General features: G+C 48.7%; 78 protein-coding genes, 1 tRNA gene, 2 pseudogenes and 1 CRISPR repeat array (1 of these 82 cut by a window edge). Of the genes and pseudogenes, 49 read left to right on the forward strand and 32 right to left on the reverse strand.

The window, feature by feature from the left end; all coding sequences use genetic code 11:
- Positions 1 to 11 precede the first annotated feature (11 nt).
- From JCM14467_RS18660 to JCM14467_RS12630, 9 genes are all read left to right on the forward strand, one after another.
- Positions 12 to 182, forward strand: a complete 171-nt coding sequence (locus tag JCM14467_RS18660) for a hypothetical protein (RefSeq protein ID WP_252901614.1) — start codon at positions 12 to 14, stop codon at positions 180 to 182.
- A gap of 24 nt (positions 183 to 206) precedes the next feature.
- The gene (locus JCM14467_RS12595) at positions 207 to 626 is read left to right on the forward strand and encodes a hypothetical protein (RefSeq protein WP_054850392.1); all 420 of its coding nucleotides are present in this window, start codon (positions 207 to 209) and stop codon (positions 624 to 626) included.
- 33 nt (positions 627 to 659) lie between these two features.
- Positions 660 to 738: transfer RNA gene (locus JCM14467_RS12600), tRNA-Gly, on the forward strand.
- 129 nt (positions 739 to 867) lie between these two features.
- Positions 868 to 1,056: a hypothetical protein gene (locus JCM14467_RS12605; protein WP_054850393.1), complete on the forward strand. Its 189-nt coding sequence runs from the start codon at positions 868 to 870 to the stop codon at positions 1,054 to 1,056.
- A gap of 43 nt (positions 1,057 to 1,099) precedes the next feature.
- Positions 1,100 to 1,339, forward strand: coding sequence for a hypothetical protein (locus JCM14467_RS12610; protein WP_054850394.1), 240 nt, complete (start codon positions 1,100 to 1,102; stop codon positions 1,337 to 1,339).
- Positions 1,336 to 1,617 (forward strand): hypothetical protein, encoded by a 282-nt coding sequence (locus JCM14467_RS12615; RefSeq protein WP_252901615.1) that lies wholly within the window; start codon positions 1,336 to 1,338, stop codon positions 1,615 to 1,617. Before JCM14467_RS12610 ends, JCM14467_RS12615 begins: the two co-directional genes overlap by 4 nt.
- 80 nt (positions 1,618 to 1,697) lie before the next feature.
- Positions 1,698 to 2,207: an integrase gene (locus JCM14467_RS12620; RefSeq protein ID WP_252901616.1), complete on the forward strand. Its 510-nt coding sequence runs from the start codon at positions 1,698 to 1,700 to the stop codon at positions 2,205 to 2,207.
- A 360-nt stretch (positions 2,208 to 2,567) separates the two neighbouring features.
- A CRISPR array of direct repeats spans positions 2,568 to 3,742; the repeat unit is 25 nt; unit sequence GAAGATTTCAATAGAATATTGAAAG.
- 308 nt (positions 3,743 to 4,050) lie between these two features.
- Positions 4,051 to 4,338, forward strand: a complete 288-nt coding sequence (locus JCM14467_RS12625; RefSeq protein WP_054850397.1) for a hypothetical protein — start codon at positions 4,051 to 4,053, stop codon at positions 4,336 to 4,338.
- 103 nt (positions 4,339 to 4,441) lie between these two features.
- Complete coding sequence (locus tag JCM14467_RS12630; RefSeq protein WP_054850398.1) at positions 4,442 to 5,068, forward strand: hypothetical protein; 627 nt, start codon at positions 4,442 to 4,444, stop codon at positions 5,066 to 5,068.
- Between the two features lie 24 nt (positions 5,069 to 5,092).
- On the opposite strand, the gene JCM14467_RS18665 is transcribed toward JCM14467_RS12630, so the two are convergent.
- Positions 5,093 to 5,251 (reverse strand): hypothetical protein, encoded by a 159-nt coding sequence (locus JCM14467_RS18665; RefSeq protein ID WP_252901617.1) that lies wholly within the window; start codon positions 5,249 to 5,251, stop codon positions 5,093 to 5,095.
- A 729-nt stretch (positions 5,252 to 5,980) separates the two neighbouring features.
- Between JCM14467_RS18665 and JCM14467_RS12635 the strand changes: the two genes are divergently transcribed.
- Positions 5,981 to 6,292, forward strand: coding sequence for a hypothetical protein (locus JCM14467_RS12635; RefSeq protein WP_054850399.1), 312 nt, complete (start codon positions 5,981 to 5,983; stop codon positions 6,290 to 6,292).
- Between the two features lie 7 nt (positions 6,293 to 6,299).
- A complete protein-coding gene (locus JCM14467_RS19570) occupies positions 6,300 to 6,422 on the forward strand; it encodes a hypothetical protein (RefSeq protein ID WP_256359261.1) in 123 nt (40 codons plus the stop codon).
- Between the two features lie 220 nt (positions 6,423 to 6,642).
- Here JCM14467_RS19570 and JCM14467_RS12640 read toward each other — a convergent pair whose 3' ends face one another.
- On the reverse strand, positions 6,643 to 6,834 hold the full coding sequence (locus JCM14467_RS12640) for a hypothetical protein (protein ID WP_054850400.1): 192 nt from the start codon (positions 6,832 to 6,834) through the stop codon (positions 6,643 to 6,645).
- 394 nt (positions 6,835 to 7,228) lie between these two features.
- Between JCM14467_RS12640 and JCM14467_RS12645 the strand changes: the two genes are divergently transcribed.
- The gene (locus JCM14467_RS12645) at positions 7,229 to 7,720 is read left to right on the forward strand and encodes a phosphoribosyltransferase (RefSeq protein ID WP_252901618.1); all 492 of its coding nucleotides are present in this window, start codon (positions 7,229 to 7,231) and stop codon (positions 7,718 to 7,720) included.
- A gap of 72 nt (positions 7,721 to 7,792) precedes the next feature.
- Here JCM14467_RS12645 and JCM14467_RS12650 read toward each other — a convergent pair whose 3' ends face one another.
- Positions 7,793 to 8,917, reverse strand: a complete 1,125-nt coding sequence (locus JCM14467_RS12650; protein ID WP_054850401.1) for a GMP synthase (glutamine-hydrolyzing) — start codon at positions 8,915 to 8,917, stop codon at positions 7,793 to 7,795.
- 94 nt (positions 8,918 to 9,011) lie between these two features.
- A complete protein-coding gene (locus JCM14467_RS12655; protein ID WP_054850402.1) occupies positions 9,012 to 9,581 on the reverse strand; it encodes a GMP synthase subunit A in 570 nt (189 codons plus the stop codon).
- Positions 9,582 to 9,771: 190 nt separating this feature from the next.
- Between JCM14467_RS12655 and JCM14467_RS18670 the strand changes: the two genes are divergently transcribed.
- From JCM14467_RS18670 to JCM14467_RS12675, 6 genes and pseudogenes are all read left to right on the forward strand, one after another.
- Positions 9,772 to 10,242 (forward strand): amino acid permease, encoded by a 471-nt coding sequence (locus JCM14467_RS18670; RefSeq protein WP_252901619.1) that lies wholly within the window; start codon positions 9,772 to 9,774, stop codon positions 10,240 to 10,242.
- On the forward strand, positions 10,239 to 10,604 hold the full coding sequence (locus JCM14467_RS18675; RefSeq protein WP_252901620.1) for a hypothetical protein: 366 nt from the start codon (positions 10,239 to 10,241) through the stop codon (positions 10,602 to 10,604). Before JCM14467_RS18670 ends, JCM14467_RS18675 begins: the two co-directional genes overlap by 4 nt.
- On the forward strand, positions 10,568 to 11,287 hold the full coding sequence (locus JCM14467_RS18680) for a hypothetical protein (RefSeq protein ID WP_252901621.1): 720 nt from the start codon (positions 10,568 to 10,570) through the stop codon (positions 11,285 to 11,287). Before JCM14467_RS18675 ends, JCM14467_RS18680 begins: the two co-directional genes overlap by 37 nt.
- A 6-nt stretch (positions 11,288 to 11,293) precedes the next feature.
- The gene (locus tag JCM14467_RS12665) at positions 11,294 to 12,631 is read left to right on the forward strand and encodes an amidohydrolase family protein (protein ID WP_054850403.1); all 1,338 of its coding nucleotides are present in this window, start codon (positions 11,294 to 11,296) and stop codon (positions 12,629 to 12,631) included.
- Between the two features lie 177 nt (positions 12,632 to 12,808).
- Positions 12,809 to 13,814: pseudogene (locus tag JCM14467_RS20250) on the forward strand (sulfite exporter TauE/SafE family protein).
- Positions 13,815 to 13,892: 78 nt separating this feature from the next.
- Complete coding sequence (locus JCM14467_RS12675) at positions 13,893 to 14,243, forward strand: DUF1634 domain-containing protein (RefSeq protein WP_252901624.1); 351 nt, start codon at positions 13,893 to 13,895, stop codon at positions 14,241 to 14,243.
- A gap of 35 nt (positions 14,244 to 14,278) precedes the next feature.
- Here JCM14467_RS12675 and JCM14467_RS18700 read toward each other — a convergent pair whose 3' ends face one another.
- From JCM14467_RS18700 to JCM14467_RS12695, 6 genes and pseudogenes are all read right to left on the reverse strand, one after another.
- Positions 14,279 to 14,455: an EamA family transporter gene (locus JCM14467_RS18700; protein ID WP_252901625.1), complete on the reverse strand. Its 177-nt coding sequence runs from the start codon at positions 14,453 to 14,455 to the stop codon at positions 14,279 to 14,281.
- Entirely contained in the window at positions 14,413 to 15,114 is a 702-nt protein-coding gene (locus JCM14467_RS12680) for a DMT family transporter (protein ID WP_252901626.1), read from the reverse strand. The genes JCM14467_RS18700 and JCM14467_RS12680 overlap by 43 nt, the downstream gene beginning before the upstream one ends.
- 150 nt (positions 15,115 to 15,264) lie before the next feature.
- Entirely contained in the window at positions 15,265 to 16,287 is a 1,023-nt protein-coding gene (locus tag JCM14467_RS12685; RefSeq protein WP_252901627.1) for an MFS transporter, read from the reverse strand.
- Positions 16,288 to 16,460: 173 nt separating this feature from the next.
- Positions 16,461 to 17,048, reverse strand: a complete 588-nt coding sequence (locus tag JCM14467_RS18705) for an IS200/IS605 family accessory protein TnpB-related protein (RefSeq protein WP_252901628.1) — start codon at positions 17,046 to 17,048, stop codon at positions 16,461 to 16,463.
- 77 nt (positions 17,049 to 17,125) lie between these two features.
- Positions 17,126 to 17,626, reverse strand: a complete 501-nt coding sequence (locus JCM14467_RS18710; RefSeq protein ID WP_252901629.1) for a hypothetical protein — start codon at positions 17,624 to 17,626, stop codon at positions 17,126 to 17,128.
- Positions 17,619 to 18,256, reverse strand: a pseudogene (locus JCM14467_RS12695) (IS607 family transposase). Before JCM14467_RS12695 ends, JCM14467_RS18710 begins: the two are co-directional and overlap by 8 nt.
- Positions 18,257 to 18,327: 71 nt before the next feature.
- Here JCM14467_RS12695 and JCM14467_RS12700 point away from each other — a divergent pair.
- Genes JCM14467_RS12700 through JCM14467_RS12710 form a run of 3 tightly spaced genes read left to right on the forward strand, consistent with a single transcriptional unit; the run spans position 18,328 to position 20,410 of the window.
- A complete protein-coding gene (locus JCM14467_RS12700) occupies positions 18,328 to 18,807 on the forward strand; it encodes a hypothetical protein (RefSeq protein ID WP_054850404.1) in 480 nt (159 codons plus the stop codon).
- Positions 18,807 to 19,583, forward strand: coding sequence for a thermopsin family protease (locus JCM14467_RS12705; RefSeq protein ID WP_054850405.1), 777 nt, complete (start codon positions 18,807 to 18,809; stop codon positions 19,581 to 19,583). The genes JCM14467_RS12700 and JCM14467_RS12705 overlap by 1 nt, the downstream gene beginning before the upstream one ends.
- Entirely contained in the window at positions 19,505 to 20,410 is a 906-nt protein-coding gene (locus JCM14467_RS12710; protein ID WP_252901630.1) for a hypothetical protein, read from the forward strand. The genes JCM14467_RS12705 and JCM14467_RS12710 overlap by 79 nt, the downstream gene beginning before the upstream one ends.
- 73 nt (positions 20,411 to 20,483) lie before the next feature.
- Here the strand turns inward: JCM14467_RS12710 and JCM14467_RS12715 are convergent, their stop codons facing one another.
- The 8 genes from JCM14467_RS12715 to JCM14467_RS12750 all read right to left on the reverse strand — a co-directional run bounded on the left by JCM14467_RS12715 (position 20,484) and on the right by JCM14467_RS12750 (position 25,307).
- Complete coding sequence (locus JCM14467_RS12715; protein ID WP_054850407.1) at positions 20,484 to 20,990, reverse strand: DUF996 domain-containing protein; 507 nt, start codon at positions 20,988 to 20,990, stop codon at positions 20,484 to 20,486.
- A gap of 74 nt (positions 20,991 to 21,064) precedes the next feature.
- Complete coding sequence (gene endA / locus JCM14467_RS12720; protein WP_054850408.1) at positions 21,065 to 21,619, reverse strand: tRNA-intron lyase; 555 nt, start codon at positions 21,617 to 21,619, stop codon at positions 21,065 to 21,067.
- Positions 21,620 to 21,658: 39 nt separating this feature from the next.
- Positions 21,659 to 22,042: a hypothetical protein gene (locus tag JCM14467_RS12725; RefSeq protein WP_054850442.1), complete on the reverse strand. Its 384-nt coding sequence runs from the start codon at positions 22,040 to 22,042 to the stop codon at positions 21,659 to 21,661.
- Between the two features lie 8 nt (positions 22,043 to 22,050).
- Positions 22,051 to 22,368, reverse strand: coding sequence for a hypothetical protein (locus JCM14467_RS12730; protein WP_054850409.1), 318 nt, complete (start codon positions 22,366 to 22,368; stop codon positions 22,051 to 22,053).
- Between the two features lie 16 nt (positions 22,369 to 22,384).
- Complete coding sequence (locus JCM14467_RS12735) at positions 22,385 to 23,278, reverse strand: CBS domain-containing protein (RefSeq protein ID WP_054850410.1); 894 nt, start codon at positions 23,276 to 23,278, stop codon at positions 22,385 to 22,387.
- A gap of 101 nt (positions 23,279 to 23,379) precedes the next feature.
- Positions 23,380 to 23,946 (reverse strand): hypothetical protein, encoded by a 567-nt coding sequence (locus JCM14467_RS12740; RefSeq protein WP_252901631.1) that lies wholly within the window; start codon positions 23,944 to 23,946, stop codon positions 23,380 to 23,382.
- Complete coding sequence (locus tag JCM14467_RS12745) at positions 23,919 to 24,521, reverse strand: threonine synthase (protein WP_054850412.1); 603 nt, start codon at positions 24,519 to 24,521, stop codon at positions 23,919 to 23,921. Before JCM14467_RS12745 ends, JCM14467_RS12740 begins: the two co-directional genes overlap by 28 nt.
- 69 nt (positions 24,522 to 24,590) lie before the next feature.
- Entirely contained in the window at positions 24,591 to 25,307 is a 717-nt protein-coding gene (locus JCM14467_RS12750; RefSeq protein ID WP_054850413.1) for a hypothetical protein, read from the reverse strand.
- A 387-nt stretch (positions 25,308 to 25,694) separates the two neighbouring features.
- On the opposite strand from JCM14467_RS12750, the gene JCM14467_RS12755 reads away from it, so the two are divergent.
- Complete coding sequence (locus JCM14467_RS12755) at positions 25,695 to 26,387, forward strand: hypothetical protein (protein ID WP_054850414.1); 693 nt, start codon at positions 25,695 to 25,697, stop codon at positions 26,385 to 26,387.
- A gap of 96 nt (positions 26,388 to 26,483) precedes the next feature.
- A complete protein-coding gene (locus JCM14467_RS12760; RefSeq protein ID WP_054850415.1) occupies positions 26,484 to 27,185 on the forward strand; it encodes a hypothetical protein in 702 nt (233 codons plus the stop codon).
- Positions 27,186 to 27,218: 33 nt separating this feature from the next.
- Here JCM14467_RS12760 and JCM14467_RS12765 read toward each other — a convergent pair whose 3' ends face one another.
- Complete coding sequence (locus JCM14467_RS12765; RefSeq protein ID WP_252901632.1) at positions 27,219 to 27,572, reverse strand: hypothetical protein; 354 nt, start codon at positions 27,570 to 27,572, stop codon at positions 27,219 to 27,221.
- Positions 27,573 to 27,668: 96 nt separating this feature from the next.
- Here JCM14467_RS12765 and JCM14467_RS12770 point away from each other — a divergent pair, with 96 nt between their 5' ends.
- Positions 27,669 to 27,890 (forward strand): hypothetical protein, encoded by a 222-nt coding sequence (locus tag JCM14467_RS12770; protein WP_054850416.1) that lies wholly within the window; start codon positions 27,669 to 27,671, stop codon positions 27,888 to 27,890.
- Between the two features lie 26 nt (positions 27,891 to 27,916).
- Positions 27,917 to 28,441 carry a hypothetical protein gene (locus JCM14467_RS12775; RefSeq protein WP_054850417.1) on the forward strand — a complete coding sequence of 175 codons (525 nt, stop codon included), beginning with the start codon at positions 27,917 to 27,919 and terminating at the stop codon, positions 28,439 to 28,441.
- A gap of 33 nt (positions 28,442 to 28,474) precedes the next feature.
- On the opposite strand, the gene JCM14467_RS12780 is transcribed toward JCM14467_RS12775, so the two are convergent.
- A complete protein-coding gene (locus JCM14467_RS12780; protein WP_054850418.1) occupies positions 28,475 to 29,386 on the reverse strand; it encodes a hypothetical protein in 912 nt (303 codons plus the stop codon).
- A 211-nt stretch (positions 29,387 to 29,597) separates the two neighbouring features.
- On the opposite strand from JCM14467_RS12780, the gene JCM14467_RS12785 reads away from it, so the two are divergent.
- From JCM14467_RS12785 to JCM14467_RS20260, 18 genes are all read left to right on the forward strand, one after another.
- Positions 29,598 to 29,819, forward strand: a complete 222-nt coding sequence (locus JCM14467_RS12785; protein WP_252901633.1) for a hypothetical protein — start codon at positions 29,598 to 29,600, stop codon at positions 29,817 to 29,819.
- A 270-nt stretch (positions 29,820 to 30,089) separates the two neighbouring features.
- On the forward strand, positions 30,090 to 31,163 hold the full coding sequence (locus JCM14467_RS12790; RefSeq protein WP_054850420.1) for a hypothetical protein: 1,074 nt from the start codon (positions 30,090 to 30,092) through the stop codon (positions 31,161 to 31,163).
- 11 nt (positions 31,164 to 31,174) lie between these two features.
- Positions 31,175 to 32,011, forward strand: a complete 837-nt coding sequence (locus JCM14467_RS18715) for a hypothetical protein (protein WP_252901634.1) — start codon at positions 31,175 to 31,177, stop codon at positions 32,009 to 32,011.
- Complete coding sequence (locus JCM14467_RS18720; RefSeq protein ID WP_252901635.1) at positions 31,960 to 32,748, forward strand: ATPase, T2SS/T4P/T4SS family; 789 nt, start codon at positions 31,960 to 31,962, stop codon at positions 32,746 to 32,748. The genes JCM14467_RS18715 and JCM14467_RS18720 overlap by 52 nt, the downstream gene beginning before the upstream one ends.
- Entirely contained in the window at positions 32,738 to 32,950 is a 213-nt protein-coding gene (locus tag JCM14467_RS18725) for a nucleotide-binding protein (protein ID WP_252901636.1), read from the forward strand. The genes JCM14467_RS18720 and JCM14467_RS18725 overlap by 11 nt, the downstream gene beginning before the upstream one ends.
- On the forward strand, positions 32,914 to 33,549 hold the full coding sequence (locus JCM14467_RS12800; protein WP_252901637.1) for a ParA family protein: 636 nt from the start codon (positions 32,914 to 32,916) through the stop codon (positions 33,547 to 33,549). The genes JCM14467_RS18725 and JCM14467_RS12800 overlap by 37 nt, the downstream gene beginning before the upstream one ends.
- Before the next feature lie 33 nt (positions 33,550 to 33,582).
- A complete protein-coding gene (locus JCM14467_RS12805; RefSeq protein ID WP_252901638.1) occupies positions 33,583 to 33,861 on the forward strand; it encodes a hypothetical protein in 279 nt (92 codons plus the stop codon).
- Between the two features lie 93 nt (positions 33,862 to 33,954).
- Positions 33,955 to 34,461 (forward strand): hypothetical protein, encoded by a 507-nt coding sequence (locus JCM14467_RS12810; RefSeq protein ID WP_054850422.1) that lies wholly within the window; start codon positions 33,955 to 33,957, stop codon positions 34,459 to 34,461.
- 658 nt (positions 34,462 to 35,119) lie between these two features.
- A complete protein-coding gene (locus JCM14467_RS18730; RefSeq protein WP_252901639.1) occupies positions 35,120 to 35,593 on the forward strand; it encodes a hypothetical protein in 474 nt (157 codons plus the stop codon).
- Positions 35,560 to 37,041, forward strand: coding sequence for an ATP-binding protein (locus JCM14467_RS12815; RefSeq protein ID WP_252901640.1), 1,482 nt, complete (start codon positions 35,560 to 35,562; stop codon positions 37,039 to 37,041). The genes JCM14467_RS18730 and JCM14467_RS12815 overlap by 34 nt, the downstream gene beginning before the upstream one ends.
- A 1-nt stretch (position 37,042) precedes the next feature.
- A complete protein-coding gene (locus JCM14467_RS12820; protein ID WP_054850423.1) occupies positions 37,043 to 38,287 on the forward strand; it encodes a DNA repair exonuclease in 1,245 nt (414 codons plus the stop codon).
- A complete protein-coding gene (locus tag JCM14467_RS18735) occupies positions 38,284 to 38,661 on the forward strand; it encodes an AAA family ATPase (protein WP_252901641.1) in 378 nt (125 codons plus the stop codon). Before JCM14467_RS12820 ends, JCM14467_RS18735 begins: the two co-directional genes overlap by 4 nt.
- The gene (locus JCM14467_RS12825) at positions 38,640 to 40,553 is read left to right on the forward strand and encodes an SMC family ATPase (protein WP_252901642.1); all 1,914 of its coding nucleotides are present in this window, start codon (positions 38,640 to 38,642) and stop codon (positions 40,551 to 40,553) included. The genes JCM14467_RS18735 and JCM14467_RS12825 overlap by 22 nt, the downstream gene beginning before the upstream one ends.
- Positions 40,531 to 40,692 carry a hypothetical protein gene (locus JCM14467_RS18740; protein ID WP_252901643.1) on the forward strand — a complete coding sequence of 54 codons (162 nt, stop codon included), beginning with the start codon at positions 40,531 to 40,533 and terminating at the stop codon, positions 40,690 to 40,692. The genes JCM14467_RS12825 and JCM14467_RS18740 overlap by 23 nt, the downstream gene beginning before the upstream one ends.
- A 48-nt stretch (positions 40,693 to 40,740) precedes the next feature.
- A complete protein-coding gene (locus JCM14467_RS18745; protein WP_252901644.1) occupies positions 40,741 to 41,163 on the forward strand; it encodes a hypothetical protein in 423 nt (140 codons plus the stop codon).
- A 46-nt stretch (positions 41,164 to 41,209) separates the two neighbouring features.
- The gene (locus tag JCM14467_RS18750; protein WP_252901645.1) at positions 41,210 to 41,599 is read left to right on the forward strand and encodes a hypothetical protein; all 390 of its coding nucleotides are present in this window, start codon (positions 41,210 to 41,212) and stop codon (positions 41,597 to 41,599) included.
- A 25-nt stretch (positions 41,600 to 41,624) separates the two neighbouring features.
- Positions 41,625 to 42,185: a CoA-binding protein gene (locus JCM14467_RS20255; protein WP_342765555.1), complete on the forward strand. Its 561-nt coding sequence runs from the start codon at positions 41,625 to 41,627 to the stop codon at positions 42,183 to 42,185.
- Positions 42,182 to 43,018 carry a hypothetical protein gene (locus JCM14467_RS20260; protein WP_342765556.1) on the forward strand — a complete coding sequence of 279 codons (837 nt, stop codon included), beginning with the start codon at positions 42,182 to 42,184 and terminating at the stop codon, positions 43,016 to 43,018. The genes JCM14467_RS20255 and JCM14467_RS20260 overlap by 4 nt, the downstream gene beginning before the upstream one ends.
- Here JCM14467_RS20260 and JCM14467_RS18755 read toward each other — a convergent pair.
- From JCM14467_RS18755 to JCM14467_RS12855, 5 genes are all read right to left on the reverse strand, one after another.
- Positions 43,001 to 43,174, reverse strand: coding sequence for a hypothetical protein (locus JCM14467_RS18755; RefSeq protein ID WP_252901646.1), 174 nt, complete (start codon positions 43,172 to 43,174; stop codon positions 43,001 to 43,003). The genes JCM14467_RS20260 and JCM14467_RS18755 overlap by 18 nt on opposite strands.
- A gap of 40 nt (positions 43,175 to 43,214) precedes the next feature.
- The gene (locus JCM14467_RS12840) at positions 43,215 to 44,198 is read right to left on the reverse strand and encodes a cation:proton antiporter (RefSeq protein ID WP_252901647.1); all 984 of its coding nucleotides are present in this window, start codon (positions 44,196 to 44,198) and stop codon (positions 43,215 to 43,217) included.
- 122 nt (positions 44,199 to 44,320) lie between these two features.
- Complete coding sequence (locus JCM14467_RS12845; protein WP_252901648.1) at positions 44,321 to 44,887, reverse strand: hypothetical protein; 567 nt, start codon at positions 44,885 to 44,887, stop codon at positions 44,321 to 44,323.
- On the reverse strand, positions 44,824 to 45,720 hold the full coding sequence (locus JCM14467_RS12850; RefSeq protein WP_054850425.1) for a hypothetical protein: 897 nt from the start codon (positions 45,718 to 45,720) through the stop codon (positions 44,824 to 44,826). Before JCM14467_RS12850 ends, JCM14467_RS12845 begins: the two co-directional genes overlap by 64 nt.
- Before the next feature lie 84 nt (positions 45,721 to 45,804).
- Positions 45,805 to 46,587 carry a hypothetical protein gene (locus JCM14467_RS12855; protein WP_252901649.1) on the reverse strand — a complete coding sequence of 261 codons (783 nt, stop codon included), beginning with the start codon at positions 46,585 to 46,587 and terminating at the stop codon, positions 45,805 to 45,807.
- Between the two features lie 62 nt (positions 46,588 to 46,649).
- Between JCM14467_RS12855 and JCM14467_RS12860 the strand changes: the two genes are divergently transcribed.
- Both JCM14467_RS12860 and JCM14467_RS12865 read left to right on the forward strand, forming a co-directional pair.
- Positions 46,650 to 48,023: a chloride channel protein gene (locus JCM14467_RS12860; RefSeq protein WP_252901650.1), complete on the forward strand. Its 1,374-nt coding sequence runs from the start codon at positions 46,650 to 46,652 to the stop codon at positions 48,021 to 48,023.
- Between the two features lie 159 nt (positions 48,024 to 48,182).
- On the forward strand, positions 48,183 to 48,554 hold the full coding sequence (locus tag JCM14467_RS12865) for an aspartyl protease family protein (RefSeq protein ID WP_054850443.1): 372 nt from the start codon (positions 48,183 to 48,185) through the stop codon (positions 48,552 to 48,554).
- A 1-nt stretch (position 48,555) separates the two neighbouring features.
- Here JCM14467_RS12865 and JCM14467_RS12870 read toward each other — a convergent pair whose 3' ends face one another.
- From JCM14467_RS12870 to JCM14467_RS18760, 4 genes are read right to left on the reverse strand one after another with little or no spacing between them, the layout of a single operon-like run.
- Positions 48,556 to 48,786 (reverse strand): hypothetical protein, encoded by a 231-nt coding sequence (locus tag JCM14467_RS12870; protein ID WP_054850428.1) that lies wholly within the window; start codon positions 48,784 to 48,786, stop codon positions 48,556 to 48,558.
- Between the two features lie 19 nt (positions 48,787 to 48,805).
- Positions 48,806 to 49,279, reverse strand: a complete 474-nt coding sequence (locus tag JCM14467_RS12875; protein ID WP_054850429.1) for a class I SAM-dependent methyltransferase — start codon at positions 49,277 to 49,279, stop codon at positions 48,806 to 48,808.
- A gap of 56 nt (positions 49,280 to 49,335) precedes the next feature.
- Positions 49,336 to 50,139, reverse strand: a complete 804-nt coding sequence (locus JCM14467_RS12880; RefSeq protein WP_252901651.1) for a hypothetical protein — start codon at positions 50,137 to 50,139, stop codon at positions 49,336 to 49,338.
- Complete coding sequence (locus JCM14467_RS18760; RefSeq protein WP_252901652.1) at positions 50,085 to 50,498, reverse strand: hypothetical protein; 414 nt, start codon at positions 50,496 to 50,498, stop codon at positions 50,085 to 50,087. Before JCM14467_RS18760 ends, JCM14467_RS12880 begins: the two co-directional genes overlap by 55 nt.
- A 98-nt stretch (positions 50,499 to 50,596) precedes the next feature.
- Here JCM14467_RS18760 and JCM14467_RS18765 point away from each other — a divergent pair, with 98 nt between their 5' ends.
- Genes JCM14467_RS18765 through JCM14467_RS12890 form a run of 4 tightly spaced genes read left to right on the forward strand, consistent with a single transcriptional unit; the run spans position 50,597 to position 52,881 of the window.
- The gene (locus JCM14467_RS18765) at positions 50,597 to 51,076 is read left to right on the forward strand and encodes an ATP-binding cassette domain-containing protein (RefSeq protein ID WP_252901653.1); all 480 of its coding nucleotides are present in this window, start codon (positions 50,597 to 50,599) and stop codon (positions 51,074 to 51,076) included.
- On the forward strand, positions 51,057 to 51,335 hold the full coding sequence (locus JCM14467_RS18770) for a hypothetical protein (RefSeq protein WP_252901654.1): 279 nt from the start codon (positions 51,057 to 51,059) through the stop codon (positions 51,333 to 51,335). Before JCM14467_RS18765 ends, JCM14467_RS18770 begins: the two co-directional genes overlap by 20 nt.
- 2 nt (positions 51,336 to 51,337) lie before the next feature.
- Positions 51,338 to 51,715, forward strand: coding sequence for a hypothetical protein (locus tag JCM14467_RS18775; protein ID WP_252901655.1), 378 nt, complete (start codon positions 51,338 to 51,340; stop codon positions 51,713 to 51,715).
- Positions 51,716 to 51,723: 8 nt separating this feature from the next.
- Positions 51,724 to 52,881, forward strand: coding sequence for a hypothetical protein (locus JCM14467_RS12890; protein WP_252901656.1), 1,158 nt, complete (start codon positions 51,724 to 51,726; stop codon positions 52,879 to 52,881).
- A 13-nt stretch (positions 52,882 to 52,894) separates the two neighbouring features.
- Here JCM14467_RS12890 and JCM14467_RS12895 read toward each other — a convergent pair whose 3' ends face one another.
- The 3 genes in view from JCM14467_RS12895 to JCM14467_RS12905 are tightly spaced (at most 34 nt apart) and all read right to left on the reverse strand, a layout consistent with a single transcriptional unit that may run on beyond the window.
- Positions 52,895 to 53,488, reverse strand: a complete 594-nt coding sequence (locus tag JCM14467_RS12895) for a DNA-directed RNA polymerase (protein WP_054850430.1) — start codon at positions 53,486 to 53,488, stop codon at positions 52,895 to 52,897.
- Between the two features lie 34 nt (positions 53,489 to 53,522).
- Positions 53,523 to 53,930 (reverse strand): hypothetical protein, encoded by a 408-nt coding sequence (locus JCM14467_RS12900; protein WP_054850431.1) that lies wholly within the window; start codon positions 53,928 to 53,930, stop codon positions 53,523 to 53,525.
- A gap of 2 nt (positions 53,931 to 53,932) precedes the next feature.
- Positions 53,933 to 53,938, reverse strand: the end of a protein-coding gene (locus JCM14467_RS12905) for a translation initiation factor (protein WP_054850432.1). The gene runs 348 nt beyond the window's last position; only the last 6 of its 354 coding nucleotides appear in the window; its start codon lies beyond the right edge, outside the window; the stop codon is at positions 53,933 to 53,935.

The raw sequence follows: 53,938 nt of genomic DNA on the forward strand, positions 1-53,938 counted from the left end.
GGTAGCCGTTGTTGGAGAGGCTGAAGGGTATGGGCTTTGGCTGGAGGCCCGAGCCAGTCGGTGGTGGCGTAATTGATGTGAGGTTCCACGGAAGCAACGCCATTGGCTTAGCTAGGGTGATGATTAATGTCCTGCCACCCATACTGCGTGATGCCCTCGATGCGTTAAGCTTCGAGAAGTGAAGTAACCTAAGGAGGATTGCCGAAATGGAGGTAAAATGGCGAAGGGGTGAGACGCAAATCATCGTGGCTAGTTATGGATTCGCGGTAAGTGTTCGTAAGGGTACTATTATGTTGATACACCAAGTAAGGGATGGGGTTGAGGCCGAGAAGGTCATTAATGCATTAAAGGCTAAATACGGCAATGAGTTTCACGCCTACATTAATAAGAGGGGTAAATACTTAGCCGTCATAGTACCAGCATATGTGGTTGAAAAGTACGACGACATTAAGGAGCAAGTCATTGAAGTGCTACGTAGGAAGCTCGAGAAAACAAAGGACGAGAAGAAAAAGACAGAACATAGCCATGATACTAAGGCGCTTAGCACCCACAGAGGGGGGTGGCCGCGGTGGATTGTCTCGAGGACCTCACTCAAGACCGAGCCCAGGTCGTCTCATAAGCAATAAGCTTTAAAACTCCGTAAAGGCACTGTATAATCAGCGGCCGTCGTCTAGACTGGTCTAGGATGGCGGCCCCCCGAGCCGCAGAACCCGGGTTCAAATCCCGGCGGCCGCACCAAAAAACGCCTAATCCCTACATGCATCATCACCGAGACCATTTCTATACACGTTGGGGCTCTTTTCCATAAGGTTTGCAAACGAGTCCTGGGGCTTAATCCCCAGTTGGGTATGGTTGATTGCACGCTCATTGATCTCGGGGCAAATAAGTGATGAGCAGTGGAGGCTCATTTTCAATTACCTTGATGGAAATGGTAGGGTTAAGCCGAAGGACCTCGGGATAACGCCTAGGTGCATGTCAATGCTGAGGCATGGAAACGTTAAGATAGGCGACTCAATCCTGTGCAAACTCCTTGAGTACCTAGCCACGAGGAGCTAAACAGCCCTACCCAAGGGCTGAGTTCCCGAGAAAAAAAGCCACATTGGCTGATGCCCTCAGGGTCATCATCACAGCTAAAGAGAACCCAGACTTCAGGGGGCAATTCCTGGCACTACTCAATAGGTACCTGGGCGACTATGTCAGATCCCTCGATAGTGAGTGGCACGTCACTGAGGAGGACATTAGTGCATACATAAGTGCAATGAGGGTAAGAGGGCGTGCTGAGAAGACTATCAGGGATAGGGTGTACTACATACGAAAGGCACTTGCTAAGATGGGTTGAGTACTAACCTAGAGGGGATTAATGAGTATTTGTCAATAGTCCTAAACGAGAAGGGCCTAAATGTGGCTAGGCACGTATCGACCAGCCTAAAGGCATTCCTAAAACTTGTCTTAAGGCCCAGGGACCCAAACCTATACAACCAAGTCTATAACTCATTCACAACAATCAAGACGGGGCCGAGCAAGAAGGTTAGGCTCCCAACAATTGAGGAGCTTAGGCAAATACTCGCTAGGATAAGGAGTATTGAGATAAAGACCTACTTCCTCATTTTGGCGTAGGATGGACTTAGGCCCAGCGAGCATTCCTAATCAAGATAGATAGCGTGTACCTTAAACGAGGAATGCTAAGGATTGAGAAAGTGACCAGGACCAAACGTGCCTTCGTGACGTTTCTCAGGCCTGAGACCCTTGAGTTCATTATGGAGAATTACCTACCGAGGCGTGAGCAAGCCCTCATAAAGAGCACCAGGGGCATGGCCGCTGCGGAGTGGTCCAGGGAATACATAGAGGGCTTAAAGGACAGGTTCCTACCCTTCGACAGGGATAGGCTCAGGAGGGAGATTAAGGAGGCTGCCAGGCAGGTCCTGGGTAGGGAGCTTGAGCTTTATGAACTCCGCAAGTTCTTCGCAACCTGGATGATTAGCAGGGGAGTACCAGAGTCCATTGTGAACACGCTCCAGGGCCGTGCCCCACCATCGGAGTACCGAGTCCTAATCGAGCATTACTGGAGTCCTAGGCATGAGGAGCTCAGGAAGTGGTACCTGGAGCACGCACCGTGCCTGCTATGCCGATGGGTTATGTGTTTGGGTTGCCGGGCAGTGGTTTTTGTTAAGCCATGGCCACCCCTTAACGGTCTTGTAATCACGTGAATAACCAATGATTTAGGCCAAAAACCCCAACAAAGGCACCAAACCATGCACTTAAGTGTGTCTGGCATGCACGATACCGTGCACACATTTTTAAGCACTTCCTTTGTGGGGTTGAATGCATTAATGTTCGTATAGTGTGCATGGTACCGTGCATCTGTCTCGTTTTACAATGGATAAGGCACCATTGGAACAGGCTCGGTGTTTAGGGGTTGAAATACCGTGAGAACAACAATTCAATTCCTAATGCAGACCGTGAGAACAAACACGAACCGTGAAGATTAGGAGTAGAAAGATGTTCTAATGGAAGCAAAACACGAAGAAGAAAAAAACTTATAAAGGGACAAATAAACCAGCGAACCAGAAGATTTCAATAGAATATTGAAAGATTATGCAGTAAACTGCCTAGGCTACCGCTGAATGTGCTGGTGAAGATTTCAATAGAATATTGAAAGAGTGATGAACCGAATAGACTACCGAATGCCGTGCTGTTCGTTGCCAAGAAGATTTCAATAGAATATTGAAAGTTTATTTTCCTTTTCGGTTGGGTTGGGCTTAACCATCGCCATGCCCAGAAGATTTCAATAGAATATTGAAAGTTTTGTGGCAATCGGCCCTGCTTGATACAATACCCACATGTGCATGGGAAGATTTCAATAGAATATTGAAAGCATACTTGCATAATTCCTGCACTCTTGTATGGAACCCTGATAATGAAGATTTCAATAGAATATTGAAAGCTGGGCTTAACAACACCTTCCTGAACACCAAGTAGGTAGGAAGATTTCAATAGAATATTGAAAGATTATTAGTTGTTTGTGACTCTCGATTCTCATAACCAATTGAAGATTTCAATAGAATATTGAAAGTTTAGTATCACGCCTTCAATCCAGCTCGTGCTTGTTGTGTATGAAGATTTCAATAGAATATTGAAAGTGTCTATGATTTGCTTGATTTCCTGCGGTATTTCCTGCTTAAGAAGATTTCAATAGAATATTGAAAGAACCCCAGTGTTGAATAGCCCAAGCACGCACTTGATGTAGTCGGTGAAGATTTCAATAGAATATTGAAAGATGCGTATTGGTGCTCCTGTGCTTGGCGTTCTCCTCATTGAAGATTTCAATAGAATATTGAAAGGGAGGTTGAGTCGTGAGGGGCTTTGGAAGTGGCTCTCCGTGGAAGATTTCAATAGAATATTGAAAGTGTAGGTTGTTGGCTGTGTTGTTGAGTATTGTGGTGTACGAGGAAGATTTCAATAGAATATTGAAAGTCGTTTAATCGTATTTCAACTGTGTGGTGCCTAGACCATGATGAAGATTTCAATAGAATATTGAAAGGCCTTTGCAGTTGTACTTGATCGTCTCGATTATGTCGTCAATGCGAAGATTTCAATAGAATATTGAAAGACTGATTATGTCTAGGTTCTGATCACCTGCCAAGTCCCTGAGAAGATTTCAATAGAATATTGAAAGGTCTCTAACTCCTGGTCGAATGGTATAGGGATACCATGCTGGAGGATTTCAATGGAATGTTGGAGGATTGTGATTAGTGGCTTGGATGGAATCGGTGTTTTTGGTGTATGGGGTTTTCGATGGGGTGTTGGTGTGTTTGTTGGGTTTGCCTTTGGGGCTTGAGTCGCTGGGGTCTGGAGTTAGTGAGTTGCAATCCCCCACGGCATTGATGACTAACCATTAAGTGCAAGTCCTCAACAGGCACAACCAAAGCCCCAGGCATGGCTAGGCCAATAAGTACCAATTTCGATTACTAATTTGGGCTGGATGGGTATGGGCTTGTTAGGCTGCGTATAGTCTTCGATGATGAGCGTGCCAATAAAGGCGAGGACCTCGTGACATATCAAGTATATGACCCAAGTATCAACCAGTGGGTTGAGGTTGGTAAGGAAGTGGCTGATGAAATTGCCGAGAGGGGTAGGAGTGTGGTGGGTGGGTTCATGCCCAATGGCTTCCACCTAGTGCTTGCAATACCGAGGCGTAGACTGGGGCCTTATGGCAAGTACGTTGTTGAGTGGGTTGATAAGGTGCCGAGGAGGCCATTGCTCGTTAACGAGGGTGTTAAGATCGTTTACAAGGGCCGTAGGGGCGACACGGAATACTTCGAGGCCAAGCCACTATAACCACTCCCCAGCCCCTGGCATTGCCAGGGGTTACTCTCAACTTCTCATGGCACATCACCTCGGGCATTAGCCTTTTAAGGCTCTGGCTATTAATTACTGAGCCATGGGCCTGAGCCAGGAGGAGAAGGAGCGTTTCCTCAAGGCTCTTGAGGAGGATTGGGAGTTTAGGAATGCCGTAATGGGATTGCTAGGTATTCAGGAGTTGCTCAAGGGTATGGCTGAGTTAAGGAGTACCCAGGTTGAGGTGCTCAAGGTACTCACCAAGCTTGTGGAGAGAATTGATAGGCTTGAGGAGAGGGTTGGCAAGCTTGAGGAGGGTATGAACAGGCTTGAGAGCAGGGTTGATAGGATTGATAGGACGCTGGAGAACATTACAATGAGTGTGGAGGTTGAGGCCAACAACATGGTCCAGTACTACCTCAGGCAGCGTGGTATTAGTATCAAGACCGGCCCAGTGCAATTCGACTCTGAGTACGAATTCGACATTTATGGGACCAACGGCCAATTAACCATTGTCGGTGAGGCCAAGGTCAGGGTCGGCCCTGCGGTGATTGATGGCGTCGTGGAGAAGATCAAGGATGCAGTGAAGAGGTTTCCGGACAGGTTCCCTGGAAGGGTCGTCATTGTTGTCTACTGCCTGAGGGCCTTGCAGGATGCGGTGGATAGGGCCAGGGAGCTTGGGGTATGGCTAATGGAGGATGGGAATGAGGTAACACCATTCCCTGGGTAGGGCCCCTGGGTATTACCCAGGGGTTCATGATTCCTCCTGGTGGTAGGCATCAAGTTTGATCTCCTCGTATAGGTGGAACTCCTCTAGCTCTGGAATGTCAATCAGGGTGTACCTACACCACTCCAGCGAGGCCGTGTTTAGGTACTCATGATTCCTCAGGTAGTCGAAGACACCCCTCATCATGCCCAGGTGTACTCCTCATACGTAATGCTTGAGCCAAGCGTGAGGAAGTCAACGGCCTCGCTAATACTAAGTATCTTGTCCATGGTTTCGAAGCCTATCACAGGTGGGGAGTATGGGTAGTAATCCTTGACTCGCCTGAACCCGAGCCGCAGAACCCGGGTTCAAATCCCGGCGGCCACACCAAAGATGTATTCGGTTTCTTAATCGCCGTCGACGTCCATGGTCTATGGACTGCTTAGTGTTATTATCAAAGTGTGGTATCTTACATGCATTGAGTCAATTCGATGATTTCAATGGCTCGGATTTATCGTAAATTATGAACGTAATTGTTCGATTTAGCGCACAAAGCGTTTACTAGATTTATGATGAGAGATATTATTACGGTATTATTCAACCACAGCCTAAGGAGCTATTATAGGTTGTGCTGTGTTGGTGCCTTCCCTGTAAGAACGTATTCGTAACAATAACATACTTTGTGTTTTACTAATGGGGATCTCGGTATTGCTCAATAGATGGTTTAAGTCCTTGTTATTAAATTATATATTAGGTATTGTCTCCGCGATGAGTAGCGTTGGTCAGCATCATATTGACCCGAAGGTCGATTAATCCTAGTTTTATGCTCCACAATCAAGGCACGATCTATCCCTTAATCCCTATCTTTCAGTTGATCCTTAGTTTTGGCATTAATTTATTAATAGGTTTATTAAGCCGCTATTGGGTAGCGTGCCTATGGTTTCCGTGACGACACCGCCCGAGATCAATTGCGCTGGTTGGCTTGGCGTAAATAGGGATTACTGGGATTACTGGTGCACGCTCCTAGCCAACGCCAGGGGTATTGAGTTAATACTCAATAATACATTGACCGACATTGCGTGGTTCCTTGCCGAACCAGGGCTGGGCTTGGATGCCGTGGTGGGCGTACTCGAGGATTCAGGGATTGAGGATTACGTGGAGGCTGTGGTCTTGACAAACGGACTTGTAATACTAGCCCTTAGGAACCCAAACCCGCCGTATAAGCCTGTTGAGGCACTGTACTCATGAATGTCACGTGCCAAGCAAGGACTCCTACTACGCATGGGCTAAGGTTGCAAGTGAGATTCTGGCAATCCTAGGAATTAATGAGGTTGTTAAGCAAGCCTACAGAGCCTGGAGGTGTAAAACCCAGCAATGACCACGTACTAAATACTAGCCATAACTGAGGGTATTGATTAACCCCCTCTAAATGTCAATGCCAAACCAATACTTTCATTGAGACGAGGATTGACGTCGGAATTCCGAGACTAGCCTAAAGAATGTGCGAAGAAGACATTAGTACTATAATAGGCTTAATAGGGATGGTGTGGTGAGCAACACGGTTAACAGCTGTGGGACCCGCATGGTTACCGTATGCCTTAATCCAGGTTATTACCATTAATCTCCCTTAGTTTCCTTACTTCATAATCAATGTTTACGAGGTATTCCCATAATGCGTCAAGCGCCTCATCCTTATTCACTAGACCCAGTTTAGCCTCAACAATAGCCCGGAACGCGCAATCAAGGAACTTACCAAGCTTTATACCAGAACACCTTAAGTTATCTTTCACATCGTATTTTAACTTCAAAGGCATTTAAATATCTTTCTATCCTAAATAAGAATGTGTCCGAAAAATATACGTCGATATGTAGAGTATATATTAATAATCAATTAACATTTAGAATATTTCATATATTATGCAATATTAACATAATAACATAAATTTTAAATAACAATAACTGATATAAATTTATTATAAAACACTAATAAAAATAAATAAAAATTATATACCTATACCTACGTCATTAAGTTCATGACCTAGCAATGCCGGGTCGTTGGTTCTAGTGGCGGACGCGGAATATCGTTATTTCCTGAATTGAGTCTTATCATTTAATTGTTTATGGTAAAGCCATTACTTGCCATGAGGAAAGCCTTTTAACATAATTGTTTAATTGAGTTGGTTAATGGAGTTCCTAGTCCTTAATTGGCAGAGGCTTGTTGATTTAACGCTTGATTTATCACTTATGATTAAGGAATCCGGTTATAGGCCGGACTCGGTAATCGCCATATTGAGGGGAGGCTACATAGTGGGTAGGTTGATCTCGGACTTCCTGGGCGTTGAGGACTTAGTGGTCCTCGGCATTGTGAGTTACGGGACCAGGGTTGGGCAGAGTGAGGAGCCTGTAATCACATACCCAATAATTCATGACCTGAGGGGTAGGAACGTGTTGGTTGTGGATGATGTGGCAGACACGGGTAAGACCTTAACCACTGCCCGGGACTTGCTCAGGCTTTATGGCGCGAGGGAGGTCAGGACTGCGACGCTCTATGTTAAGCCCTGGTCAAGCGTCAAGCCTGACTACTACGTTGGCGTCACGGATAGGTGGATCCTATTTCCCTGGGAGGTTGGTGAGATCGTTAGGAACCAGGCCAGGGGCTCAAGCTGGAGTCGGTGATTAGGGATTTAAGGCTTAGTGATTACTTTGGTGAGGACTTCACGAATAAGTTGATTAGATTAATTCGCTAGCCTACTCATACTCAATGGTGGCCGGTGGCTTGGGTGTTACGTCATAACCAACGGCCGCAACCCTATCATCGTTATTCATTATCTCCTGCGCAATATCCATGAGTAACTCACGCGGTAGCCTTGCCACGTCGGCCGTCATGAAGTCCTCAGTCGACACCGCCCTTATCGACACGAAGTACCTCCCAACACCCCTACTTATTAATTCATAGACCACGTGCGTGACCTCACGTATAGTACCCAAGTACCTGTATAATTCATACACCGAGTCCCAATTACCCAGCTCACCACTAACTAGCACCACATTGCCGTATGCCCTGGAATCACCCTTAACGCCGGTGGCCCTAACCCTGAATAGGTAGGCACTTAACCTGCCAAGACCACTTATCACTCTTGACAAGTCCCCATTGGGACTAACTTCATACTCCCAAACCGCCGCGAACCACTGGCTTAGTCCCATACCCTCGAGCCTCTCCTCAATGATCTTCGTAGCCCTCCTAACCACGTCAAGCTTCTCCAGGGTTAACTCACCCACAGCCCTAATGCTCAGACCAGGCCCTGGGAAGGGCTGTCTATTAATTATTGCATCCGGCACACCCAACTGCCTAGCCAACTCCCTAACCTGGTCCTTATAGAGCTCCCTAAGCGGTTCAAGGAGCTTGAACCCGTACTTCGAAGCGGCGTCAATGCCGATTTGTTCAAGCACGTTGTGCTGCGTCTTGATACCACCCCTCGTCTCGATCCAGTCAGGGGCTATTGTACCCTGAACTAACCAATCACAGCCGTAGTTCCTGACAATCTCCGAGAGCACAGTGTAAAACACCTCCCTGAACCTAATCCTCTTCTCCTCAGCGTCACCAAGCCCGAGCATTTCACGGTAGAACCTATCGCCGGCGTTAATGACCTCGATGGGGAGGATATCACTGAGTAGTTCCTTTACGTTGGCAGGTTCGCCCAACCTCATGAAGCCCGTATCAATAAACACAGCCCTCAACCTATCGCCTATCGCCCTCCTAACGAGGACTGCGGCCGTCGTACTATCAACACCACCCGATATAGCAGCCAACGCACACCTAATGGGTAATGACCTAACCTCCTCAACAACCCTATTGATAAGTGAAGTCTCCATATCGATTATTATTGTATGAATTATTTAAATACCTTAGCCTGTAATTGCACCGTATTACCCACTGGATTATTTAATCAATAATTATAACAATGAATCACCTACGCTGGCAAAGGCTGAGGAAGTTCCTCATAATTACGGAACCATACTGAGTATGCCTAACCTCTGGGTGGAACTGAACACCGAACCTATAGATCCCCTCATTAACCATTGCCTCGATGGGAACGATATCACTATGTGCAATAACCTCAAAACCACTGGGTGGTTTAACGACACTTATGTTATGGCTCTCCCACGCCATGAATTCCCTGGGCAAACCCCTTAGTATAGTGTCCTCCCTATCCACGTAAACCCTAACACCACCAAACTCAGGGTAACCCCTAACCAACTCACCACCGTAAGCATAAGCCATTAGTTGATGCCCAAGGCAAATACCGAGTATGGGACCTGGAAACTCGAGGATGTAGTTAATGGCATTCCCTGTCCTAGGCAAGTCCTCCGGTATGTTCCAGGGCCCGCCACTAATGATCAAGCAATCGAAGGATTGCTTAACCCTATCGAGTGGTTCATTTGGGCTTAGGAAATTACCCCTAAAGCCCAGCTCGGTCACGCGCCTAAGTATTAAGTGGTTGTATTGACCGCCAAAGTCAAGAATCCCAACAACCACAATCACTTAGGCCCAATAAATGTTTAAATACTTTTCATCAATAGTAAACCATGCCCACGTAATTTACCCCAACTTATTACCGAGCCAATTATTTAATGAATTGATTAATCAATTTAATTAATTATTTAAATAAAAAAACTCGTAATTCCTATACGAAAGGTTTTTAAATATTCCAATTCTCGATGAAACAATGGGGACTAAACAGGGCGTATTCCTTAGGGAGTCCACGGGTTTGGTTAAGGAGGCCGGTTTTTGGGATGCCATTTCAATAAACATCGCCAACATGTCAATAGGTGCTGCGTTAGGTACAGCCGGTTTCACGTTAGCTACCCTGCCAACGGTTATTGGCGTTAACCTAGTGTATGCATCACTAATAGCGTTCCTGCTCTCCGTACCTCAAATAATAGTTTACTCGCTACTGACCACGTTAATACCGCGCACTGGCGGTGACTACGTTTGGCTCACAAGGGCGTTTGGGCCTAAGGCTGCCTGGCTCATTAATGGCCTCGTCATGGCCTTCGTTATACAGGCGCTGGCCTACTACGCGCTCGTGGCCATAGCCGGCGTCTTTCAACTTGAGTCGGTGCTACCCGCCCTGGGCGTGAACATATCCCTCAGCACCTGGGCAATGATAGGCATAGCCATAGCCTTCTTCGCGTGATAGTCCTAACCAACATATTAGGTACTAAGTATGGCTTTAGGTTAATGACTGTATTAACCACCGTATCGCTAATTGGGTTAGCGGCTGCCATTGCGATACTCTTCTTAACTCCGAGGGCGGTCGCCATAACCGCAATCAATAAGTTGCTACCGAGCGGTTACACTTACTCATCCCTAGCCAATAATTATAAGGGGCCTGAGACCACACTCAACGGCGTATTAATGGTAATACCCTTCTTCGCCCTGTACGTCTATCCCTGGCTAATGGCTGGACCCGCCATAGCTCCGAGATTAGGGGTAGGAACGCCATTAAGTACAACGTCCCAGTGGCTGCCCTTGTCACCATGGTCCTGGCCACCGTAGGCTTCGAAGCCATGTACTACTCACTGGGCTTTAGGTTCACCACCGAGGCCCTAGCCAACCCCAACGTTAATGGCATCATTAACTTCTGGACCGTGGCAATGGCGTTGTCGGGCAATTACGCCCTCAGGTGGTTCATTGGTTTGGCCTCAGTCATTTGGTACCTAGCCATACTTGCCTATGGTGCTATTGTGGTTGTTAGGTATTGGTTTGCCCTTGCCTTCGACAGGGTTTGGCCCAGCGCCTTCGCATACCTAAGCCCAAGGTTCGGAACACCAATATACGCACACCTATTCGACCTGGCCGTCACGTCAATCCTAATAGCCGTCACTGGGTTATTCTACGGAACATTCACAGCCCTCTACGGCACCGAGATCGGCCCATTAACTTACCTGGCGTTTGTGGGCTTAGCCGCGGTGATAATAGCGCTTAGGAGGGGTGAATTAGGTAGTGGTGTTAAGGCTGCATTAATCGTGGCCGGCGCCCTGCAGTTCCTAGTCTTCATCTACCTAGACTATGAGTTCTTGGCGTATCCACAGATCTGGGGCGGTAATTGGCTAGCCTACGGCGTGATAATTGGCGCCTTCGTGCTTGGCATAATAGCCTACCTAGTGGCTAGGTCTATATACCTTAGGAGATATGGCATGGATATTTCCGTGGCCTACGTCGAGATACCGCCCGAGTGATTAATAATGGAGCGTGTTGACTTGGTAATTAGGGCTAAGTACGTAATAACAATGTCAAATCCCTCGGTCATTGAGGATGGAGCCGTGGCTATAGATAACGGCTTGATAAGGGCCGTGGGCAGGGCAAGCGACGTGCTCAGTAATTATAGGGGCGAGGAGTTCATAAGCAGGGATAGGCACATCCTAATGCCGGGCCTAGTCGACGCCCACACCCACACGCAGCAGGTATTGCTTAGGTCATTCATTAATGATAATCGACTTGCGCTACCGCCGATATGGACGAGGCTCCTGATACCCTTTGAGGAACTACTCACTGATGACCTGGCGTACCTATCATCATTGGTTAGCGTGGCTGCCATGGCGAAGAACGGCATCACTTACTTCATCGAGGCTGGTGCTCCAAGGCCCAGGGAGTTGGTTAAGGCGATTGACGAGGTTGGTATTAGGGGTGTGGTCACACCATCAACCTTCAACGTGAGGGATGGGCAGGTAATTGATGCTGAGGAGGTCCTTCGAAGGGTTGAGGAGTTACTTCCCGAGGTTAATGACAGGGTTAGGGTTTGGTGCTCTATCAGGCAGTTAATGATGGTTACCGAGGACCTACTCCTCAAGGCTAAGGACCTATGCCTAAGTAGGGGCCTAGGCATTACGTACCACCTCGGTGAGTACCAGGGCGAGGTTGATTACTCACTGACTAGGTATGGCGTTAGGCCCCTGGAGGTGATGGATAGGCTTGGCCTAACGTTGATAAGGCCTACGGTGATAGCCCACGCCGTGTACCTGTCCAATAGGGAGAGAACCATAGTTAGGGAGAGGGGGTTGGGCATTGCCTGGTGTCCAACTGTTGACTCATTAGTAATGGGTCCCCACTGGCTACCCATGTTCAGTGACATGTTGTTTGGGTTCGGCAGTGATGGCGGTGCCTTCACAACGCTTGACCTTCTCCATGAGGTTAAGGTTGCCAGGGCTGTGGGTAAGGCATTGACCGTGGGCATGACCTACGACAAGTCCTCCTTCAACTCAATCACAATGCTCAGGGCACTCACAGGCTGGGGTGGGTTGCTTATTGGTGATAACGTGGGCGTCATTGCCGAGGGTTTTAAGGCAGACCTAATAACGCTTAGGCTTGACGACGCCAGGGCATTGCCCATTCATGATCCCGTGGAATCAGTGATTTCGTTTTTAGACGGCCATCATGTCACCGACACGTTGGTTGGTGGTAGGTTTATCGTTAGGGATGGTAGGTTAGTAGGCATTAATGAGGATTATATCATTGAAAGGCTCTATGCAGTGATGCCTAGTATTAGTGAGAAGTTGAATGGCGTGAAATACGGTATTCCGTGAATCTCATTTTGCATATATAAAATGTTAAAGCATTATGAAACCTAAAAACGATTAAGTAATTAAGATTAAGTCATATGCATGACTTAAATTACGCATTAGTAACTACCGTAGAACGCATGATAAACTCACCGTAAGAAGTTAGTTTTTTTAAGGTCGACCCAACCAACTGGCATAAGTATGGTACTGCTTAGAACAATATTATGTTGCATAGAATTACTTGTATTCAGCATAATAGCTGGGTTACTTGGATCACTGACGGGGCTTGGTGGCGGGACGGTACTGGTGCCACTACTGACGCTATTCCTCGGCATACCAATAGCCTATGCAGCCGGTGCATCCCTAATATCCACAATAGCAACATCAAGCGGCGCGGCAAGTGCATACATTAGGATAGGATAACGAATGTCAGGATTGGAATGGGCCTCGAAATAGCCACTACGACGGGCTCAATCGTTGGTTCGCTAACAGCCGCCTACATATATAGCCATAACCTTGCGTGGATTGTCTACGTGGTTTTCGGCATCGTGATACTAACATCAATAATACCGACAGCCCAGAGGGGTAAGTACGAGATACCAGACCCAAGGAAGCCCGACTGGACGACAAGGGTCTTCAAGCTATACGGTAGTTACTACGATGATGCACTAAAGATGGAGGTTAAGTATTGGGGTGTTCGTTGGTGGCTTGGTGAGTTGATAATGTTCTTCGCAGGTTTCATAAGTGGTTTGTTAGGTATTGGCAGTGGCGCCTGAAGGTATTGGGTATGGACTGGGCGATGAACCTACCGATGAAGGTGAGCACAACAACAAGCAACTTCATGATAGGAGTAACAGCAGCCACGGGCAGCGCCCTGTACTGGTACTTCGGCTATATACAGCCAATGATGGCTGCAGTCACGGCCATAGGCGTCTTGATAGGGGCTATGAGCGGCACTAAGATATTAGTAAGGATCACGAATAAGCAGGTTAGGTGGGTCTTCCTGGCAATACTGGCGTTCCTGGGCATGGAAATGCTCCTCAAGGGCCTTTACATAGACCACATAATAACGATAGCCGTGGCAACCCAGTACATATTGAGCATAGTATTCACGGCGATAGTGATGTCAATACTGTACTACCGCTACGGCATACTCATGGCAAGGAAGGAGGGAAAAACCGCGGCTAGGGGTGGTGGGAATGCCTAAGTGGGACATGGACTACGTGATTGGGCTAACCCTTAGGTATGGCGTGATCATAAGCATAGCCTAATAATAATCGGTATTGTGTTATTCCACGTTAAGGGTGAGGCCCTTGGGTGCAGCGAGACGCTTGTCATGAGCTCAACATCCCCAATAAATACCACGGTTATACCACCCATGTACGCGCTCTCCAGACTACCAAGCCTAGACCCACTATCATTCATAATACTCGGACTAATGGTGTTAATAGCGACGCCAGTGCTTAGGGTTGCCCTTGGCATTGTCTCATTCGCCATGGAGAGAGATTGGCTCTACGTATTCATAACGGCCGTGGTCTTCATAAACCTAATGCTGGCAATATTCGTACTACCATCAATAATGCACCTACACGCAAACGCACAACTACTCAAACTACTCTGCCCATCCTCTAAATAACACCCTCTATATTTTAAAAATGAAATATTAATGCACTACGCCTCGCTTCCCAGGGATACTATTATCGATGCTATTATTATTAATACGTAGGCCACCAACGTCAATGCCGTGGGTACTTGCCCAAAGAGTAGGAAGCCCCAGATGGCAGCCAGGACGGGTTCCAGTGTGGCTATGACAGAGGCCGTGGATGCCTTGACCCTTGAGACACCCATCGCGAAGAGCCTGTAGGTATCACCGTAGTCACTATCCCGAGGTAAACGCCCCACAGGGCTGGCCTGATTATTGGACTCCAGGAACCCGTAATAGCCAAGTAGGCTAATGCCGTAGGCGCTGTTACGATTAGGGTGTAGGGTATTGCGCCCCAGGAAACGTCGGTCTCATTACCAACCCTGGCAAACCTCCTGGCAAGGGCTATGTAGGAGCCATAGGACACTCCGGATAATATACCCATAACGACTCCCACGGTATTTATCAAACCCCTAATAGTTTGGACGCCTATCAATGCGATGGCGACCATCACCAGTGAGACGCCGATAACCCCACGCCTACCTGGCTTCTCACCCATGGCTAGCGCGGCCAATGTTGCCCACAGGGGCGCCGTATATAGGAGAAACGCCGCTAGCCCCACACCAGCCATGACCGCAGCAAGCGGGTATACCGCAAATAACACGCCAAGCGCCAAACCAGTTATTATGGACGCCTTGCTCAGTGACCTATGAATAAATATGGCCACTAGGGAGGCGAATAACGACCTGAAGAGGGCTAGCATGATTGGGTTCGCACTATACACACTCGCCACACCTATCGTCGACCAAAGAGCCGCGGCAGCCATTATGTAGGCGCCAGGCCATAGACTGTGTTTATCATCCACGACGTGGAATACCACCATCCCCTTAATGAGTATTACGCTCTTCGCTCAACAATAACGGCGCTCCTAATGATCACAGTGTACAGCCCGATGATGCCAGGGCCGTAGCAAATACGAAGCCCCACAGCGTGAGTGGCTGCCTAATTGCGTGTATTAGGAATATGCTCGAGATTGATGAGGCCACAGTCCTACCCAGCCAGTCACAAGTGAGTACAGGCCCATGTAGCGGCCACGGGACCTCGGGTCCGCGAGGGTGTTGGCTATGCTTTGGGACAGAGGTGAAACGATCATCTCCGCGAGGGTTATGAAGAACATGTCAACCACAGCCCAGGTGAAGTTAGGTATGAAAGCCACGGCTAGGTAACTCATGCCGTAAATAACCATGCCAAGCGATATGAGGTTAGGCTTCCTTAAGTACTTACCGATGAGGTCCTGTAGGAAGACGACTAGTAAGCCATTCTCCATGTATAGTAGGCCCACTTGGAACGTGGTTAGGCCATCGTGTGCGTTATAGTACGTGAGTAGTGGGAAGCCGAGTTGACCCATTACGAGGAATGTTAGGAAGGTCGGTATTAGGAATAGGGCGAAGGACCTACTCACGTGAAACGTGAGGCCGGCTTCAACCGTGTAATTTGGCTCGGGCAGGGTGGCCAATAATGGTAATGCGGCCAGTGGTATTAATGAGCCCAGGAGCATTAGGACCCTAAAGCCGTAGACCTCATAAAGCAGCCCACCGATGGCAGGCCCAATGGCCCAGCCGGCGTTTATGCCAACCCTAAGCCTGCTAAAGTACTTAACGAGTGATGTGAACCCCCTCGCGTAATCCCCAACGATTGATGTGTTGGCCACTCCATAGGCGTTGTTGAAGAAGGATTGTGTGAGGACCATGATTATGACAATAAACGGCCTATTAATTACGTATGCAATGAGCAGGGCTATTGATGATGCCACTGCTGAAATGACCATTGTCCGGACCCGACCAAGGAAGTCCGCTAGGTAACCACCAACCATGAAGGCTATGGAGCTAACCACGGCCTGCGCAACGTAGAATAGGGAGACCAGGGTGAGGGGTAGTCTGTAGTATTGGAATAGTGCGAATCCCGTGAAAGACCAGAGGAGAGAGCCGCCTAGAGATCGGACGGCGCCTATCAGGGCGAGTTTATTGCTTAGTTCCATTCAGGCACGTCTTAAGTTGCGTACCTTTTAAGCTATTTCGTAATTAATCACCCTTTTAAGGCCGTTTGTCCCTACCGCTTGAAGCGGTAGGGACTTCCACCTCGCCCATAGGGATTTGCTTATCCCTATGGGTTCATGGGTGGCGGTCGAACCGAACGGAACGCGGCTCCCATCTAGGGTAGGCCCACCAGGCTTTGGGCATTGCCCACATCGCCCTGGTGAGCCCTGAGGAGGAGGTTCCAAACGGCTGCCACGTCACGATGCCAAAGCTCACCACCTGCACTGCACTTACCAATCCTAGAACTATTATTGTAGACTATCGGGGCATTGTGGATTGGGCAGAGCCTAGAAGTGTTCTTTGGGTTAACATAGGCTATTGGGACGCCATACTCCCTTGCCTTCTCCTCTATTGCCCTTTGAATGCCCCTGAATGACGCTTGGTAGATCCTATGCCTAAGCTGCTTATCCCCAATCCTCTTAATCATGCCGTTGGCGGGATTCCTACCAAGCCTCTCTAGGACGATTGCGTACTGCCTCTCCCTAGCGGCCCTAACGATTATATTCGCAATCTTCCACTTAATATCGTTCCTTTTCTCCCTCTCCTTAAGCTTTCTCATGGCCCTCCCCTTAATTCCTGAATCCACACCGTAGAGACTGTCATACCTCTCCTGGATAGCCTTCCTACGGTAGTAATAACCGAGGACAACCCTCTCAGTATTAGTCTCAAGGAGGTATGCAGTGCCGTCAACAAGTATCGTCACGTTACTCTCATTAACATCAACTGGCAGGTATCCTCTAGGCTCATATTCCTCAACCTCCCTAACGAAGGTTAGGTAAATTACGAGCTGCCTACCCTACCGTCAAGCTTCACCCTTGCCTCAGAGGCAAGTCTCCAACCACCATTGACGTACCTCCAGTACTGCTTATGTGGTTCGAGCTCAATGGTCACCCAACCCACGTGGGTTGCAATACTCACTGCGGTGTAGCCGTTAAGCCTCCATAGGTGGTCATCGAGCCATATCGAGATATTTCTAATTTCTGGGTAATCACCCCTAGCCAACCCACGCTTCCTCAACCTCAGGAAACTCTTGGCCCTAGTGGCTGCGTCTTGGCATGCCGTGTAAGCATAATGCGATGGTAGTTGTGGGTATAGGCTCCTCAATTCACGGTACTTCAATGCCTTGAGCCTGGTGAAGCTCCTGACGTTATTACTGACGGCATACATCGTTAACCCCTCAACCATGCTGCGGTACATATCCTCCAACTCAATGAAAACCCTAAACAACCTCCTGGGCAAAGGAGCGGTCCTAACGATAACGGTCCTCGTGACCCTAGCCACTCTCCTCAACCTCCTCAAGGAGTTTCCTGAATCCATCCACGAGCTCCTTTTTCCTGCGGCTCCTCATACCATACAGCCTATTGGCGAAGTCCGTAATGACCGCGATTAGGTCCTCCACAAGCTCCTGGCGCTCATCACAGGCGCCTCATCGTAAACAGTCTCTACCCTAATACCAAATTGCCTAAAGAAGTAGTCAAGGTACTCGAATCCAAACCTCGTTAATCTATCCCTATGGGTAACCACCACAACATCTACCTGCCTATTCACGACATAGTCAAATAACTTCAACAACCCCTTACGATCAGCCCTCAACCCACTGGCAACATCGCTCAGGACATCCACAACCCTATAACCCTTGGCTAAACAATACTGCGTAAGGTACTGTATTTGTCTCTCGAGATCTGCTTTTTGGTCTGAAGAGCTAACACGTGCATAGATAACAGCTTTGGTCTCTCTTGTTTCTGCTTTTCCACTAACTATCCTCTCTATCTCACTTTCTGGAATCATCCACCTACCACTAGGCGTCCTAACAGCACGTATCTTACCAGAGTAAATCCACCTCTTCAAAGTAACAAAATGAATACCCAACCTCCTACAAGCCTCCCTCGGCGGCAGTAATCTCTCACTCATACACTCCACTACACTACAAAACACTATAATACGCTATATTTAAATGTCTCTGCCCAATCAATAAGTTACACATGCCTAACCCACTGGTGTTATTGGCGATACTCGTGACCCTACCCAACGGCACCACCCATCAGGTTAACGCACTAATTAATAATTACGGGGTTTATACATACCCAATTAACTACGCCGTCATTTACAACCACGTGATTGGCTCGGGCACCTACCTAATGACCATAGAGCCGGGCACATACTACTCAGTGAGTATTTATGGGCCGGGCCCAACGGGGCTTTACCTAACCTCGAACATGGACGTACTACTACTCGTGCTGAGCAGTCAGGGATATAGTGAGCTAAGGTCTGGAGGTACAGTTAAGCCGTTATTCACGTACTACGGGCAATCACTCAACGCAACGATTGAGTTACCGAGCGGTGAGTACTACATTGTCGTCATTAATAATGGCTCATTAAACGCCCATGTAATGCTTGTGCTAACCCGCGACTACCCAACACCAATAATTAACGCACCAATCGGCATTGTTGATTACGGCTAATGCCCTCACAGGTTGGTTACATACCGTACTCGTACACGACCAGTGAATTCCTTGGCGAGGCCAGGATATTTAGCGCGAGCTTTCAGCCACTAACCAGCTGCGACCAGCTACCGCCAGGTTCATTTTCGCTCCAATTAAATGCGGTGCTTGAGGTGATAATTAATAGCCAAACCCAGTATTACTGGGTTCAGAACGTCCTAATCCTAGACCCCACAAGCCACTTAATGGCGCCACTCGTCAATGTCTGGAACATGAGCAGTACCGAGTCCATCATGAACCCATTACTCATTATTGGTCAAGGCTCCGTGGTGAATAACGAGGTTTACGCATACATGGGCAATTGGACACCCTACGAACCACCATTAACCGTAAGCATGACGATAATTACCAATAGAACAATCGATGGCTTCCCCGAGGTGCTTCTCGGATACTCAGTGAGCGGTGTTAATGCGCTTATTGATAACGTCACATTCCTAATGAGACCATCCTGGGGTCCATACCTCGTAGTCAATGGCTCTGAATACTCATCACTGGGTTACCTAATCGATGCCGAGTTCGTGATTGGAGGGCCGGGCTGCGGGGCTATGGTGTTGGCTAAGGAATTGAATGTAACCCTCTCACTCAATTACAAGGGACCCAACGGCGAGTTACTGCCAATACCCAGTGCCTGGAGCTTGGTAGTGACACTGGTGAAACTGTGGTCAATGCCAGGGCATACGCAGTGGCGCCAGGTACCGTGGGTATTACCGTGGGTAGTGAGTACGCTGGACCCCTAATCAACGCTGATTACCTGGCATTCCTAATACTCAATGATTACCCAGCCAATAACCAAAGCATTGTGTCCGCAGTATTACCATTACCCATGGGCTCTAGGGTAACCATAACAACACCACGAAGTATTTACCTGGGGAATAACACAATGCTGAGACTCATGGGCCTACTCATTAATGGCATTTACATGAATACCACAGAGTTGTCACCAACCATGAACCAGTCATACGTGATAAATTACCTATGGGGTAGGTACTACAGGCTCGAAGTTATAGACATTACAAACCAAACAATAAGCCTTGGTGGTTGGTACAGCGCGGATAGCATAGTCAATATAACCGTACCAAGGACAATAATTTACCTGAGTAATGAAACGAGGCTCGTATTCACAGGCTTCGCAACAAACGCCACACATTACGTGGCTACGAACAACACCTTAATCCTACTAATGGATGGACCCATAACCGTAATCATTAAATGGGCCAGGGAGTACAACGCATCGTTAACGCTATACACAATTAACGGGGTCTACGTCGGGACCGAGTACCTCGGCTGGGTCGAGTATGGCGAGACTATAACCAACGTGAGTATTAACGATTTCGTTTATGAATTAAAAACGCCGTTAACAATCAATGGCGTAAACAATACTGCAATTCTTAATGCTACGTACAGGGAATTCACCGTGAAGGACATACTGGGCTTGCCTGAACCCTTCACGCAGGTTATCATTAGGTGCGGTGGTCAGGAATTAAGTGGCGTGACGAATGCGTATGGGGTGACCCAGGAATTACTTGTGCCGCTTAATACTGAGTGTATTATTGAGCGTCAGTGATTGGTTACTACAGCATTATATTAATGGCCGTGATTTTAATCACGACATTAGTGGTGACGCAATTAATAAGGCATTAACCCCTTAATTTATTGTAACCAAGTATTGCGTAAACATTAGCAACTATGTACAGTATCGACCCCACAATAATGATTGACAGTATTGCACCTAGCCAGTACCACCTAGCCGCCTTATTGAAGTCCTCGACACCGCTTGACCTACCCAACTCATTGTAGGTGTTCCTCATAAAAAGACCACTTATTAGTATGATTATGTAGCCGACTATGAAGATGGCTATAAAAAGACCAATAACACTAATGTTTAACCCCATGTAGTATAACGATGAAGTAGCACCTAATATTGCGAATAATGCGAATGTAAATAATACACTACCAACAATAGCTGTTATCAGCGCATAAAGGGCATTTCTCCAAATAGCCTCATTCCCATAAGCCTTGGAAAGCCTGTTTAATGCTATTAGGACCAGTATATAACCCACTATGCTTACATAGGGTATAAACATTAGTATTGAACCAACGAAGCCCAGTGTACCAGCAGATTTTATATCTGATTGATTACTCATTGTTCACTGATTTAATACCTTGCTTAATAAGTTTTTCGTTGATTATGCAATAATTATCAATAAATATTAGGATATTATGCTCTCCACCATTCAAAGGCTATGTAATGCATCTTACCATCAGCCTCGCCCTGGGTAGCCAGGACAAATCGCTTATTAACACTGTGACTTAGCCTCGCGGCCCTCGTTATGTCCAGCGCACTCACAGCCCTCCTAGGCTCGATGAAGTGCAGCAAGACTGGCGCATGGTCAATCCCAGGACCCCTCTCGTAAACCGCGAATAATGAACCAAACTTAAGACCACTCTTAACAATGAAGCCCCCATCCCTCAACTCCCTATAGATTGTGTACACCTGGTCGAAGTTCACCACGGTACTACGCCCAACCCTGACTAGGTCATCCCTCGTTAACTTATTACCATCGCTATCGAGGACCTCTAGAATGCCTTTATCCACTAGGTATAGGGCCTCAATAATCGAGAGCTGTAGTGGTGAACTGACATTGTTTACCTCGCTCAACTTGACCTTATCCTCATTAACGAACTTACCGTAGAAGCCCATTGAGTAGAGTTTCCTGGCATTGCTAATGTCCGTAACAACCACGGCACTGCCTATTAGGTAACCCCTAAACACACCACTTAATGCCCCGCACCCATTAAAAACCAAACCTCATCATTGAGGCGAGGATAACTCCCTCAGCGCCCTGACAGTTGCGATACTATTATCCGCAACACCCAACCTCTTCATCTCTTCCTCATTACACCAAACCTCATTCCTAGGCACATCCTCACTGGGTATTACGGCAAACACGTACTTCCTCTCCCTAGAACCGCCACCGACCAGCACCACCTCAACCTTATCGCTAATCCCAAGCTCCTTCATTGTCTCCGGGTTCATCTTCGCCTTACCCTCATCCACATCGCTCCTACGCCTAATCCTCAACCTCCTCTCACGCCTCTCCCTCTTCTCCTCGGGCTTGATACCACTCGGCGTTAGGAAGCTGGGTATTAGTAGCTTCCTCTCAGGCTTACCCTCACTCGGCTTGCCCTCGCTCATCAAACCAATCACTGCGTGGATTCCCTTTTATTCTTAACCTCGCCAATCAAACCCAACTCTCTAGCACAATCAATGCAGTACCTGACAAGGCCGACCCTGACACTATCCCTCCTACAAACCAACCTACCGCACCTCGCACAGTGCCCAACGGCGAGCCTCTCACGACAGACCTGGCACAAGGTGGCCGAGCAGACCTTACACGCATTTATTGAGTTATCGAAGTCTTCATCGCACACGTACCTACCGCAAATGCGGCACCTAAATACTGCCGGTCTCTCCTCACAAATGTCGCAGAGGTGTATTGACCTAATACCCCGGCAGTGCATGCCGTGCTTTAAATGCTTAATCGAGCGATGCCAGGTACTGCAGTATGTCCGTCCTGGTTATAATTCCCACGGGCTTACCACCACTAACCACTATCAACCTGCCAATCTTGTTAACTGTCATGAGCCTCATGGCATCGTATATGTCGGCCTCCTTATCAATAGTCGGCACATCCCTCCTCATGTAATCCCCAACCCTGGCGTTTAGGCTACCCTCATAAAACGCCTTGGCTATCTCACTAGTCGTTATCAAGCCCATTATCCTACCCTCATCATCAACCACGGGTAAGGCCCTAATCTTCCTCTCGGCAAATATCTTGGCGGCGTCCTTAAGTGGTGCATTGTGCTTTATTGTTATCACGTTCTTACTCATCAGGGCCTCAACCTTGACCTTCGGTATGGCAATTAGCTTGTTAATTGCCACGACCAACTCCCTCAGGTTCTCGTTCTTCTCGGTAATCACGCCCTCAATAATGACCCTGCTATTCGCTGTGGGCCCAATCCTAACATTATCACCAACCCTAATATTCTTCATGTCCCCAATAACCCTAACAAGAGCCCTATTACTGAATGGGTTAATAACGTCTAGTAGCTCAATACCAGTTACGTATAGGTTCGTGGGCAACTTATTAATCGTCATTGGCGCAATATCGAGGGCAAAGACCGCGTTGGTGGGCATCTTAACGTACTCAAGGGCTTTCTGAGTCGGTACATAACCACCGTAGGGCCCAGTCTTAGACTCTATATAGCCCATGGCCCTCAGGGCAACCATGGAGTTCCTAACCGTGCCCTCGTTAATCCCCAACTTCTCGGCAATATCCCTTGACTTAACCGGCTTCTTAGACATCATGTACAACTCAACAAGTGCATTGAGTATCGATGTGTACGTCGAGGGCAACTTCTCAATCATCATATCAATTCACTACTATTATAGTAGAAGATTTAATGTTTATAATTTTTATTCATCGTAGGTTGCACGTTTTTTTCTCGTCCATAATTAGTAATTATTCTTAATTATTTATAATTCGATAATAGGCTGTAAACCCTAACCTTCTTATTACCGCGAACCTCATAGTTAAAAGTCACCAAACCACGCTTAACGAGCGAACCCAATGCCTTATAGACACCTTGAATCGTTGCCACACCGCCAAGTCTCTCCCAAACCTCGTAGGCCGTTAAGGGCCTTGACCCCTCGAGCACGCCGATTATTGCCTCCTGAAGCTTCGTTAAGCCGCCAAGCTCCCTACCAACCCTATACTCCTTAACCCCGGTGCCCGTTATTACGGCCACGTAGTCCCTACCCAGGGTTGACGCTACGGCATAGGCCATTGCCGACACGGGCTTAACGTACATACCACTCCTCGCTAACTCAATCATTGACCTAATCGTCTCCTCATCACCAACGTTAACAACCCTGGCATTGGCTGTCTCGACAAGCCAATTACCAACGTCCGTCATCTGGCCAGCCCTATGCTTGACCAGGACAAGCTTCGGCAACTCGCCAATGAAGCCCCACTCACGCAATTCTCTAAACCCCTCATAAACAGCCAGGGCTAGGTAACCCCTCTCCATGGGCAGCACCACGCTTGAATCTCGCCGACCTGCTCATAGAGCTCGTAGGCTATAGTCTTAATGCCATCTAGGAATAAAGGCTCGCCATAGTAAACGTTGACCTCACGTTTACTGCCGAATTCTACAGATACGTTATTCATGATAGACAACCTAAGGAGCTCAGGATAAGCGCCAACTCTGTCTGGGTCCACGTAAACCCTGACATTAATGCCCGCGGCATTGGCGTAGGTGGCTATTGACAGGGTAAAGTCTTCCTCAAACAACACCTTGACCTCACCCTTCACATTACTAATAAGAACCGAGGAGCCCCTATCCATGAATGAACCAGTTGGGTTCCTAGACTCATCCTTAATCATAACCCCATTAATCCTCCTAATCCTCGTAAAACCCTCACCAAGCGACACGACCCTAGGGCCGTAATTCAACACTGACGCGTACCTAAGAATGCTCGGTTTATCCCTATCAATCCTCAGGGTATTTCTCGGCTCCGTTATTAATGGGAAGCCACACCTGGGACAGAGTGGGCCGTTACCAGGCCCTGAATAGCCACACCTCAGGCATCGAAGTCTTGCATTAACCCTCATTCTCACCTCTTACGGCTACCCGGGGTAAAAGTCTTTGTCCCATCTTTACGCTGCTTCATGGGTAACGCATTAGGATTGATTGCCTTTCAACTTCCTGAGTAGTTCCATGACCTGCCCCTCACCTAGATCCCTCAGTAATTCCTCCGTACTCTCAATACCGAGTTTCTCAACAATGGCATCCGCTATTGCAGCCTTGATGAGACTCCTCCTGTAAACGTGCTTACCAATGTTCCTGGCCAACGCACTTAGTTCCTGATACCTTAGGTAAACATCATCAACATTAATCACATCGTTGAGAAGCCACCTCCTGAGCATTAACGTAATCTGGGCTTTGATGACTGAGCCTGGCCCAAAGACCTCCTCAAACACCCTTTCCACAGCAACCCTCAACTCAGGCCCATACTTATCACATTCAGGGTCAAGCACGCAGTCGAGAACCCTGAGTAATCTTGGTAATTTACCACTAAGTGTCCTGAGCCTAACCGCCAGGGCCTCGCTTTGGGTTCTGTGGAACTTAATACCATGTTCACTGAGCACTTCCTCAATTCTAACAGTCAATTGCTCTAATGATTTAGTCTGCGTCTCATCCTTAATACCAATCACCTGCATACCACGCGTTACCCAATTAATAAGGCCTTGAGACCCCCTCCTCATTGGTCTACTTAAGTAGTCGGGTGTGCCCTCGACTAGTCGATCAACGACCATGCCCGTAAGCCTATCAACTATTAAACCATCATCATTAATAGCTACAAAATCCCTTCTAGTCTCGTCAAGTCGATTCGTCATTAACAAAGTAAGTTTCAATGGGTTAATAAACTTTTTTTAAATTAATCCTTAAGAATGGTTAATAATTATAAATTTTGGCAAAAGCATCCCGTAAAGCGTGGATCTATTGCATAAAAATAGAATGAGGCGGATTAAGTTAATAATCCCCTTTAGTGCTTAGTGCCGTGTCACTACATGAACTGAATTAATTATGTAAGGCAATGTTTAGAAGGTGTCCTTACCTAGCAGTTAATCCTCAATGTATTCATATATCCTCAATAACTTAGCATTCGGTGAAGACTTTCAATTTAATAATAATAGGGAGCCCAGGAACACAACCTAGACATTATCAATCTATTAAGGTAAAACTTTTTTAAGATGTTTTAAGGAATTACCAACTTACTAGTAATGGCTATTGAGACTGTAAAACCTGAGACATTAGGCCTAGCCGTTAAGGGGAAGGAGGTGATGTCACTCAGAAGGTTCATTAATACCTTCAGGATTCCGCAGTGGCACCCGTGCCCATGCAGTGAGGGGAAGACCGCAGAGGAGCTTGGTAGGGCATACCTGGATAGACTCCTTGAGACTAGCCAGAGGGTGTTGTTGCCCATCCTCACCATAGGCAATTACGTATTAACCAGTACGTGCTTGCTCATGACGGCCGTGAAGTACGCAAGCAATGAGATCCTGGACAAGGTTAGGGTTGAGGTTTGGAACCTCGGCGAGTATAGGGATGAGGAGAGGTTTGCGGTGATGGCGTTGGCGGCTGAGTTATGTAGGGTTCATGAGGATAAGGGTGATAGGGACATAAAGCTTGAGTTCGCCAGAGAGCTCATTAGGAGGTACGTCATTGATACTGCCATGAAGGATCCAGGTCAAGCCCTTAAGCTAATCAATGAATTAAGCCAGGGATTCCACACCACCGAACTTGCTAAAGTACTTAGTAAGTACATAAAGGTCACCCCACGAGCAGGTGAGAATTACGTTAGGGTCTTCACACGTGATAAATCATTCATAAATGAATTAAGGGGCATGGTAATGGAGCTTGATAAAGGCGTAGAAAAAAAGTACAGCATTATCCGATATAGAACAGAACATTAGTGTAGATGACGGCGAAAAATGCACGATAGTTTTCGCCGTATTAACGGGGGATTTACGATAGATCGTGGAATTCAAGGTTCCCTGGAACAATTTACTATGAAATCACAGGATGAGTCCATAGTGAAGAGGTTGAGGATTGCCGCGATTAAGGAGTTGGTTAAGGGGTTTGGTGGGGCTGATGAGGTGGATCTAAGCCCATTGTTTAGGCTGAGCATTAGCGATGTCAATACATTGTATAGGAGACTTAAGGATACACAGCCCAGTGAGCGCCTGGACTTGTTGAGGAAGGTCATGGTGTTGATAAGGGAGGAGAGACTGAGCCAGGTCAAATTATTACTGCATGCACCTGGGCAATCCCAAACTCAGACTACGGTTCAGGTCATGCCTAATGAGGCGGCGGTGGAGGGGGATCCAATCTTCGAGAGGGAGTTCAAATTTGCCTGCGATAAGGATACCTGTGGTGTGATTAAGGGGCTGGCTAGGGCTTCATTGGACGGCGATGCTGAGGCAATGCTAAGGGCGTCCCTAATGCTGGCCACGAAACTCGCGGAAAGACTGGGCTTAGGGTCGCTGTCCAGTTTGCTAGGCGTGATTGATAAGCACGTGGGCAATGAGGAGTTCCTAAACATACTAAGTAGTGTGGCTAACTTATTGAGCAATAATCCAGGCCTTACTTGGGTTATCACGAACTTTGTGAACGCAGTAAGGACTGGGAACCTTAATGAGACGATATACAGGGTAATAAATGGATTACCTAGGGAAACCGAGAAGGCGCTAAGGAGTAGGCTTGGGCATTGAATTGTGAGCAGTACCTGGACCAGGCGAGTTGGGTTAAATCGCATCACCACGGCGGCCAAGGCATTGGTGTAAGTACCACCACCACCATGGAGGCGCTGATTGAGGTGGTTGTGATGGGGCCGTTACCTGGTCCGTAGTTATTGAAGGGCAGGAAACATAGGTAATGCCTCCAACCGTATTCATTAGGCAATAACCAACTACTTCTGGTCCACTTGTGATACCGCCCTGGCTTGGTGGTTCGTAGGTGCTTACCTGACTTGCCCAGCGTGTCTTGTCTATGTAGGACTTCGCTAGTGGTATGCTTATGGCTATGATGGAGATTATGGTTATTATCGTAATAGCCAATATCACGGCGGTGACCACCGAGGATATGCCCTTCCCCATCATTATACTTCAGAGATCTATTTTTAAGGGAAGCATAATATGTGTTTGGCGAGCCATGGGTGAAGGCTACCTTAAATAAGGTAAAGTCCTATTACAGTGATGGGAATCGACGAGATATTCACCGGAGTTATTGGCTTTGCCATAGCCATGGTGATAGTCGGCGCCGTGGTAGGTGGTGTGCTTTATGGCTATTATGCCTATGTTCATAACCAAGTACTCGCCAACTACCTATGGCCTGTGGTTGATATTGTACCTAACTCCTCGGGCTATTATATGGCAGTGATTAACACAGGGCATGAGCCTTCTTCGTCAAATACATAATATACCCAAACGGGCAGTCACAGAGTGTGAACAGCGGAGTCCTCTACCAAAACCAGTACTGGATGACGACGCTGCGGTCAATGCCGGCGGCGGTCATGGTATGCTCAGCCATAAACCCAAACGTCTGCGTGATGGCTAAGATGAGTGGTTATACGGTATTGGGTGGCGGTAGTGACGGTGGCATTGAGGTTGTTGTTAATGATCCATACAACGCAACTTGGGTCGTGGAGTGGAGCTACCCTACATCCCTATTTCCGTATATAGCTGTGAAAAGCACATCCTATGAATGGTACATAAACCCACCATACCTACCCATAGTCATTGGTTTCGTGGCATACATAGCGCACAACCCCAATGGTTATATATGCAGTATAAAGCCATCACCATCCGGGTATTGCCAGGAATACTTCCCCGGTGCCTGGGCGTGCCTAGCAACGTATTACCCCGGTGATGTGCAGGAATTCACGGTGACTTGCAACTCAACGCAGCAATCACAATCATACTGGTCATTCCCACCACCATATATACCACCATTACCGCCACCTCCATAAACTTTCCCATCACTATTTCAACTTATTATTACTTCAACCAGTGTTTATTGGCTCAGCGAAGTATCGCCAGACCCAGGTCCCGAAGGATTCCAGGTACGGCGACATTGTTGAGTTCCAAGCCGTGCCGGTTACGGCATACGTGTACATGGTCGCCACGTACTCGGCAAACGGTATTGTCAGGTTCAGGGCTGCTCGTGGGTTTGTAACGTAAGTTATGTCTAGCCTACATGGAACTATATTGGGCGTTTGACTATCGTTGTAGACATAGGCATAGCCATAATACGTCCTATTTAGGGCCAACACCACCAGTCCTGAGTAGGAGGCGTTTATGTATATTAAGTCGTTGGTCATATTGACAATCCTTGGATAGGGCATAACAGGGCCTGTTCCTGTTACGTCTCCGTAGATGGCGACGGTATAGCCCCGTACAGGGTAATTGAGGGTGAAGTTACTGACCCAGTAATAACCAATCCCCGGCAGGTATAGGTATTTCCACGTGCCATTCACGTAAACAACAACGCCAAGCCTAAATAGGCGGGTGTATTCCACGGCATGGGGCATTACCATGCCATAGCAGGTGTTGCTGCACTTGGTTAAGCCGCCCAGGGTTTGGTTGAGCACATTGACGGGCACAACCCACACGCCTATGTACCAAGTCGTCATGTTTGGCAGCACCACCACCCTGTCCCAGCACCATCCCGTTCCTGTGAAATTAAGCCAAAACTCCTCAGTTAATTGATGCGTGGTTTCATTCACGTAGACCGTATGGTTTATGTAGATTGGTTCATAAACGACCTCTGTACGAACCAAGCCCAACCCACCTGTAATGGCCTGCAAAGGCTTCACGTAAGGACTTACTAATATCACTGCCAGGAGCACCATTGCAACCACGCCGGCGACTATCAACGCCCTCTCCGTGTTCGTGGCGTAGTACCACCAACTCATCAAAATAGAGTCACGGAAACCCCGCTAAAAGGCTTTTAGGAGGCTTCAACGGGCAACCCAAAAGTAACCCCTTATAAACTAAAGTTTAAACAATAGTGATGAACGCAACAACCCATGTAAAAGTGACAAAATCAAGGGTTAAACAAGACACTAGGCCCAGGGTATCTAGGGCTAGGAGGGTGAATTCACCCTACTATGGCTGATCGTGACCGTGGTCGCCATAGTCATGGCTGTGGTAATTCTATACTTCGTCTATGCAAGTGGCATGAGGGTATTAAGCACGACTAATATACCGACAATAAGCGCATCGGCATCAAGCGGCATCTTAACGGTAAACATAAAGAATACGGGCATTGGCAGCCTAGCCATATACGGTATAACACTCTACGCAGCACTAGCCAGGCGAGCTGCACCAGCGCCAATTACTACCTAGATGGGCAGTCATACACGCCACCAAGCAGCAGTGGTTCATCATCAAGCAGTGGTCCGTTGGTGACGCTTAAGCCAGGGCAGACATTCACGGTCGTTTACTCAAGCTCAAGTTGTCCCATTGATGAGATCACGAGCGTACAGGTAATGACGAGTGCTGGTGCATACACGGTCTCCGTTACGTAAGGGTTAAAACGTTAATAAAATAAAATAATCAAAATATATTGTTAAATCTTCATTTTCCCCTTTTAAATAAATTAATTATTATCATTTGATGGATGTTAGGGAGATCGTGGCTGATCTAGTCTTCGTGGTTAGGGCACCTGTTGATGGCATAGAGCAGGCGCTGAATGAGGTGGCTGGGCTTAGTATGGCGTGGCGTAAGATAGCCACGGTGATGAAGGTGCTCAATAGTCCCTGGGCACTACCGAGGAGTTATAGACGTGAATTATTGAGCATTGCCAATACCTACTTCTCAGCTGGTAGTGACCCGGCAATAACATTCATGGCGCTCCTAAATAGGTATAACTCAGTATTGAATCAATGGGCTGAGTGGCAGGGGCAGGCGCTTACGGCAATGATAGCAATAGCAATAATGCTCAGCGTCCTATCATTCCTGGTGATCCTGGGTGTCCCACCGGCGGTCCCAGCAGTGGGCCTGATCCTCGTGCCATTCATCCACTATTTCCAATTGGAAATCACTAAGTATGATTACGTCAATCCAAGCATTGCAGCTGCAATTACGGGGGTCATTGCCTATGCTATTAGTCAGTACGTGTTTAGGCTGGGCATAACCCAATCCGCACTCCTGGTCGGCATTGCCGTTGGCGTTAGCTTCGCGGCACTCTACATGCCTCAATTTGCATTATTCATCAGGAATTACCTAGGAATGCCGCAGAGGGTGTTGGAGTCCTTTGGAGAGTTACTTACTGTGCCGAACCCACAGCCGCCAAAGCCGATAACCGTGGTGGAGAGGGAACTTAGGCCGTTGTGGGATTACGCATACTCAGTCGGGGTTAGGGAATTCATTGAGCGTGTGAATATTGTCGTTGATTCCCTGGTCACCTTCATAAGGAGGTCAGTCACCACAGGCATGATTTATGGCCCATTCATCTCCATTGGCTATGCATTCATGTTGTTCGTAGCGTACATACTATATGGCATCGACGTATCGCAAGTGACAGGCATTCCCATGCCAATAACATTAAACCCACAGGCAATCACGCTGTCCTTAATACCGTTTGCAATAACGACAGCAGTATTGACCGGGAAGGCAATCCACTCAATAGGCTTGGGCATTAGCCTTGTGCCGTTGTTCCTAGCCCCATTAATACCGCTGGTTTGGTGATTGGCATGCACGTGAGTAAGCCAAGAATCATGAGCCAGGGGTTGGTGAGGCAGTACACGGTGGAGTTCGGCGGGATTAAGACCGATATTGAGATTCACCTAATCCAGGCGGCGCAGTACGGCGTCCACGACTACATAGCCTACGTCATTGATGAATTGCCCGACTGGGTAATCGCAATGCCGCTGGAGAAGATTGTTGACTGGATCGGGTCTGGTGCCAAGCCTGAGAACGCAATCAAGAGGGGTCTTAAGGAAATTAATGTAAAGCCAACAAAGGAAAACCTGGAAATAGCCGCAGGGGTCTTCAACAGGTGGTTTAATTATTACGGGGCGTTGACGCCGTTGCTACTCATGGAAAACATCACGGACGTATACATCAATAAGACTGGTACAAAGTTCGGCATGGGCGGCATATACATAGAGCATGCACTCCTCGGCCGGGTTCAGGTAGTGATTGGTTGGGAACCCTACGAGTTGAGGAGAGGTAGGAAGGCCATTAAGGTGGTGGCCTTCGATTTAAACGCATTCGTTGATTATCTCATTAGGAGGATTGCCCAGAGGACTAGGACTGCGATCACCACGTACAACCCAGTGACAAGCGTCGTTGATTCGGAGCTTGGTGTTAGGTTTAGCGTTGAGACGGAGCCGGTGAACCCGGGTTCAATAAGCGTTAGGGTCCTGCCCCGTAAGCCCTGGACGCTCCCGGACATGGTTAGGAATGGCATGATTAATGTTAATGACGCCTCAGCGCTCTGGTTGTTGGCTGATCATAAGGTCCCCATCCTATTCATTGGACCATGGGTAGTGGTAAGACGAGTTTACAGAACGCTGTTGCCTACATGTTGGTGACTAAGTCCATGGCCTTGATAATGGATGTCGCCGAGCTCTTCCTACCGCATCACCAAGTCGTGAAGCCCATGTTCGAGAGGGTGGCCTACGCGCATGGGATTAGGAGCATTGATAAGGCGGAGCTCATCAGGCAGGCGCTGAGGAGTGGCGTGGATATTATCGTGCTTAATGAGGCTAGGTCCAGGGATGAGTTCAAGGCACTTGCCGAGGCAATTACACTGGGTCACGGGGCATTGACTACATTCCACGCTGAGGACTACGAAGCAGCCAAGGTTAGGCTCGCAACCCTGGGTCTGGAAGCCGAGGAGTTGCTAGGGCTTTCGGTGGTTGTTGAGGTTGGCATGACTAGGGACGTCAGGTACAACAGGGAGACTGGGGTTTATGAGGTGCTAATCAGGAGGTTTGTGAGGAGGATCCATAACACGGATCATTACCTGGCGAGGATAGCTAGGGATTATGGCACGGACTACGTAAGCAGGCAGCTGGAGCTTAGGGGCGCATTCCTAAGCAAGGTAGCCAACGCGGGTTTAAACCATGATCAATTGGCCAACCTGCTCTACGTGTTCTATAGGGAGCCGGGTATTGTTCTTAAGGGCCTTGGGGAGTCGTCTAAGGCAGGTGCCGGGGCTATTGGTAATCAACCACTTCCTGAGAATCTCCTCAAAATCGACTCTGAATTAGTAGAGTCTTTTAAGCGTGAGGATAAGAATAGTGGGGATATTGGGGATGGCGCTTAAGCCTCGCTATGTGGTGATGGTATTCTTTAGTGGGAGTAAGGGTGGGACTGGTAAGTCGACGCTCGCCGCCAACCTAGCCATACTCCTGAGCCAATCACTAAAAACAAACACCCTACTAATCGACCTGGGCGTAGACTCAACCAAACAGCATCGAGGATACTCGGCGTGGTCCCGGACAAGCAGGGTGCCCTGGACTACCTAGTGGGCTCTGTAGGTGAGGTTAATCGATTGGTGGATAAGTCAAGTTACTTATCCTCCGTTTTCGTCGTACCGCCGGGCATGACGAGGTCTTACCAACTCAACATAGGCGTTAAGGATGCCTACTCCAGGTGGTTGGGCATGCTTGGTTCCCTGGTCATGGCTACGGGAGCCTCGGTAATCCTCATAGACATGCCCGCAAACGCGCCAATGCCAATCACGGTGCCTCCATTACTTACCGCCCAAATAATAAACATAGTCCTAGACCACGCAGCCTACAGCGAGTACGTGCTCAGGGAGATAGATAACGCCTACATACAGCCCATGCTCACCCAATTGGGGTATAAGCAGGTAATTAATGTGATCCTCAATAAGTCGCTCCCCAACATGGATGTTGATAATAGGATCAGGGGTTATGCAAGGAATGGTGAGGTCTTCGTATTACCAACAAGCCCCATAGTCCAGTACTTGACAGCAACCCTAAAGCCCGTGGTTCTCTACGAACCTAGGGGCACCCTGGCGGAGTTTAGGAAGGCATTCGACAATATGACAAACACATTGACTAGGCAGGTGAAGGCTATGCTAACGGGTCACGTGGATTAGAGACCCTTTTAAACAATTAATTCCTTACCAATGATGAGTAATCCAATCGAGATGTTCCTAAAGGAGTCAACGGGTAGTCAAGGTCAACAACCCCAGCAAAATCAACCCAGCGAGGTGGGTCAGGCGAAGCCCGTCGTAGAGACGTTGCCGACACCACCCTCACCACCAACCGCACAACCACTACCATCAGCACCGAGTGGTCAGATAATCATTGATAGTATACTCAACCAACTTAATAGGTTAACGCTTATTGAGAAGGCAATAATTGCGTCAGCCCTCGGCTTCGAGGAGCCCCTCAAGAGCATAAGCTGAGGAGTGGGTTAAGCTCATTGAGGAGAGGGTTGGGAAGTATTACGCAGATGCCTTCAGGAAGTGGGTGTCGCTTAAGGGCTGCGGTGGCGAGAAATGAGGAATGATAAGCAGGATGAGTACAGGGCATTGAGGAGACTGGAGAAGGAGATTAGTGAGTTGGGTAAGTTAAGGCTCAGGGCTAGGAGATTGAGAGTTAAGCAGGGCGTGGCTTGCGATAAGGACCTGGTTAGGTTTGCCAGTTCCTGGGCGGTTAAGTGCATCAAGCCATTAAGGGATTACTGCTGGAACACCATCATTAAATTAGGTAGGTACTTCACGCCCGCATCCATTAACTCAATCCTAACCAAGGCTCAATCAAGGGGTTTAAGCATTGAGGTAGTAATCATACTACTCTCCCAATGCGACCTAAAGCAGTGCGATGATAGGCTGGTCAGGTACTACCTTGACACTGGCAGGGTAGATACTGACCAACTACTTCAAATCCTTCGGGGCCAGGGAGTATCAATAAGCCCAGGAGAACTTAAGGCAATAATCGAGGGTAGATACAGAACTAAGGAGAAGGGAGGTCTTTCCATATTTCAAAGGCTCATTAAGCATTAAGCCCTGGATTCAGTAATCGATTCAGGATACGCGTTGATGCGTAATGATCATTGGCGGCAAGTCACGATGTGCCTGCTCCGTAGATAGACAATTAAGACTAACTATGCCCTCATTGAGGTATCACCACTTTAACACTGCCAATGCTTAAGCCATGCCCAAAAATGCCGGTGGCTCTAACCCAGTTAGTGATTTATTAAATCAATGATTATCTCAATTCATGGAATAGTGAGGGAAGCCGTTAATGAATGATGCACCAACCAGTGCGGTCATAGCCCTACTCTAAATTGGCTTGGAGTGAGGAGGAATAATAGCCAGGCCGAAGAGCCTGTGGATGCAGCGGGTATGCAAATCCAACAATCATGCCAGCCCTAAGAAAGACACTTTATTTACCGTGCTTTATAATGCCGTAAGGAGTAGGATATGGATAAGATTATATTTTACTTATTAAGTTATTTTATTGTTTTACCCAATGATCCCCTTAGTTTAATCATTAATTTAATTATATTTCAATAAAATATTGTTGATATTATGTCAATTATTAACTGAGTATATATCTGAATAATAGGGTTTACGTTAAGTGAAAGTTTTGCCCAAGCCTACTCAATACCTGTAAGCATCACCTTAAATACGCACTGTATCGAGGATTACATGCTTAGTCATGGCTAATGAGGTTGGGTTCGTTGTTAATGTGGAGAGTCCACTGGTGTATGTGGTGTCCATAAAGAGGAGTAGTGGTGTTAATCGTTATGACTATGTGTACATACCCATGAGGGACTACGTAGATAACAAGGAGGTTGATGTTAAGGTGCTTGGGCAGGTCCTGTGGATCAAGCGCGAGCCGTATAGGGTTGGGGTTGATGGCTACGTGGCCGACGTCCTGGAGGACATGCCAAGGGACAGCATTGTGGAGGTCGTTCAGGCCAGGGTTATGGTGCTTGGCTATAAGTATGGTGATAAGATATACATGCCTAGGACGACACCTGCCGTGGGCACGCCCGTGTACCTAGCCGATACCAACATGGTCAGCGAGTTCGTCAGGGTTGACCCAGAAAGAGCGCTATGCATTGGTAGGCTATCGCTCAAGTCCGACGTGCCCTATTGCATAGACATGAATGGGCTCAGGAGCACCTAGCCATAATAGCGTCCACGGGCTCTGGGAAGACGTGGACCTCGGTAATACTCATTGAGGAACTGCTGAAGAAGGGCGCCACAATACTCGTCATAGACCCACATGGGGAGTACGTGCACATAAAGAACAGCATCTCAAGGCTTGGGCCTCAATTCCTCGATAAGGTCATCATCATATCGGCATCCGAGGTGGGTGTAGGCGATTTGAGGTATAAGATAAACACGATGAAGGTCCAACCAGAGATCCTAGCGGATGTGGCAGGTGTGCCAAGGGGCGCCTCTAAGATTAGGTACGTAATATACTTAGTACACACCCTGGTCAGGACTATCGTTAAGTACAGCGGTGCCAAGCAATTAGGTACTCCGGACTCAATGATTAGGGTGATCAATGAGGTCCTAGATCACGGTGCTAGTACAAGCATTGACAGGGTGCTCAGGCGACTCGGCGTGGTGCTTAATGAGGAGGGTAGGGCGAAGGCGGAGAAGGTGCTTAAGGAGCTTGAGGACTTGATAGATAGTAAGACGAAGAAGTCACTGCTCGTCAGTGCCAGGGTGTACCTAAGAAGGCTTAGGAGACTTGGGCTATACACGTACTGGTCACTACCGCTGGATAAGGTACTTAGGCCCAGCTCCGTGGCCATCGTAAACCTCGCCGGCCTAAGTGATGAGGTTCAGGACCACGTGGTTTACCACATACTGAGCAGGGTATTCAGGGCGAGGGTTAACCACGTCAGGAACCTGCCAGGTTCTAGGTATCCATTCCCAGTGGTTGTTATTTTGGAGGAGGCCCATAGATTTGCCCAGCCGAGGACTGTCAGATCAACACTGAGTTTAGGGGTTATATCCAGGATTGCGGGTGAGGGTCGTAAGTTCGGCGTGTACCTGGTGGTCATAACCCAAAGGCCGTCTAAGGTGGATCCCGACGTACTCAGCCAGTGCAATAGTCAGGTAATACTAAGGCTTGTTAATCAGAGGGACGTGATGGCGGTGCTAAGCGCCAGTGAGGTGCTTAATGAGGAACTTGGTAGGTTAATACCGATGCTTGACGTTGGTGAGGGTATTGTTGTCGGCCCAATAACGCCACTACCACTCGTGATTAGGCTCAGGGATAGGGTACTCGATTACGGCGGCTCAGACATAGACCTAAGCAAGGCATGGACTGCCCAGTCTGATTTAGGCATAGAGGAGTTGAGGAGAGGTGTTGAGAAGGTCCTTAGCACCAGGGTTGGTGCAAGGAGCGTGGTTGAGGCTATCTCACTAATTAATGATGTCAGTGACGTAAGTCTCGACACTGGCGTCCTCAGTGGTAGGGTTGGTAATACGCATGTTGAGGTTAGGCTTGGCGAGAATTCCTGGAGTTGTGAGGTGTGTGGGTCGCCCTATGAGCCATGCCCACACGTGATAGCGCTTACTGCAAAAGCAATTAAGAATGGCCTGCTGAGGGTTGATTAGAATGTTAATTGCGCATTTAGCGGACGTGCACCTGGGCCATCGCCAGTACGGGCTAGAGGAGAGACTTGAGGATTACAACAGGGCGTTCCTGAGGGCTGTTGATGAATTGGTTAGGCTTAGGGAAGAGAGGGGGTTGGACGCCGTGATAATTAGTGGTGACTTCTTCGATACGCAGAGACCACCACCGAGTATTTACATAACGGCCATTAGGGGTTTGACAAAGCTTAGGGAGGTGGGCATTAGGGTAATCGTTACTAGGGGTAATCACGACTCATCGGTAATAAACCCAGTGGAGAACCCACTCGCCGTCCTTCACCAAATGGGTTTAGTTCAGTACCTGGACAATGATTACGTAGACCTAGGTGGTGTCAAGGTGATTGGTGTTGGTACGGTGTACACGGACATGCAGAGCAAATTGATTAACTCATTGAATGCCCTAAAGGGTGGTGGAATTAACATAGCCGTTATTCACCAGTACATAGAGGGTGCGCCGTACATATACCCAATGCCCAACGTTGATGTGTTCATGATTAATGAAAAGCCCCTGACCCAACTCGGCATTGATTACTTCGCCGTTGGGCATATTCACGAGCATGGGCTTAGGCACCCGAGGATTAACGCCGTATACCCAGGCTCGCTCGAGGTCTGGGATGCCAGGGAGTTCGAGGTTTACGAGTACGTGGATGGAAAGCTCAGGAAGGTTAAGGACGTGGACCCAAAGGGCTTCCTACTACTTGACGTTAGTGGTAACGGCGTTAAGGTCAGCGATGTCAGGCTCGGGGTTTCCAGGAGACTTGTCAGGGCGAGGGTTAGGTATGATGAGGCAAAGCCAAGTGTTGTTAGGGGTGACGTGTCCTACATAGCCAGCAACATGGATCAAAGGGGCTCACTGGTTATACTGGAGATTGAGGGCAGGGTAGCCAGTGGCTACTCGACCAGGGACTTCAACGTGATGGAGCTCAGGAAACTCTTCACCAAGGCCTGGGTGGACGTCAGGCTAAACCTTGAGAGACAGGTTAGGGAGGGTGAGAGATCGGCTAGGGTCTTTGGCGGCATTAATGAAATAATTAGACAAGCGCTAAAGTCGAAGTTGGGCAATGATGAGTTAGTTAGCGCGGTTATGGACATTATTGAGAGGGTTAGGGTTGATGATGAGGACGGCGCATTGAAATCGCTCGAGAACCTAGTCGGTGTACCACTCAGGGGTAGCAAATCAATAACTGATTGGTTGGGTGTTCGGGGATGATAACGAGGATTGAGATTGAGAACTTCAGGTCAATAATAAGGGGTAGGGCCGTGGTCACGGAGGGTATTAACTTCATACATGGGCCAAACGGTGCAGGGAAGACGAGCATTCTCGAGGCCATTGCAATAGCCCTATACGGCTCGGACTGGGTCAGGGGTAAGTATAGGCTGGGTGACCTTGTTAGGCGTAGTGCATCCAGCGCAATTATCCGACTTGAGTATGTTGGGATTGACGGACATAGGTACGTTGTGCAGAGGCATTTAGTACGGAGAAGGGTCTCGAGTCCCAGACATATGTCCTGGATGAAGGTGGCAGGAGGGTCGCGGCTAGGGATAGGGAGGTCACGCAGTTCGTGGTTAGGACCACGGGTATAGACCTGGAGACATTCTCGGAATTACTCTACGTACGTCAGGGTGAGATCAGGGAGATACTCAGGAGTGGTAGGAAGGGCGAGTTCAAGCTTGATACCCTATTGAGGCTTGACGCCATTGAGAGGGCTAGGCAGGACGTGGTTAGGGAGGGGCTTAGGGCCGTGTCGAGTATTACCGAGGGCCTTAGGGGTAGGCTTGAGGTTCTTGAGCGTGAGTTAAAGGATAGGAGGGAGGAGTTGAGTAGGCTTGAGAGGGATGTGTCGGGTGCAGAGAGGGTGTTGGGTAGTAAGGAGGGTGAGCTTAGGGCGATTGAGGAGGAGTTGAATCAATTAATGAATAGGGAGGAGGAGCTTGAGAAGCTGGAGAGTGAGTACGTTGAGTTGAGACAGAGAATTTCAATGTTGAGTGAGGAGGAGAGTAGGGTCACTAATGAGTTAAATACGTTAAGAGAGACCCTAAACCAGTTGAACCAATTAAGGGCTAGGGTTATCGAGCTTGAGTCAACAATATCCAGTGAAGGTGAGCTAAGGGCTAGGGTTAATGAGTTAATGAGGAGGAGGGATGACATTAAGGCGAGGCTCGCGCTGGCCCGTAATTATAAGCAGAGGGTTGAGGAGGTCAGGAGGGAGTTGAAGAGTATTGATGATAATATTAAGGAATTGAACAGCGAGCTAGACAAGATCAGCGAGCTTAAGGCTAGGGCTGAGGAATTGAGGAGACAGTTGGCGAGGAAAACTTCGATAGATGTAGAAATTGATAATGCGAAGGAGGAGTTGGCGAGGGTTAACGCGGAGATTGAGCACCTAGAGATGGAACTAAACCTACTCCAGGGTGGCTCCGTTGAGAGATGCCCATTATGCGGTAGACCGTTGAGTAAGGACCTGGCCCGCGAGCTTGTGGTTAGTAGGGAGGCGAGACTTAGGGAGTTGTTGAGGAGGAGGGAGGAGTTAATGGGTAGGTTGAGTAAGTTGAGTAGTGAGGCTGAGGAGTTGAGCAGGTTGGAGGGTGAGTTGAGGAGTATTGAGGGTGAGTTGAGTAAGGAGGGCGTGATAAGGGCATCGCTTGAGGAGTTACGTGGCAGGAGGAGCTCGCTTACTGAGGAGTTGTCAAGGATTAGCAGTTATAATGAGGAGGCGCTGAGGAGGGAGTTGGAGGGTATCGAGGGTGAGCTAAGCGAATTGAATAGGGAGCTTGAGGAGTTGGGTAGGGCTAAGATTGAGCTTGCAGAGTTGAGGGGTAAGTTGGCGAGTGTTGATGAGCTTGAGAGGAGGGTTAGGGATGACGAGGCTAGGTTGTTGGGGATACGCAGTGAGAGGTTGGGGATTGAGGGCAGGGTTAGGGAGTTGGAGGGTAGGGTTAAGGAGCTTGATCAGGTCAGGGCTAGGATTAAGGAATTGAGCGCGAAGAGGGACTCATTGGTTAAGGAGGTTGGTGAGTTGAGGGGTAGGGTTGCCACGCTTAGGGATAGGATTGAGAAGTTGAGGGGTGAGATTTCGAGCAGGGAGTCCGAGATTAACAGGGTTAAGGGTGAGTTGGGTAAGTACGTTAGTGCCTCAGACATGCTTGGCAAGCTCCAGCAGGTGCTTGACGATGTCAAGCCCATGGTCAGGAGGATATTCCTTGACTCGGTTAATGAGGAGTTGAATGTAATGATGAAGGAGCTGATGCACAAGACCTCATATGCATCAATCGAGGTTAATGAGGACTACGAGGTAGTGGTTAGGAGGAATGATGGGGTCTCACTATCCATTGAGTCCCTATCCATAGGCGAGAGGAACCTGGTCTCCCTAATGCTCAGGTACGCGATAGCCAGGGTTGTCATGGGCGTAATACCAATACTAATACTTGACGAACCGACCGAGCACCTGGATGATGAGCATAGGCGTAGTTGGTGATTGGATTAGGGGCTTGAGTAATGGTGTTAGGACTGTCATAATAACGTCGCACGTTGATGCCCTGGAGACTATTGCTGATAACGTGATTAGGGTTGGCTTCGTCAACGATAGGGGTGAGTCCATGTTCGCGAACTCATGATGAAGAGGTAATTTTATATTCCATAACTGAGCCACTAATCCCGGAGCTATGGCTAGGGGAATACCGGCCTACGCCCTTGGTGGCTTGATAATACTCGTTGGATTCATAGCATCCCTCACCCTCATACTCTCAATACCCTCGCCACTAACCACCGTCACAGGCTACCTAAATATGACGGCAAACGCGTACCTGGGCTTTGGAAGCAACCTACTGGTGGCCATTGGCCAGAACAACTTCAACTTCCCAATAACCAGGGTAAGCATCTACATACCGAGGACGGGCACGAACATAACACTAAGCGGCGAAATACCCAGCGGATCATACTTCCTACTCATGATCTACCAGGGGCTGAACAACACTGTGATTGTGTCGCCAGGACTCAGCGTAACTGGCAATCCAGGGAATCTGGCAAACCTAACCAAGTCCGGGGTCGCTATAGTCTCAATGCCACAGCCGTGGTCTACGACGTAGTTAAGAGGGGGTTATTCCAATTAACGACGCAGGACTCCGGCGTGGTTTGCGCCATATCCGTGATAACGAACGTGTCGAGACCCATTATTGGCGTTTACATATTCCAAATGGCGCCGATGGGGGGCACGGAAGTTACGGGCTTCAACCTAGTCTCCCTAGGCAGGTAATTGGCGAGGTTAGGTGTAATGTTAGTGAACCAATACCGGTACTGCCAGGCGAACCAACGTACTTCGCAATAAACATATCCTCAATAAACGGAACACTCGAGCCACTGGGCATTTGGTACACATGCAACGCAACGCCAACAACATCACTACCATCACTCCTCTACCTAAACCTAGCCCTGAAGTACGTCTATACTTACAATAACATTGTGATTAGGAGGGAGGACTGGTTCCCCGTATATATAATACCCATGCAATTGAGTAATACGTAATAAGCCCAGCCCCATCAATTAAGCCGTGGGTGAGGACCTTAACTACCTATTCAACCCAGGTTCAATAGCCGTGATAGGCGCCACGGCCAGGGAGGGCAGCGTCGGCGGGGTCATAACCAGGAACCTACTCACCAAATTCCGGGGCAGGGTCTACCTGGTAAACCCAAGCTACACAGAACTACTTGGCCACAGGGTTTACAGGTCAGTGCTTGAGATTTCCGGTGATGTTGACCTCGCCGTAATAGTCACGCCGGCGCCCACTATGCCCAAGATAATGAGTGAGTGCGTGACCAAGGGTGTTAAGGCAGCAATAATCATCAGCGGCGGTTTTAGTGAGGTTGGTGAGGAGGGTGCGAAGCTTGAGAGGGAGGTTAAGGAGGCATCGCAGGGCAGGGTAAGGATACTCGGCCCCAACTGCATTGGCGTTTACAACGCATTTAACGGCCTAGACACATTCTTCATCCCACAGGGTAGGATGGAGAGACCAAAACCAGGCCCAATAGCCCTCATAAGCCAGAGTGGCGCAGTTGCGGCGGCAATCCTCGACTGGGCGGCTAGGAAGGTATTGGTGTTGGTTTGGCCGTGAACTACGGAAACAAGCTGGACATTGGCGAGATTGAGCTTCTAGAGGCGTTGGCAGGTGATGATAATGTTAAGGTGATTGTTATGTACATGGAGGGGTTGAAATACCCTGGGGAGGGTAGGAGATTGCTCGAGACGCTAAGGCGTGTGACCAGGGTTAAGCCCTTGGTGGTCTATAAGGCTGGTAGGTCAAGGTCCTCGGGCAGGGCTGTTAAGTCCCACACGGCGGCTTTGGCGGGTAATTACGAGATATACAGGGCGTTGTTTAGGCAGGCAGGTGCGGTTGAGGTTAACAACCTAATGGATGCGCTGGAGGTTGCCAAGGCATTAGCGACACAGCCACTACCGAGGGGTAACAGGGTATTAATAATAACAGATAGTGGTGGAGCTGGCGTGCAGGCAGTTGATAATGTGGAGTCTCTCGGGCTGGTGGTACCCGAGCTACCCCAGGAATTGCGGAGCGCCCTATCCAAGTCATTACCGCCCTTCGCAAGTACGGCAAACCCAATCGACCTAACGGGTAGCGCCACCGACGCCATGTACAAGTTCGTCCTGGACACGGTACTACCCACAAGCCACGTGGACATGGCACTGGTCCTAGCTCAAATGCAACTGCCAGGCATGACCCCCAAACTCGCCGATTACATAATTGAGGCAAGGAGGTTTGGAAAGCCAATAGTCGTCTACGGCATTAGCGCCAATGAGGACGCCAAGGCATTCAAGGCGAGGCTTGAGGATGGTGATGTACCCACTTATGATAGGTTGGAGACCGCGGCAAACGCCCTCAGGGCCCTGTATGAGTATGCCATAGTCAGGGGCTTAGCTAGGCCTGGCTGATCTGAACCTGCAGGCCTCACGCCTGTAGATTACTGCGCCTATTAACGTGGTTATGAGCACCATGAATATTATAACCCCAAAGTCACCCATTGTAATCAACCCACTGCTCAACCCGAGTGACGCAACCACGAGCCCCATTTCACCCCTTGGTATCATCCCGTAACTAACAATTACGGAGTCACGGCGATTACGAAGTTTAGGTAGGCGAACGGTATATACCGATTACCTTGCCGATCACGGCAATGAGGGAGACCAACAACGCCACGGCTAGGACCTCGGCATTGAGTATATACCTGAAGTTTAGTTGTAGACCCATGACTATGAAGAATAAAGAACCAAATATCGCGAGAAGAAGATTCACAGTCTCCCTAACCCTCTGCGAGAACCTACTCTCAGCAACGGCAACACCAGCTATGAACGCAGCAACAACCTCGGAGAACCCCAGGGTCGTCATTACCAGGACAATGCCGAAGAGGACAACCAGGGATGCATAGACAATAACCTCCTCACCAACCCTATTCAGGACCCTCGGTATGAGCAGTACCGAGAGCAGGAATATCAAGACCCAAAGAATGACAATCTTAACCGCAGTGGCGAGGGTGCCGTATGTAAAGCCGCCTGCGCCCAACGTGGTAATCACCATGGAGAGGAGTATCAAAGTAACAACATCGTCTATCGAGGCCGCGGTTATCAAAACCTTAGTGCTGGGAAGCCCCGTCAAGCCCTCACGCTCGATGATCCCAGCGACCACGGCGAGGCTCGTGGGCGCGGTTGATAGGGCAATGATGGCCGACTCAGTGGGTTGTAACCCCACGGAGACCAGCGACCAGTAAACCAGGGCGAAGGGAGTCACGGCACCAAAAACCGCGGCTAATATACCGTATATGCCACCCTCCCTGAGCGTTGACAGGCCATGCTCGAGGCCCGAGGCAAAGAGTAGGAGTATTATCGAGAGGTTTGTTAGGAATAGTAGGTAGTCATTAATCGTGAATAACTCCATGTGGAGTATTGAGTTGAGCACCGAGCCAAGGGCGTAGGGGCTTAGGACAAGCCCGATGAGAAGCTCGGCAACAACCCTCGGGAAACCATACCTGGCGAGGACACTACCTGCTAAATCAGCCAGCAACACCAGTATGCTGACCTCAAGCAATGTCAGGAAGATTACCTCGTTAGCAGGCACAGGCTTTCGTTGGGTGACTTCGCTTAATAAATTATTATACATAATGTTGATGAACTTTAACCTTGTTGGAAAATGGAAAATAAGCTCATTTTAATGGCAGGTGTATTAATGTAGTGGGAGCATTACGTACTCGCACCGAGCACCGTTACTTGGTTGGTATATACGTCAACGGTTATGGTTATTGGCGATGGACTGGTCCAGCAACCAAGCCAATTAGTGAAGGTTGACGTGAAGTTTATGGTCTCATAAAGCGGTGGATAACCACCGGGCTTACTCGGGTCGAGCATGAAGATATCACTGGGTATTACGGTATAAGTATAATCTGGCACAGCATTATAAAAGTTCCAATTCCATGAGTCCTGGCCAAGGCTTGGATTGCCCGAATAACCCCAACCAATGGTTCCCTGGGTAACCGTCTCGGTCATCTGCACATAAACACCAGATGGGCCAGCACCGAGTGTGTAGGATATTGTTTGCTGGCCTGATGATGAGCCCGTGGGTGCGGCGCCCCAAAATACCTGGCCGGGAAGAGTATTGGAATAGGCATTAACGCCCTCACCTGCACTACATGGGCTAAATCCAATACTTGGTGTTGGGAAACCCTCCACCTCATGCTGTATTAGGTTTAGGAACCACCAGTAAGGTCCAGGGGATTGCTGGTATGCGTAGTAAAACTTAACCATAGCCATTGTTCACCTGCCAGATACCCGAACCAATCATAGACACTCGATGAATACCAACCCACGTAGCCCACGTACGTGAATCCCTGAATAAATACCGTCATTGATGTGGCGCTTGATTGAAGCTCAATCCTTGGAACCGAAAGCGTTAGGGTTGATACCGGAACATAAAGCTTATTATTCACGTTCATCAGCATCCCATTATAATCCCTCCAACTCCTCAACACAGCATATGTTAGGTTATTTGGCGTTAATCCCTCAAAAATATCCCAGCCAGTCACGAACCTACTGACGTTTCTTGAGGGTATCATTGCGACCATTATCGCGGTGATACCACTTGGTAACCTAGGTATAACGGTTTTGTTGGGACCAGCCTCGCCGATAACTACGGTAGCCCTTTTACTAATAAAATCACCTATTAAATTTAATAATGTATTACCCGCGTTAGGACCCACAACCTCGATGGGTAAACCACGCTCCAAGTAATTAATTATTTCATGCCTATAATAACTACTATTCAGGCTTAGTAGGTCATCCTCGATAACGATCATGCTGCATGAAGCATTGACTGGGAATGATGATTCCACAGTATAGGGCACACTAACCATGCTCAAGCCTCTGGCCATGCTGGCCACGTATGGATTACTTAGGGAACCAATAACACATACGGTGGGTTTAGGAACACCATTAAGTAAACTAAGTAGCGAGGAAGCGCTGCCATTGGTTATTTGTTCATGAGTCATTTGCTTGTGTAGCACATAAAGTTGTGGCATTAGAGACGCGGCTAGCACCATCATTATTAGTACAGCACCGATCAGGCAAACGTTATGCGCCTCATACACTCAATAAACCGCTTAAGGACTTTTTTAAACTTGGAAGTTCAGTTAAAATGCAACCTGCACGCATCACAAGGATCACCTATGCGCTTACGTGAATGAGCGCAAACCACCGTCTACTCTAAGCCCAGTAGCTAGAATCAACGCAGATATTGCCGTGACTGTGGCGAAGAATACGGATGATAGGGGCACCACGAGTCCTGGACCAATGAGGTTAAGGGCTACTGCGTTGTCCAGGTACCACGTGAATGAGTCAATGTAGGTGTGGGCGAGGATCATCAGTAATAGGCCCAGGAATCCCCTACCAACGGATTGATAGCGCCTAATTATTAGGGAGGCCCCTGGATGAAAGGTGAAGGAGATCACTGGCTGTAGTACCAAGCCCACAATTGATACCGCGGCGACGTACTGCTGAACATTAAATTCCATGGGCATGGTAATAAATAATGACGAAAGCGCCGAAATCACCGTAAACGCTATGTCTATTACGGCAAAGCCGTAGCCAATATATAGCGATGCCTTAAACTCACGATCCTTAACGGCTAGGTACCTGAAGGTCTCCTGGAAAACGCCGGCGATCAATCCCATATAGATGGCTAACCAGTAAATGTTCGACTTAACAAAACCCTGGACAAAGCCAATGATCGACCCAGGATTGGTCGGGGCCTCGCTGACGTGGGTGAACACGATTATTAGTGTTGGTATTCCCTGGACAATGGCCTGTAAAATCACGGCCAGAAGCATGAAGCCAACACCAATCAAGACCCAGTAGGCCCTGCCACGCCAGGTAAATTTACTGAACAATAGATAGGCTATTGCCGAGGATGTGATTAGGTACGTGATGGCTAATAACGCGGTGATTAATTGCATCATCTGAGGCACCTAATTACAGTGTTAATAGATAATACCTTTATGTATTTCCCACATGTATCAAAATGCCCATGGACGTATCGAGACAGCCATACGCCATTAAGTGGTTGATCCTGGGCATTTTGACCGGTTTAGCCGCGGGCTTCTCCGCAATAACATTCTACCTAATGCTGAGACTCATGACACACCTATTCCTGGGCCTACTCGTTGGTTATAAACAGCCCGAACCACCGGGTTTAGGTGGCTCATTGAGGTACACCATCCACATTAGCAGGCCCTGGTTAATACCAGCGTCCACGGTGATCGGCGCCCTAATCGTCGCCTACCTAGTCAGGGAGTTCCGAGAGTCCAGGGCAGGCCTTGATAGGTTGATTGAGGCCTACCATGGGAGGAAGAGACCCTTCAACAACCCAGTGCTTCACAGCTTCATGAATGTCGTCCTCTCGACAATAACAATAGGCTCAGGAGGCTCTGCAGGTCCGGAGGCACCAACCGGTAATTTCGGTGGTGGTCTATCCTACTTCATAGCCGAGAGGCTCGGCCTGAGTGATGAGGATAGGGCCCTGGCAATGATGGTTGGTGCAGGGGCCGCCCTGGGCGCAATATTCAAGGCGCCAATAGGCGGTGCATTACTCGCGGCTGAACTACCTTACAGGAGGGATATCGAGGTTAAGGCACTCTACCCAGCCGCCATAGCCTCCGCGGTTGCTTACGCACTCTTCTGCCTGGTGACCGGCTTCAAGCCATACCTAGGTCAGATAATTACGGTAGTGCCGATCCAGTCAATGCCCCTTTACGCAGTGCTTGGGATTGTTGATGGTGCGGTGGCGATTACATACATAGAGTCGCTGGATTTATTTGGCAGGTTATTCAGTAGGCTCAGGGTGGGCGATACCGTCAAGGCGGCCATTGGTGGCTTGCTCGTGGGCTTAATCGGCTTGGTAGCACCGCAGGTGCTTAGTTCGGGTGAGGGTTGGATTGACCCAGCCGTATACACCAGGTTAGGCGCATTCGCGTCACCCGTGCTACCACTGATCATACTCCTGGCACTACTCCCAATTATTAAGATCCTCTCCACATCCATAACCCTAAGCTCCGGCGAGGTCGGTGGGGTCTTCGCGCCGGGTATCGTGATAGGGGCCTTCACGGGCCTCGACATGGGCCTACTATTTCACCACCTATTCCCAAACCTGGCACCGAGTATCGCACCATTCGTCATAGTGAGCGCCCTAGCAATGTTCGGTGCTGCGTCGAATGCGCCCCTGGCGGTGATGGCCGTAGTCCTAGAAATGGCGAGTAACTACCAACTACTACCCGAGGCTGCGGTAGCCTCGGCAATAGCCTACCTAGTGACGGCGTGGAGATTCACAATATTCAAGTCCCAGGTACCCACGAGGGGCTCCGTAAAACGCACCACGACCAAGCAACCAGGGCTTTAAGGCAATGAAACGTAATAATCAATCCATGGCACGCATTATGCCAATACGTACCTAGTCATGACCAATTACCTGGGTAACATCACGGCGTACGTAACGACCGCGCAAGCCATGATCATTACCCAAGGTTTAAAAGGCGTTGACACGGTGCTTATATTGGGTATGGGCTTTGTTAAGGTCAAGGCAACCGTGTGGAACATTGACGAGCCTGGCAGGACCAGGGAGGTGGAGCTCCTGGTTGACACGGGCTCCACATACACGGTGCTACCCGCCAGGATCCTTAACGAACTTGGCATCAAGCCAATGGGCATCAGGAGGTTTAGGCTCACTGATGGCAGGGTTGTCGAGAGGAACATTGGGGTAATGGGCATTGAGGTCCAGGGCTTTAGGGCATACACAATCGTGGTCTTCGGCGATGAGGGCACGTACCTACTGGGCTCAATAACACTCGAGGAACTAGGACTCGAGGTGGACCCGGTGCGTGGGACATTGAGACCAACGGAGTTATTCCTCATGCTTATTGGGCGTGCATGAATTACGTGATCCAGACCCTAGCCCTCCTAAGCACGTCAATGAAGCCCTCAAGGTCAAGCCCAGACAACTTCTGCGCCAGTCTCAGGTCGCCGGTCTCGATGAATAACACCACGGCACTCCTAACCCTTGGCGGTAATGAGTTTATGAACTCCCAATCAGCCTCAGCCCTCCTAACCCTCCTTGCCTCCTCCTCCCTATCTTTCAATTCCTTAATTACTTCCTCAGAAACCATTACTTAACTATTATAATGATTAATCAGTTGTATTAAAACCTACCCTAGGAATTAAGTGCCTAATCAACTCATTATCCAAGGCCCTGGGCGACTCGGCATAGACGCGAGCACCGAGGCTCAGGGCCTCCCTGAGTATGGCCTCGCCGTCCGTTTCGGCATTAACCACGTTTATAAGCAGGGCATAGTCAATGGAGCCAGGCCTAATGGGTAGTAACGCGGCGTCTGCGCAGACGATATCCGCATTGGGCAGGGAGTTGGCGTACCTAAGGACCCCGCAGGCAATGTCCAGGCACACGTACTGCGCGGCCGAGCCTGATAGTAACCCTGCCCCAACACCAACCCCACAGCCAATGTCTAGGATCCTCAAGCCCCTAGTCCTCAGGGCCTCGGCGGCCTTAAGGTAGCCGAGCACGCTATCCCTTAGGTACAGATCCAGGTACCTCATGCCCAATGTCTCGTAGTATTCACGCACTTGGAGCTTATAGCTAAGCATGACTATGGTTAAGCCACGGCGTTAGAATTTAGCCCTTACCCAATGCGTAGCCACGCCTAACGAGCCCTACCTCTGTACATTAGGTATATTGCCAGGTCGTAAGCGGTCTTTAAGGAGCCACTGATTATGAATGGCAGGGAGTAGAACCCATTCGCCACCAAGTCACCAACTATCAAGGGCCCTGGCAGGGAACTAACACTCCTCGCAGTATTCGTCACAGCATTCGCAGAAACCCTCGCATCATCACTGAATATCTCAGCCATAAAGGCCTGCCTAGTCGGAACATCCATCTGAGAAACACTCTGCCTAAGCAGGAGGAAGGCTAGGCTTCCCTGGAATGAACCTGCGAGTGGCACGAGTATTAGGAACACGTTAGAAACAATGTGTGTATACACCATAGTCCTCAGGTTACCAATCCTCTCCGCAATTAGAGGCGCAATGACCAGTGAGATCGCCGTAACCACGTTAACGGCCATAAACGCAACGCCCAACTCCCTAAGGGATACTCCATAACGAATATAGAACCAATAGGACAGCAGGGACTGAGACACCAAACCACCGCCAAAGGCATCTAAGGAGAATAACACCGACAAGTTCCTAATATCGGCAACAGCCCTACCCAAACCCCTAAGCCCAAAGGCCCTCCTACCAGCCTCAATACCACCCAACACGGTGTAGGTCATGAACATGATTAGGCCGGCCACCGCATAAACCAGGTACATAGACCTAACAAGAACCAACTCATTCCCCAGGTAGGCGGGTATTGAGGATGCCAGGGCTCCCAGCGAGGATGCCGAGTAACCAACTAGGTTGTAAATACCCAAGACCCTACCCAACCCATCACCCACAAACCTGGGCAACACACCAACCTCAACGGATTGGTAAGGCCCAGTCTCAGTACCGTGGTGCTTATATTCCCAATGAATAGGGCGAGGGCAAGTATTGGGTATAGCGAGGATGAGTATAGGAGGATGCCCGAAATAAACGTGAGGAAACTAAAGATGAGTAACAACCTCCTCCTACCAATCACATCGCCAAACCACGTCAATAATAAGTTCGAGGTAGCGTTACCAAGGACCACGAGAAACAAAGCCACACCAACGTACATCGGCGAAAAACCCAGCATTGCCAGGTAAATGGGCGTCAGGACACTAACGAGGCCGAAGGCGAAGGTCCTCAACCCCTTAACAAACAAAATTAAGTAAACACTCCTATGCATCCTGGCTTAAATCCATGAGTTGTTAAAAATTAAAGAATACCACAGGCGGGCAGCACCTAATAAAGTAATAAAGGGATGTGTTGCCAGTGCTTAATTGAATGAGTTGTGCATTAAGGATTGAAAAACTAATCGTGAGGTACGGGAGTAAGGTCGCCGTCAACGGCCTAAGCACATGTGTTAGGCAAGGAGAGACCTACTGTTTGCTCGGCCCAAATGGGGCAGGCAAGACATCAACTATAAAGGCCGTTCTTGGTCTCGTTAGGTATGAGGGAACCATAGACATACTCGGCATGGGCCCACCAAGGCCTGAGGTCATGAATTACGTAGGCGCAGTCCTAGAGTCGCCATTGATTCTGGAGACTTTGAGCCCAAGGGACTTCCTGGAGTTCGTGGGGTCTGTCAGGGGTGTCAGGGACCCAAAATACGTGGAGACCCTGGTCAGGGCGTTGGGCCTTGAGGAATTCATCGATAAGCCAATAATGTCTCTCTCGGCCGGCAATAGGCAGAGGGTGGCTATCGTAGCTGCCCTAATGCATAGGCCGAGACTCCTACTCATGGATGAGCTTCAACTACCTTGATGCCAAGTCCGTGAGGGTTGTTAAGGAGTTGATGCAGAGACACCTTGAGTCTGGCGGTTCAATACTATTCACGACGCACATAATGGAGGTCGCAGAGAGGGTTTGCACCAGGATTGGCATTATCAATGAGGGTAGGCTAGTAATGGAGGGCACGCCGACAGAGATAATGAACGCGGTCAATGCAGGTAGCCTTGAGGAGGCATTCCTAAGGGCTATTAGGGCTGAGGATGAGATTAGGGGTTTGCTCGAGGGTTTGTGACTATGAATACTTGGGAATTGGGTGAGTTGGTTTATAGGGAATTGATTGTGCAGGCGATAACCCAGGCCAGGAGGACTGGGGCTAGGCCCATCAGGGTTGATAGGTTGGTTGGTGGTTATAGGGTAATTAAGGTAATGGCTTCGGTAATGGTTACGACATACCTACTCACTCCATTAATCATCGCCCTAACCACGCATTGGAGGGGTTTAACCAATATTTACCAATCACCACCCTATGAATACCTAACGATGTACTTCATAATACTCATGACCTACATGCTACTAATGCCAATCGTAACCTCGGTAATGGGCTACCCAACAATTGGCGACCTACTCAGGTCCCTGGGCCTCGGCGAGGGTGTCATAAGCTTGCCGCCATAATATCAATTGTGAGGGCTATCGACATACCACTAACATCGTCGATCGTAACCGCTGCCGTAGTGGCGATAATAATTCACGCACCATCGCCGATCCTCATCACAGCCCAGGCCTTATTACTCGGTCTATTGAGTCCATTAATGGGTATCATCGCCCTAGACACGGTGGTCAGGATGAGAGGCTCCATCAATGCACTACTGACGAGGACCCTAATCATCATTATAAACTCAATACCCTGGGTCGTCGCACTCACACTCCTATTACTCAGTGAGGACCCGGGCATTGTAAGCCCAGGGATTGCCCAATACATACCGCTAATTAGTGACCCATTGGTCATGACGCGCACACCGGCGCTTGCGAGTTCGGTGATAACCACAGTAGCACTGGCTGTATTGGATACGTACCTATTAATTACCGCTGGGCCCAGACTACTAACGCCAAGGCTACCAGGCGGCCCTGAATCATTAATCACTGTCAACAAGCCACTCAGGGAGCTCAGGTTTAGGGGTGCCTTTGCAGGTCTCGTCAGGTACTACATGAGGCAGTTAATTAGTGCCAGGGGATCCCTGGGAATGGTCATTGGGGGACTACTAATGGCCGTGTTCCTATACGCATCCCTAGCCGCATCAATGAATAGCCTAAGCCAGTTTGAGTTGGTGATTGGTGTTATGGCGTACGTGGCTCCACTGGCCTTCATAACCTCATTCCTACCAGTCATGATGTACAACGCCGAGTACTCAGCACTACCAATAATACTCACAATGCCAATAACGCCAGTCAGGAGGATGCTGGCTAAGATACCTATGGCGTTGATCGCCTACTACGTACTTACGTCACCAATAATTGCAATACTCACGGCGCTGCACTACACGTTAACCATACCACCAATACTCGCCCTAGCCACCTCGCCACTGGCCTCCACGGTCATGGCCGCAGTAATATTCCAACTGGAGGTCAGGGACTACCTAAACGGTTCCCAAGACCTAGCCATACTAAACCTCGTGAACACAATACTCATAATCACAGCAACCTCAATACCAATAATAACCTTCATCGCAGCCCAGGTAATTACGGCAAGCATCACCTACTCAACAATGGACATGGCAATAACGGGCATTACTGAAACAGGGTTATTAACCCTAATATTGATCACCCTAGTTAGGGGATAACCCCTGGACAATTTCACTGCTTCTGCTGGGCCTTGGCCTGGGCAGTCTTCTTGCCACCACTCAACTCCTCCTCAATCCACTCAAGCTTACCAAGCATTGGCTGCCTAAGGGTTAGGCTAACCCTAACCACGTCCCTATTACCCGCCGTCACATAACTCACCCCAACCACACGGGCCCTAACCACGTCGCCCCTACCAAGCCTACGCCTACTACGCTCACCAACGAAGGCACCGCTCTGCTTGTCGTAAAGGACCACGTTATCCTCCATCATCTGGGTCCTATGGATAAGGGCATCAATTGGCCCAATCCTAATGAAGGCTCCGAAGTCCTCAGTCCTAACAACCTCACCCTCAACAACCTCATTAATAAGTGGCGTGTAGACCAACGCCTTAAAACGAACCCTGTTGTAGGTCGCGCCATCACCAAATATGACAATGCCCCTCTTACTAACCTCAACGTCGAAAATCGCCACGTAAACACCCACATCCCTCTCAACCCTACCCACGTACTCACCCCACAAAACCTCAAAGGCAACCCTCTCCAACGGCTCACCAAACCTACTCGGTGGAATCCTAATGTAGTCCTCAAGGGTCAAAACCCTAAACATGCACGAACCGTTTTAATAAACCCCTTAAAAAAAACTAATCCAGCCCAAAAACCTCCCTCCACGGCCTACCCTCCTCAACCATCTTAAGTATCAAGACCCTGACCTTCTCAAGGCAGGTCAACAAATCCCTACTAAGCATGTCAGCAATCATAGGGCTCGCCACAGACGCTATTAAGCTTGAGGATGCCACAATCGCCATGTACCTGGCAAGGACAAACTCATTACTAAGCCCAACAACCCTCTCCATAACCCTCCAGGCATTGGTAAGGGCATCACCGCCACAATCAACGCCGAGGGCACCACAGGACCTGTTGAGAACCTCAATACACAGCCTGGCCAAGCCACTAATGACTGATTGGCCATCACCACTAATGACCTCGCTAATCCTGCCAGGCAACTCATCCCTTAGGTACTTAATTAACTCTTCATCCCTCCTAATCATGGCTAAGT

This window comes from Vulcanisaeta sp. JCM 14467, from assembly GCF_001316245.1.
Taxonomy (GTDB): domain Archaea; phylum Thermoproteota; class Thermoprotei; order Thermoproteales; family Thermocladiaceae; genus Vulcanisaeta.

Bases quoted from the DNA above. Each gene is read 5' to 3' on its own strand.
- JCM14467_RS12595 (WP_054850392.1), top strand. From the start codon at position 207: ATGGAGGTAAAATGGCGAAGGGGTGAGACGCAAATCATCGTGGCTAGT.
- JCM14467_RS12630 (WP_054850398.1), top strand. From the start codon at position 4,442: ATGGGCCTGAGCCAGGAGGAGAAGGAGCGTTTCCTCAAGGCTCTTGAG.
- JCM14467_RS18665 (WP_252901617.1), bottom strand. From the start codon at position 5,251: ATGATGAGGGGTGTCTTCGACTACCTGAGGAATCATGAGTACCTAAAC.
- JCM14467_RS12635 (WP_054850399.1), top strand. From the start codon at position 5,981: ATGGTTTCCGTGACGACACCGCCCGAGATCAATTGCGCTGGTTGGCTT.
- JCM14467_RS12645 (WP_252901618.1), top strand. From the start codon at position 7,229: ATGGAGTTCCTAGTCCTTAATTGGCAGAGGCTTGTTGATTTAACGCTT.
- JCM14467_RS12650 (WP_054850401.1), bottom strand. From the start codon at position 8,917: ATGGAGACTTCACTTATCAATAGGGTTGTTGAGGAGGTTAGGTCATTA.
- JCM14467_RS18670 (WP_252901619.1), top strand. From the start codon at position 9,772: ATGGGGACTAAACAGGGCGTATTCCTTAGGGAGTCCACGGGTTTGGTT.
- JCM14467_RS12665 (WP_054850403.1), top strand. From the start codon at position 11,294: ATGGAGCGTGTTGACTTGGTAATTAGGGCTAAGTACGTAATAACAATG.
- JCM14467_RS18700 (WP_252901625.1), bottom strand. From the start codon at position 14,455: ATGGGTGTCTCAAGGGTCAAGGCATCCACGGCCTCTGTCATAGCCACA.
- JCM14467_RS12685 (WP_252901627.1), bottom strand. From the start codon at position 16,287: ATGGAACTAAGCAATAAACTCGCCCTGATAGGCGCCGTCCGATCTCTA.
- JCM14467_RS12700 (WP_054850404.1), top strand. From the start codon at position 18,328: ATGCCTAACCCACTGGTGTTATTGGCGATACTCGTGACCCTACCCAAC.
- JCM14467_RS12705 (WP_054850405.1), top strand. From the start codon at position 18,807: ATGCCCTCACAGGTTGGTTACATACCGTACTCGTACACGACCAGTGAA.
- JCM14467_RS12715 (WP_054850407.1), bottom strand. From the start codon at position 20,990: ATGAGTAATCAATCAGATATAAAATCTGCTGGTACACTGGGCTTCGTT.
- JCM14467_RS12725 (WP_054850442.1), bottom strand. From the start codon at position 22,042: ATGAGCGAGGGCAAGCCGAGTGAGGGTAAGCCTGAGAGGAAGCTACTA.
- JCM14467_RS12730 (WP_054850409.1), bottom strand. From the start codon at position 22,368: ATGCACTGCCGGGGTATTAGGTCAATACACCTCTGCGACATTTGTGAG.
- JCM14467_RS12735 (WP_054850410.1), bottom strand. From the start codon at position 23,278: ATGATGATTGAGAAGTTGCCCTCGACGTACACATCGATACTCAATGCA.
- JCM14467_RS12745 (WP_054850412.1), bottom strand. From the start codon at position 24,521: ATGAGGGTTAATGCAAGACTTCGATGCCTGAGGTGTGGCTATTCAGGG.
- JCM14467_RS12750 (WP_054850413.1), bottom strand. From the start codon at position 25,307: ATGACGAATCGACTTGACGAGACTAGAAGGGATTTTGTAGCTATTAAT.
- JCM14467_RS12755 (WP_054850414.1), top strand. From the start codon at position 25,695: ATGGCTATTGAGACTGTAAAACCTGAGACATTAGGCCTAGCCGTTAAG.
- JCM14467_RS12760 (WP_054850415.1), top strand. From the start codon at position 26,484: ATGAAATCACAGGATGAGTCCATAGTGAAGAGGTTGAGGATTGCCGCG.
- JCM14467_RS12765 (WP_252901632.1), bottom strand. From the start codon at position 27,572: ATGATGGGGAAGGGCATATCCTCGGTGGTCACCGCCGTGATATTGGCT.
- JCM14467_RS12770 (WP_054850416.1), top strand. From the start codon at position 27,669: ATGGGAATCGACGAGATATTCACCGGAGTTATTGGCTTTGCCATAGCC.
- JCM14467_RS12780 (WP_054850418.1), bottom strand. From the start codon at position 29,386: ATGAGTTGGTGGTACTACGCCACGAACACGGAGAGGGCGTTGATAGTC.
- JCM14467_RS12790 (WP_054850420.1), top strand. From the start codon at position 30,090: ATGGATGTTAGGGAGATCGTGGCTGATCTAGTCTTCGTGGTTAGGGCA.
- JCM14467_RS18720 (WP_252901635.1), top strand. From the start codon at position 31,960: ATGGGTAGTGGTAAGACGAGTTTACAGAACGCTGTTGCCTACATGTTG.
- JCM14467_RS18725 (WP_252901636.1), top strand. From the start codon at position 32,738: ATGGCGCTTAAGCCTCGCTATGTGGTGATGGTATTCTTTAGTGGGAGT.
- JCM14467_RS12805 (WP_252901638.1), top strand. From the start codon at position 33,583: ATGAGTAATCCAATCGAGATGTTCCTAAAGGAGTCAACGGGTAGTCAA.
- JCM14467_RS12810 (WP_054850422.1), top strand. From the start codon at position 33,955: ATGAGGAATGATAAGCAGGATGAGTACAGGGCATTGAGGAGACTGGAG.
- JCM14467_RS18730 (WP_252901639.1), top strand. From the start codon at position 35,120: ATGGCTAATGAGGTTGGGTTCGTTGTTAATGTGGAGAGTCCACTGGTG.
- JCM14467_RS12820 (WP_054850423.1), top strand. From the start codon at position 37,043: ATGTTAATTGCGCATTTAGCGGACGTGCACCTGGGCCATCGCCAGTAC.
- JCM14467_RS18735 (WP_252901641.1), top strand. From the start codon at position 38,284: ATGATAACGAGGATTGAGATTGAGAACTTCAGGTCAATAATAAGGGGT.
- JCM14467_RS18740 (WP_252901643.1), top strand. From the start codon at position 40,531: ATGAGCATAGGCGTAGTTGGTGATTGGATTAGGGGCTTGAGTAATGGT.
- JCM14467_RS18745 (WP_252901644.1), top strand. From the start codon at position 40,741: ATGGCTAGGGGAATACCGGCCTACGCCCTTGGTGGCTTGATAATACTC.
- JCM14467_RS18755 (WP_252901646.1), bottom strand. From the start codon at position 43,174: ATGATACCAAGGGGTGAAATGGGGCTCGTGGTTGCGTCACTCGGGTTG.
- JCM14467_RS12845 (WP_252901648.1), bottom strand. From the start codon at position 44,887: ATGGCTATGGTTAAGTTTTACTACGCATACCAGCAATCCCCTGGACCT.
- JCM14467_RS12855 (WP_252901649.1), bottom strand. From the start codon at position 46,587: ATGATGCAATTAATCACCGCGTTATTAGCCATCACGTACCTAATCACA.
- JCM14467_RS12860 (WP_252901650.1), top strand. From the start codon at position 46,650: ATGCCCATGGACGTATCGAGACAGCCATACGCCATTAAGTGGTTGATC.
- JCM14467_RS12865 (WP_054850443.1), top strand. From the start codon at position 48,183: ATGGGCTTTGTTAAGGTCAAGGCAACCGTGTGGAACATTGACGAGCCT.
- JCM14467_RS12870 (WP_054850428.1), bottom strand. From the start codon at position 48,786: ATGGTTTCTGAGGAAGTAATTAAGGAATTGAAAGATAGGGAGGAGGAG.
- JCM14467_RS12875 (WP_054850429.1), bottom strand. From the start codon at position 49,279: ATGCTTAGCTATAAGCTCCAAGTGCGTGAATACTACGAGACATTGGGC.
- JCM14467_RS18760 (WP_252901652.1), bottom strand. From the start codon at position 50,498: ATGCATAGGAGTGTTTACTTAATTTTGTTTGTTAAGGGGTTGAGGACC.
- JCM14467_RS18765 (WP_252901653.1), top strand. From the start codon at position 50,597: ATGAGTTGTGCATTAAGGATTGAAAAACTAATCGTGAGGTACGGGAGT.
- JCM14467_RS18770 (WP_252901654.1), top strand. From the start codon at position 51,057: ATGAGCTTCAACTACCTTGATGCCAAGTCCGTGAGGGTTGTTAAGGAG.
- JCM14467_RS18775 (WP_252901655.1), top strand. From the start codon at position 51,338: ATGAATACTTGGGAATTGGGTGAGTTGGTTTATAGGGAATTGATTGTG.
- JCM14467_RS12895 (WP_054850430.1), bottom strand. From the start codon at position 53,488: ATGTTTAGGGTTTTGACCCTTGAGGACTACATTAGGATTCCACCGAGT.
- JCM14467_RS12900 (WP_054850431.1), bottom strand. From the start codon at position 53,930: ATGATTAGGAGGGATGAAGAGTTAATTAAGTACCTAAGGGATGAGTTG.